54 protein-coding genes and 1 rRNA gene (1 of these 55 only partly in view) are annotated in these 57168 nt (G+C 72.4%); 28 read left to right on the top strand and 27 right to left on the bottom strand.

The window, feature by feature from the left end; translation table 11 throughout:
• The 9 genes from ACTWQH_RS22900 to ACTWQH_RS22860 all read left to right on the top strand — a co-directional run.
• Window positions 1-195, top strand: partial view of a helix-turn-helix domain-containing protein gene (locus ACTWQH_RS22900; RefSeq protein WP_443288577.1) — the end only. 657 nt of this gene lie to the left of the window's left edge; 195 of the gene's 852 nt are visible here — the last part of the coding sequence; its start codon lies beyond the left edge, outside the window; the stop codon is at window positions 193-195.
• Between the two features lie 11 nt (window positions 196-206).
• Complete coding sequence (locus tag ACTWQH_RS22895) at window positions 207-407, top strand: DUF397 domain-containing protein (RefSeq protein WP_443288576.1); 201 nt, start codon at window positions 207-209, stop codon at window positions 405-407.
• Between the two features lie 15 nt (window positions 408-422).
• Entirely contained in the window at window positions 423-683 is a 261-nt protein-coding gene (locus ACTWQH_RS22890; protein WP_443288575.1) for a DUF397 domain-containing protein, read from the top strand.
• 89 nt (window positions 684-772) lie between these two features.
• Window positions 773-1090 (top strand): hypothetical protein, encoded by a 318-nt coding sequence (locus tag ACTWQH_RS22885; protein ID WP_443288574.1) that lies wholly within the window; start codon window positions 773-775, stop codon window positions 1088-1090.
• 28 nt (window positions 1091-1118) lie between these two features.
• The gene (locus tag ACTWQH_RS22880; RefSeq protein WP_443288573.1) at window positions 1119-2276 is read left to right on the top strand and encodes a PQQ-dependent sugar dehydrogenase; all 1158 of its coding nucleotides are present in this window, start codon (window positions 1119-1121) and stop codon (window positions 2274-2276) included.
• Window positions 2273-2842: an AAA family ATPase gene (locus ACTWQH_RS22875; RefSeq protein WP_443288571.1), complete on the top strand. Its 570-nt coding sequence runs from the start codon at window positions 2273-2275 to the stop codon at window positions 2840-2842. The genes ACTWQH_RS22880 and ACTWQH_RS22875 overlap by 4 nt, the downstream gene beginning before the upstream one ends.
• A gap of 57 nt (window positions 2843-2899) precedes the next feature.
• Entirely contained in the window at window positions 2900-3460 is a 561-nt protein-coding gene (locus ACTWQH_RS22870; protein WP_443288570.1) for a hypothetical protein, read from the top strand.
• Between the two features lie 38 nt (window positions 3461-3498).
• Window positions 3499-4449, top strand: a complete 951-nt coding sequence (locus ACTWQH_RS22865; protein ID WP_443288569.1) for a helix-turn-helix domain-containing protein — start codon at window positions 3499-3501, stop codon at window positions 4447-4449.
• Between the two features lie 66 nt (window positions 4450-4515).
• Window positions 4516-5097, top strand: a complete 582-nt coding sequence (locus ACTWQH_RS22860; protein WP_443288568.1) for a dihydrofolate reductase family protein — start codon at window positions 4516-4518, stop codon at window positions 5095-5097.
• Window positions 5098-5534: 437 nt separating this feature from the next.
• On the opposite strand, the gene ACTWQH_RS22855 is transcribed toward ACTWQH_RS22860, so the two are convergent.
• From ACTWQH_RS22855 to ACTWQH_RS22840, 4 genes are all read right to left on the bottom strand, one after another.
• Window positions 5535-6302: an SAM-dependent methyltransferase gene (locus tag ACTWQH_RS22855; protein ID WP_443288567.1), complete on the bottom strand. Its 768-nt coding sequence runs from the start codon at window positions 6300-6302 to the stop codon at window positions 5535-5537.
• Between the two features lie 248 nt (window positions 6303-6550).
• On the bottom strand, window positions 6551-8425 hold the full coding sequence (locus ACTWQH_RS22850) for a serine/threonine protein kinase (RefSeq protein ID WP_443288566.1): 1875 nt from the start codon (window positions 8423-8425) through the stop codon (window positions 6551-6553).
• Between the two features lie 49 nt (window positions 8426-8474).
• Window positions 8475-9641 carry a Cmx/CmrA family chloramphenicol efflux MFS transporter gene (locus ACTWQH_RS22845; protein WP_443288564.1) on the bottom strand — a complete coding sequence of 389 codons (1167 nt, stop codon included), beginning with the start codon at window positions 9639-9641 and terminating at the stop codon, window positions 8475-8477.
• Window positions 9642-10021: 380 nt separating this feature from the next.
• Window positions 10022-10939, bottom strand: a complete 918-nt coding sequence (locus ACTWQH_RS22840) for an aminoglycoside phosphotransferase family protein (RefSeq protein ID WP_443288563.1) — start codon at window positions 10937-10939, stop codon at window positions 10022-10024.
• Between the two features lie 191 nt (window positions 10940-11130).
• On the opposite strand from ACTWQH_RS22840, the gene ACTWQH_RS22835 reads away from it, so the two are divergent.
• The 4 genes from ACTWQH_RS22835 (at window position 11131) to ACTWQH_RS22820 (ending at window position 15744) form a co-directional block, all read left to right on the top strand.
• Window positions 11131-11619: a DUF6069 family protein gene (locus ACTWQH_RS22835; protein WP_443288562.1), complete on the top strand. Its 489-nt coding sequence runs from the start codon at window positions 11131-11133 to the stop codon at window positions 11617-11619.
• Window positions 11620-11660: 41 nt separating this feature from the next.
• Window positions 11661-12506, top strand: a complete 846-nt coding sequence (locus tag ACTWQH_RS22830; protein ID WP_443288561.1) for an alpha/beta fold hydrolase — start codon at window positions 11661-11663, stop codon at window positions 12504-12506.
• 123 nt (window positions 12507-12629) lie between these two features.
• Entirely contained in the window at window positions 12630-14087 is a 1458-nt protein-coding gene (locus ACTWQH_RS22825) for an arylsulfatase (RefSeq protein WP_443288560.1), read from the top strand.
• A gap of 181 nt (window positions 14088-14268) precedes the next feature.
• Window positions 14269-15744 carry an arylsulfatase gene (locus tag ACTWQH_RS22820; RefSeq protein WP_443288559.1) on the top strand — a complete coding sequence of 492 codons (1476 nt, stop codon included), beginning with the start codon at window positions 14269-14271 and terminating at the stop codon, window positions 15742-15744.
• A gap of 131 nt (window positions 15745-15875) precedes the next feature.
• Here the strand turns inward: ACTWQH_RS22820 and ACTWQH_RS22815 are convergent, their stop codons facing one another.
• Entirely contained in the window at window positions 15876-16712 is an 837-nt protein-coding gene (locus tag ACTWQH_RS22815) for a S1 family peptidase (protein ID WP_443288558.1), read from the bottom strand.
• 314 nt (window positions 16713-17026) lie between these two features.
• Here ACTWQH_RS22815 and ACTWQH_RS22810 point away from each other — a divergent pair, with 314 nt between their 5' ends.
• From ACTWQH_RS22810 to ACTWQH_RS22795, 4 genes are all read left to right on the top strand, one after another.
• A complete protein-coding gene (locus tag ACTWQH_RS22810; RefSeq protein WP_443288557.1) occupies window positions 17027-18436 on the top strand; it encodes a cytochrome in 1410 nt (469 codons plus the stop codon).
• Between the two features lie 65 nt (window positions 18437-18501).
• A complete protein-coding gene (locus ACTWQH_RS22805; RefSeq protein ID WP_443288556.1) occupies window positions 18502-19413 on the top strand; it encodes an META domain-containing protein in 912 nt (303 codons plus the stop codon).
• Window positions 19414-19591: 178 nt separating this feature from the next.
• Window positions 19592-19825: a DUF397 domain-containing protein gene (locus ACTWQH_RS22800; protein ID WP_443288555.1), complete on the top strand. Its 234-nt coding sequence runs from the start codon at window positions 19592-19594 to the stop codon at window positions 19823-19825.
• Window positions 19822-20778, top strand: coding sequence for an isopenicillin N synthase family dioxygenase (locus ACTWQH_RS22795; RefSeq protein WP_443288554.1), 957 nt, complete (start codon window positions 19822-19824; stop codon window positions 20776-20778). Before ACTWQH_RS22800 ends, ACTWQH_RS22795 begins: the two co-directional genes overlap by 4 nt.
• 35 nt (window positions 20779-20813) lie before the next feature.
• On the opposite strand, the gene mqnP is transcribed toward ACTWQH_RS22795, so the two are convergent.
• Window positions 20814-21722 carry a menaquinone biosynthesis prenyltransferase MqnP gene (mqnP, locus tag ACTWQH_RS22790; RefSeq protein WP_443288553.1) on the bottom strand — a complete coding sequence of 303 codons (909 nt, stop codon included), beginning with the start codon at window positions 21720-21722 and terminating at the stop codon, window positions 20814-20816.
• The gene (locus ACTWQH_RS22785; protein ID WP_443288552.1) at window positions 21719-23170 is read right to left on the bottom strand and encodes a menaquinone biosynthesis decarboxylase; all 1452 of its coding nucleotides are present in this window, start codon (window positions 23168-23170) and stop codon (window positions 21719-21721) included. The genes mqnP and ACTWQH_RS22785 overlap by 4 nt, the downstream gene beginning before the upstream one ends.
• A gap of 103 nt (window positions 23171-23273) precedes the next feature.
• Here ACTWQH_RS22785 and ACTWQH_RS22780 point away from each other — a divergent pair, with 103 nt between their 5' ends.
• A complete protein-coding gene (locus ACTWQH_RS22780) occupies window positions 23274-23744 on the top strand; it encodes a PLD nuclease N-terminal domain-containing protein (protein WP_443288551.1) in 471 nt (156 codons plus the stop codon).
• A gap of 33 nt (window positions 23745-23777) precedes the next feature.
• On the opposite strand, the gene ccsB is transcribed toward ACTWQH_RS22780, so the two are convergent.
• The 6 genes from ccsB to hemL all read right to left on the bottom strand — a co-directional run bounded on the left by ccsB (window position 23778) and on the right by hemL (window position 30569).
• A complete protein-coding gene (ccsB, locus tag ACTWQH_RS22775) occupies window positions 23778-24890 on the bottom strand; it encodes a c-type cytochrome biogenesis protein CcsB (RefSeq protein WP_443288550.1) in 1113 nt (370 codons plus the stop codon).
• Complete coding sequence (resB, locus tag ACTWQH_RS22770; protein WP_443288549.1) at window positions 24887-26986, bottom strand: cytochrome c biogenesis protein ResB; 2100 nt, start codon at window positions 26984-26986, stop codon at window positions 24887-24889. The genes ccsB and resB overlap by 4 nt, the downstream gene beginning before the upstream one ends.
• Window positions 26987-26991: 5 nt before the next feature.
• Window positions 26992-27777 carry a cytochrome c biogenesis CcdA family protein gene (locus ACTWQH_RS22765; protein WP_443288548.1) on the bottom strand — a complete coding sequence of 262 codons (786 nt, stop codon included), beginning with the start codon at window positions 27775-27777 and terminating at the stop codon, window positions 26992-26994.
• A 4-nt stretch (window positions 27778-27781) separates the two neighbouring features.
• Window positions 27782-28381 (bottom strand): TlpA family protein disulfide reductase, encoded by a 600-nt coding sequence (locus tag ACTWQH_RS22760; protein ID WP_443288547.1) that lies wholly within the window; start codon window positions 28379-28381, stop codon window positions 27782-27784.
• A gap of 64 nt (window positions 28382-28445) precedes the next feature.
• On the bottom strand, window positions 28446-29108 hold the full coding sequence (locus ACTWQH_RS22755; RefSeq protein WP_443288585.1) for a histidine phosphatase family protein: 663 nt from the start codon (window positions 29106-29108) through the stop codon (window positions 28446-28448).
• Window positions 29109-29174: 66 nt separating this feature from the next.
• A complete protein-coding gene (hemL, locus tag ACTWQH_RS22750) occupies window positions 29175-30569 on the bottom strand; it encodes a glutamate-1-semialdehyde 2,1-aminomutase (RefSeq protein WP_443288546.1) in 1395 nt (464 codons plus the stop codon).
• A gap of 277 nt (window positions 30570-30846) precedes the next feature.
• On the opposite strand from hemL, the gene ACTWQH_RS22745 reads away from it, so the two are divergent.
• From ACTWQH_RS22745 to ACTWQH_RS22720, 6 genes are all read left to right on the top strand, one after another.
• Window positions 30847-31422 carry a hypothetical protein gene (locus ACTWQH_RS22745; protein WP_443288545.1) on the top strand — a complete coding sequence of 192 codons (576 nt, stop codon included), beginning with the start codon at window positions 30847-30849 and terminating at the stop codon, window positions 31420-31422.
• Window positions 31423-31575: 153 nt separating this feature from the next.
• Complete coding sequence (locus tag ACTWQH_RS22740) at window positions 31576-32379, top strand: DUF3558 domain-containing protein (protein ID WP_443288544.1); 804 nt, start codon at window positions 31576-31578, stop codon at window positions 32377-32379.
• Window positions 32380-32537: 158 nt separating this feature from the next.
• A complete protein-coding gene (locus tag ACTWQH_RS22735; protein WP_443288543.1) occupies window positions 32538-33323 on the top strand; it encodes a DUF3558 domain-containing protein in 786 nt (261 codons plus the stop codon).
• A gap of 72 nt (window positions 33324-33395) precedes the next feature.
• Window positions 33396-34691, top strand: coding sequence for a DUF2637 domain-containing protein (locus ACTWQH_RS22730; protein ID WP_443288542.1), 1296 nt, complete (start codon window positions 33396-33398; stop codon window positions 34689-34691).
• 63 nt (window positions 34692-34754) lie between these two features.
• The gene (locus tag ACTWQH_RS22725; protein WP_443288541.1) at window positions 34755-35465 is read left to right on the top strand and encodes a response regulator transcription factor; all 711 of its coding nucleotides are present in this window, start codon (window positions 34755-34757) and stop codon (window positions 35463-35465) included.
• Window positions 35458-36552 carry a sensor histidine kinase gene (locus tag ACTWQH_RS22720; RefSeq protein ID WP_443288540.1) on the top strand — a complete coding sequence of 365 codons (1095 nt, stop codon included), beginning with the start codon at window positions 35458-35460 and terminating at the stop codon, window positions 36550-36552. Before ACTWQH_RS22725 ends, ACTWQH_RS22720 begins: the two co-directional genes overlap by 8 nt.
• 50 nt (window positions 36553-36602) lie before the next feature.
• Here ACTWQH_RS22720 and lysS read toward each other — a convergent pair whose 3' ends face one another.
• Window positions 36603-38309 (bottom strand): lysine--tRNA ligase, encoded by a 1707-nt coding sequence (lysS, locus tag ACTWQH_RS22715; RefSeq protein ID WP_443288539.1) that lies wholly within the window; start codon window positions 38307-38309, stop codon window positions 36603-36605.
• Between the two features lie 152 nt (window positions 38310-38461).
• Between lysS and argS the strand changes: the two genes are divergently transcribed.
• A complete protein-coding gene (gene argS, locus ACTWQH_RS22710; protein WP_443288538.1) occupies window positions 38462-40225 on the top strand; it encodes an arginine--tRNA ligase in 1764 nt (587 codons plus the stop codon).
• Between the two features lie 135 nt (window positions 40226-40360).
• On the opposite strand, the gene ACTWQH_RS22705 is transcribed toward argS, so the two are convergent.
• From ACTWQH_RS22705 to ACTWQH_RS22675, 7 genes are all read right to left on the bottom strand, one after another.
• Window positions 40361-41140, bottom strand: a complete 780-nt coding sequence (locus ACTWQH_RS22705) for an SDR family NAD(P)-dependent oxidoreductase (protein ID WP_443288537.1) — start codon at window positions 41138-41140, stop codon at window positions 40361-40363.
• Entirely contained in the window at window positions 41137-42126 is a 990-nt protein-coding gene (hemB, locus tag ACTWQH_RS22700; RefSeq protein ID WP_443288536.1) for a porphobilinogen synthase, read from the bottom strand. The genes ACTWQH_RS22705 and hemB overlap by 4 nt, the downstream gene beginning before the upstream one ends.
• Complete coding sequence (locus tag ACTWQH_RS22695) at window positions 42123-43940, bottom strand: uroporphyrinogen-III synthase (protein WP_443288535.1); 1818 nt, start codon at window positions 43938-43940, stop codon at window positions 42123-42125. Before ACTWQH_RS22695 ends, hemB begins: the two co-directional genes overlap by 4 nt.
• The gene (hemC, locus tag ACTWQH_RS22690; protein ID WP_443288534.1) at window positions 43937-44917 is read right to left on the bottom strand and encodes a hydroxymethylbilane synthase; all 981 of its coding nucleotides are present in this window, start codon (window positions 44915-44917) and stop codon (window positions 43937-43939) included. Before hemC ends, ACTWQH_RS22695 begins: the two co-directional genes overlap by 4 nt.
• Window positions 44917-46962, bottom strand: a complete 2046-nt coding sequence (locus ACTWQH_RS22685) for a glutamyl-tRNA reductase (RefSeq protein ID WP_443288532.1) — start codon at window positions 46960-46962, stop codon at window positions 44917-44919. The genes hemC and ACTWQH_RS22685 overlap by 1 nt, the downstream gene beginning before the upstream one ends.
• Window positions 46959-47876 carry a redox-sensing transcriptional repressor Rex gene (locus tag ACTWQH_RS22680; protein WP_443288531.1) on the bottom strand — a complete coding sequence of 306 codons (918 nt, stop codon included), beginning with the start codon at window positions 47874-47876 and terminating at the stop codon, window positions 46959-46961. The genes ACTWQH_RS22685 and ACTWQH_RS22680 overlap by 4 nt, the downstream gene beginning before the upstream one ends.
• 252 nt (window positions 47877-48128) lie before the next feature.
• A complete protein-coding gene (locus ACTWQH_RS22675) occupies window positions 48129-48470 on the bottom strand; it encodes a glutaredoxin family protein (RefSeq protein ID WP_443288530.1) in 342 nt (113 codons plus the stop codon).
• Between the two features lie 74 nt (window positions 48471-48544).
• On the opposite strand from ACTWQH_RS22675, the gene ACTWQH_RS22670 reads away from it, so the two are divergent.
• From ACTWQH_RS22670 to ACTWQH_RS22660, 3 genes are all read left to right on the top strand, one after another.
• Window positions 48545-49594: an HAD family hydrolase gene (locus ACTWQH_RS22670; protein WP_443288529.1), complete on the top strand. Its 1050-nt coding sequence runs from the start codon at window positions 48545-48547 to the stop codon at window positions 49592-49594.
• Window positions 49595-49943: 349 nt separating this feature from the next.
• Entirely contained in the window at window positions 49944-50813 is an 870-nt protein-coding gene (locus ACTWQH_RS22665; protein ID WP_443288528.1) for an ECF subfamily RNA polymerase sigma factor, BldN family, read from the top strand.
• Window positions 50814-51029: 216 nt separating this feature from the next.
• Window positions 51030-52331, top strand: coding sequence for a DUF5667 domain-containing protein (locus tag ACTWQH_RS22660; protein ID WP_443288527.1), 1302 nt, complete (start codon window positions 51030-51032; stop codon window positions 52329-52331).
• Window positions 52332-52369: 38 nt separating this feature from the next.
• Here the strand turns inward: ACTWQH_RS22660 and ACTWQH_RS22655 are convergent, their stop codons facing one another.
• The 6 genes from ACTWQH_RS22655 to rrf all read right to left on the bottom strand — a co-directional run bounded on the left by ACTWQH_RS22655 (window position 52370) and on the right by rrf (window position 57008).
• Window positions 52370-53359 (bottom strand): lysophospholipid acyltransferase family protein, encoded by a 990-nt coding sequence (locus ACTWQH_RS22655; protein ID WP_443288526.1) that lies wholly within the window; start codon window positions 53357-53359, stop codon window positions 52370-52372.
• Window positions 53352-54395 carry an NAD-dependent epimerase/dehydratase family protein gene (locus ACTWQH_RS22650; protein WP_443288525.1) on the bottom strand — a complete coding sequence of 348 codons (1044 nt, stop codon included), beginning with the start codon at window positions 54393-54395 and terminating at the stop codon, window positions 53352-53354. Before ACTWQH_RS22650 ends, ACTWQH_RS22655 begins: the two co-directional genes overlap by 8 nt.
• Window positions 54396-54517: 122 nt before the next feature.
• Window positions 54518-54616, bottom strand: coding sequence for a 30S ribosomal protein bS22 (locus ACTWQH_RS22645; RefSeq protein ID WP_003948845.1), 99 nt, complete (start codon window positions 54614-54616; stop codon window positions 54518-54520).
• Window positions 54617-54796: 180 nt separating this feature from the next.
• Window positions 54797-55006, bottom strand: coding sequence for a helix-turn-helix domain-containing protein (locus ACTWQH_RS22640; RefSeq protein ID WP_093841768.1), 210 nt, complete (start codon window positions 55004-55006; stop codon window positions 54797-54799).
• Between the two features lie 615 nt (window positions 55007-55621).
• Complete coding sequence (locus ACTWQH_RS22635; protein WP_443288584.1) at window positions 55622-56782, bottom strand: acetoin utilization protein AcuC; 1161 nt, start codon at window positions 56780-56782, stop codon at window positions 55622-55624.
• A gap of 109 nt (window positions 56783-56891) precedes the next feature.
• Window positions 56892-57008: ribosomal RNA gene (gene rrf / locus ACTWQH_RS22630) — 5S ribosomal RNA — on the bottom strand.
• Between the last annotated feature and the right edge of the window lie 160 nt (window positions 57009-57168).

Here is a 57168-nt window from a genome sequence, read left to right as displayed (position 1 = left end):
CAGACCGTGCTCTACGCCGAAGGGCCGGTTCCTCAACTGGACACCGTGCAACTGGACGTCGAACATGGATGCGTCTTCCTGCACGCAGAAGCTCAACTGGAGAACTACCGCACCTTCATGACGCGCTTCGAGCGGGCATCCCTGGACCCGGAGAAGTCACGCGACTTCATCCACGAGATCGCCAAGAGCCTCTAGGAGCAGACAGCATGACGACCGGCGCGCCGATCAGCTGGCAGAAGTCCTCGTTCAGCGCTCAGGGCAACAACTGCATCGAACTCGCGTGCCCCAAGCCAGAGGGCCCGGTCCACTTCCGGGAGTCCGAAGATCCCGAGATCGTTCTCACCACCACACCAGACCGCCTTCGCTCGCTCCTGGCCATCGTCCGATCCGAAGCCGCAGCGCGATAGTCCCTCGGAGTCAAGATGCTGCCCCCCCTCGGCTGGCAGAGGTCATCCTTCAGCTCTGCTGGCAACAACTGCCTGGAGCTGACCGCAGCGTCCTCCGCCCACTGGCAGAAGTCATCACACAGCAACGAGAGCAACAACTGCCTCGAACTCACCACGACCCCCGACCGCACCATCGGCCTCCGGGAGTCCGACGACCCCGCCGCCGTCCTGGTCACCAGCCCGGCCCGCCTCCGCACCCTGCTGGCGTGGGCCAGAACACACCCCCTCGTGTCCTGATACAGCTGCACTCAGAGTCTCCGGCTGTCACTCCGGCGTGGCACAATCCGAAGAAGGTACGGCAAGAGCCAGTTGGGTGGTGAGTGCACATGGACCTGACACAAGCGCAAGAAGAGGACGAGGACATCAACGAGATCATCGGTGGGATCGCCCCCGACTGGGGACCCTTCGGTGCTCTCGGTGAAGAGGCCCGGACGATGGTTCAGGTGGTCATGGCCCTGGCCATCCTGATCTGCATGGCCATCGCCATCTGGGGAGCAGCCAAGCAGCGGATCGGCTCGACCGCCCTCCGGGACTCGTTCAGCGCCGAGCAGGGCAAGGGCCTGATCGTCGCCGGTCTCACCGGGGTGTTCATCATCGGCTCGCTCGGCACCCTGTTCACCATCATCTACGGCATGGCGATCTAGCAGAGCCTGCACGAGGAGACGTATACCCATGCGGGGAGGCAGCCGCCGTCGGCGCGCGGCAGGCGGCGTGTTGCTCGTCGCCCTCGTCACGGCGCTGGCCGTCGGCTGCTCGGTCGGCCCTGCCTCGAACCGGGCGGCACACATGGGCCTCACGGATCAGAACGGTGAGGCCACCCCCACGCCCGAACACGATGGTGACAGCGACGGAGACGGGCTCATCGACTCTCCCCCGCCAGACGGCGACCCCACCACTCCGGCCGTGCCGGAGACGTATGAGGCGGCCTCAGACAGCGGCACCATCGAAGACGTCTCCACGCTCGCCGAAGGCATCGGCAACGCCTGCTGCATCACGCAGCTCTCGAACGGTGACCTGCTGGTCGGCACCCAGGACGGCGTGATCTATCGCGTCGGCGACGACGAGGGCACGGTGGCCGAGGCGGGCGAGCTGCACAGCGTTGCCCTCGGAGGCGATCGCATGCTGCTGGGCCTGGCTGCCGAGCCCGACGCCACCGACGACGTCACGGTGTACGCCTACTACTCCCGTGGCGATGAGAGCCGCATCGGCACCTACGTCTACGACGAGGACGACTCCGAGGGCGATCAGCTGACGCCGAGCGACGAGAGCATGATCGAAGATCTCCCCATCGGTGGCGGCGCGCTCGCCTTCGACCACGACGGCAACCTCACGGCGAGCGCGGGCACTGAGATCCTGCGCGTGACATCGACCGGCGACGTTCCCGGCGACAACCCCGACCCGACGTCGGCCGTCTACGCCTCGGGCTTCAGCGATGTGCAGGGGCTGGCCTGGGACCCGAGCGGGCGGCTGTGGGTCATCGACGCGGGGGACGGGACCGCGTCGTCGCCGCCCGCGCTCAGCGTCGTCGAGCGAGACGCCCAGGACGGCACCGTCGGGCCGCCGATGCCGGTGGGGGATCCCCTGGACCTCAGCGGCCAGCCCACAGGGCTCGCCTATGGAGGGGACTCCCATCCGTTCTGGGTGACCACGGCGGCCGGTCAGGAGATCTGGCGCGCCCCCCCAGACGGCAGGGGTGGCCTGGCGGGTGAGGGTGCGACGCCGCTCTCCGATCCCGGCCTGACGCCCGAGGCCACCGACGTGGTCGCCGACGGCGAGACGCTTCACCTCCTCAGCTCCGACGGGCGCGTCCTCCGACTCGACGTCACATGACGCAGATGACCAGCGACGCGGGGGACGCACCGCCCCTCAAGGTCATCGCCTTCACCGGACTGCCCGGCACCGGAAAGTCGACGCTGGCCGAACGGGTGGCCACAACTATCCGTGCCCCCGCATTCGCCGGTGACTGGCTCATGGGGGCGCTCAAGCCCCACGGCGTGCTCGCGGCGCTGGACCGGCCCGCGTATCTCGCGATGTACTACGGCCTGCTGGAGACGCTCATCACGCGGCAGTTGATGCTCCGCCAGTCCGCCGTCACCGACTGCCTGCTCAATGACGCAGTCATCACCACATGGCGCGAGGTCACCGACGCGTACGGCGCGACGCTGCACGTCGTCGAGTGCGTCTGCACCGACCAGTCCCTGCACCGCTCCCGGGTGGAGGGCCGCGCACGCAACATCCCCGGCTGGCATGAGGTCGGGTGGGATCACGTGGAACGGATGCGCACCGAGTATCCGCCCCTGACCGTCGAGCGGCTCGTGGTCGACGCGGTCAACCCGGTCGAGGACGGAGTGCGCACGGTGCTCTCTCACCTCGCTTCCGGCCCACTCACCAGCTGACGTACCCGGCCTGGGCGAGCCGTGACCCCTCCCGGACGCCTGGCGTTAGACAGCCCTATGCGGACTCCGACGACTGCCAAGATCGCCGCGCCACTCCTCCTCTCCGCCCTGCTGCTGCCCGCTTGCTCGTCGTCCTCCGACGACACCGCACCCGACGACGCTGCCCGCGACAGCGAGGCCGCGCCGCGTAACCCCACCCCCTCCCCCACCACACCATCGCCGACGCCGACGCCGACGCCGACGCATGAGCCGACACCGACTCCGAGCGAATCCCCTCCCCTCCCGGCCGAGGACGGCACCGACGTGGAAGCCTGTCGGCAGGCCGACTGCGAGATCTACGTCGAGGAAGCCGAGATACCTCTCGATCCCGAGTTCGGCTTCTCCCTGTTCGTTGTCTCGGCCGACCCCGCCAGCAACGTGATGCTGGTCGGCACCGAACGCCCGGAGTTCGGCGAGGTGGGCGCCATCATCGAGGGCACCGGCTACGTCAGCTTCGCCAATGGCGTCACCGTCACGGTGGTTGCCTTCGGCGAGACGGGCGCCGTTCTCCGCTTCGAGTCCCGCGCCACGGACCCGGAGGACACCGTGTCCGGAGGCGACCTGAGTCGGCTTCTTTGACAATCGGTGGCGAGATCGGGGATGAGCGCCTCCCCCATGTGTCCGCGGCCGGGCGCTCGTCCGGGATCGGCGCCGGCTCGATGCTGGCGGCAGCGCGGCTGGACCATCCCGGCGCGCGATGCCGGCGGGGCGTCGGCGATGCTGTGGGCATGGAGTACGTGTCCAGAGTGCCGCGACCGCCGCTGGACGGGCTGATCGACGACTTGTACTACCTGGAGGGTGCGCCGCCGTACGCCCGGCTGACGCTGCCGCCGATGCCAGCGGCGTTGCTCATCGTCAACCTCGGGGCGCCGTTCCGCATCCGCGCCGGCACCGACATTGAGACGGCCGAGTACGCCGACGGCTGCGTGGTCACCATGCCCACCCGCGCGTTGGAGTTCGGCTACCCATTCCGGACCCGGTCCGTCGGCGTGCACTTCAAGCCGTGGGGGCTGGCGCCGTTCCTGCCGATGCCCGCGGCCGAGCTGTGTGACCGGCCGGTGACGGTAGAGCAGGTTTGGGGCCGGCCCGCCATTGCTGAGCTGCGAGACCGGCTGGCCACGGCGGACGGACCGCACGAGATGCTGACGCTGCTCGAGGAGGAGCTAAGGCGACGGCTGTGCGAGACCGCCGGCCTGGGGCTGGTCCGCCATACGAGCAGTGTCATCGCGGCGACCAGCGGGGCGGTGGCGATCGGCGACCTGAGGGTGGCAGCCGGTGTCAGCAGCACTCATCTGGCACAGCGGTTCAAGGAACTCATCGGCGTCACGCCGAAGCGGCTGGCCCGCACCTACCGCTTCACCGCCACCGTGTTCGCGATCAACCCCGCCGGACCGATCGACTGGGGCGACCTCGCCGGTGGCGCAGGCTACTTCGACCAGGCCCACTTCGGACACGAGTTCCGGGCGTTCACCGGGCTCACGCCGACCCGGTACGTCGAAGTCCGGCGGCGGTTCCTGCGCGAACATCCCGGCCACGTGCTGGACAGCTGGCCGCTGCCGGCCGATTGATTTCTTACAAGAGCGACAGCTCACGAAACGCTAATTTGGGGGCATCCCAAAGCAAAGGAGAGCCCCGTGAGCAAGGTGGTCATGTACAGCTCGGTGTCGGTGGACGGCTTCGTCGCGGACGAGAACGACCAGCCCGGACCGCTGTTCGACTGGTTGTCCAGCGGTGACGTGCCGTTGGACGAGAGCGGCGAGTTGAAGGTGTCGCAGACGTCCTACGACTACACCCGGCCGTACTGGGATCAGATCGGGGCGACCATCGTCGGCCGCCACGTCTTCGACATGACGGACGGCTGGGACGGGAAGCCTCCGGGCGGGATCGACCACGTGGTCGTCGTGACGCACCGGCCGGAGCCCGAGGGCTGGGACCCCGAGGCTCCGTTTCACTTCGTCGACGGTGTCGAGGCAGCCGTGGCCAAGGCGCAGGAGCTTGCGGCTGACCGCATGGTCGAGGTCGCCGCTGGCGACGTCGGTGGCCAGGTGCTTGCCGCGGGCCTGATCGACGAGGTGCGCATGGACGTCGTACCCGTCGTGTTCGGGTCCGGCAAGCGCTACTTCGGGTCGGTCGACGCGCAGCACCTGTTGGAGGATCCTGACGTGGTGATTCAGGGCGACCGGGTGCTTCACCTGCGCTATCGGGTGCGCCGTTGACCGATCTGAGCGGGTACGCGAAGAAGTCCACTGCGAACGGTGACACAAGATCGGGCCTCCGGCTGCGTTTGCGCATCGCTGTCCCTGGTCGGGCAGCCGACGCCGATCCGCCCCAGCACGGTCTGAATCGGAAGACCTCGACAGCTACCCCGGGACCGACGCGCCAGCCACCTTCCAGCCAGCGACTACACCCTCAACTGTGAAGAGCCGCATGGCCGGCGTGTTCGTCCCCGATCCTCCGGGTGGCTACCTCGTGCGGTAGGCGTCCACGACGGTCACGGTCGTGGCGTCGCCGTCCCGGTCGGTCGCCGTGGCACGGAAGGACACCGACCCCCCGGCCGCCGGACTCCTGCTTGTCCTTCTGTGCGCTGTGTGCGTCCTGCGCACGCGGTCGTCTCCTCCGGTCGGTCAGGGACTGTGCATGAACAACTCCCTCCTCACTTGTCCGCCGGAGGCAGGGAGTTCCTTCGCAGGACCAGGCAGACGAAGCCGAACGCGTCCCGGTAGCCGCGCAGCCACTGCTCGCGGTGGGTGGCGGACGCCGCCAGTGCCTGGGCGGCGCCGTCCGGATCGTCGGGGTGGTCCAGGGCCCACGCCGCCAGCGTCCCCGTCCACGCCCACTCGTAGTCGTCGAGTTCGTGCCGCGTGCTGATGTGCCCGTAGACCGGCGTCCAGCCGTCGGCGACGACGCGGTCGATGGTCGTCGGCAGGTCCGCCAGGTCCTCCCCGAGCATCTCGACGGCCTCGGGCGACGGCTCGGCGGCCCAGAACCCCTCCCCGACCAGGACACGCCCGCCGGCCGCCAGGTGCTTGCGCGCCGCCGCGAGGGTGGGGAGCAGGCCGCCGAAGGCGTGCGTGGCGCCGACGCAGAGGACCAGGTCGAAGGCGTGCGGGGCGGCGAAGTCGGCGGCGTCCGCCTCGTGGAGGATCAGGCGTTGATCAACGCCGAGATCGCGCGCGGCCTGGCGCGCCCGCGCGAGCGCGCCCGCCGCGATGTCCACGCCCTCCGCCCGCAGTTCCGGGTACGCGATCAGGGCGCGCAGCAGCCACTCCCCACCCCCGCAGCCGAGGTCGAGCACGCGCGGCGGGCGCGCGGCGCCGCCTGGGACGGCGCGTTCGAGGAGCCGACGCACCGAGTCGTCGCCGAGCGGGGCCGAGATCGGGTGGTCGGCGTGGGCGAGCTGGGAGATCTGTTCACGATTCACCGGCCGAGGCTGACACGGCCGAGGGCCACGCGCACCTGGATTTCAGCGCGGTTCCTGGGGCCAGCTGGTCGCCTTGACGCGCCAGCCGGCGTTGCCTGGCACGATCACAGCGGGGTGTTGTACGGCCCTGGTCGGGTGATCACCGGACCAGGCCGCCGAACCGCCCCACCAGCGACAGCATCGGCCCGAAGACCAGCCACGCCGCCACCACGGCGCCGGCCGACAGGCCCGCGCCGAGCCCGGCAGGGTTATGCCTCGGGAATCCGCCACATCTGGGACTCGTTCCCGGTCGTGCAGGTGATGACGGTCAGCTGCTCGCCTTCGCCGTTGTTGGTCAGGCAGCGCCCATCCATCGTCCTGAGGTAATAGGCGCCCGAACTGGCGCTCTCCAGGGTCCAACCCGTAGCGGCGTCGTAGCCGGACGTGAGTTCCACGCCACCCATGCCGTACGGCACGGCGAGGCTGGGACTGCTCAGGTTGCAGGCAGTGAAGTAGGTGAATCCGCCCTGCTGAGACGAACGCACCCACCCATAGGTGGTGGTGCCGCCCGTGATCACCTCGGTGCCATCCTGGGGACGGTCGGCAGCCAGGCCGGCCTTGCGTCCGTCGTGAACGTTGGTGATGTGGCCCCAGCCATCGCTGCCGCAGCCTTGCGGGATGCTGGGCCCCGGATCAGGATCAGGATCAGGGTCCGAGGGGTCCGGGTCGCCGGATCCACCGCCGCTGGCCGAGCCGCCGCCCGAACTGCCGCCGCCACTCGTCCCCGAGCCGTCTCCGCCCTGGCCTCCGCTGGCGTCGCCGCCGCTTCCCGCCTGGTCCTCGTCGTCGCCGCCTCCCCCATCGGCGTCGTCCGACGGAGACCCGTTCGGGTCGTCATCCGATTCGGATTCCGACTCCGATTCCGTGGCGCTGGGGGATGCGGACCCCGGAGGCGTGGAGTCGGGGCTCTGTCCACCGGAGGCCGCGGGCGTATCCCCTGCCTCGGGCACGTCCGTTTCGCTGTGGTCCGGCAACGGATCCATGTACCAGAAGGTGCCTCCGCCCAGCGTGATCACCACGGGAAGCAGCAGGACCACGGGTATGCGCCGCCGCTTCCGCTCCTGGCCCTGCTTCTGCTTCCGCTTCGCCGCCAGGACGATGGTGTCGTCCGCCTTCCCCTGGGCAGCGTGCCCCGGCGGGGGAGCAGGCGGAGGGGGCGCGGGGGTGGGTGCCGGTCCGGCCGCGGGCAAGGGCGCGGGCTCGGGCTCGGGCTCGGGCGGCTGTCCGGTGGCGGCACGGCGGGCCGCCGCCGCCATCGCCGCAGCGTCCGCGTGCCGGTCCTCCGGCCGCTTGGCCAGCGCCTTGGCGACGAAGGCACGCACCGGCTCCGGGAAGGCGGCGGGAAGCTCCGGCGCGGGCTCCCTGATCTGCTTCAGCAGGACCTGAACCGCAGTCTCGCCGGTGAACGGCAACTCCCCGGTCAGCAGCTGGTAGAGGACCACGCCGATGGAGTAGAGATCGGACGCCGGGATCGCGCCCAGGCCCTCCGCCTGTTCGGGCGCCATGTAGAGAGCAGTGCCGATCACCGAGTGCGAGTCGGTGAGCTTGGTGCCGGACGGCGTACGGGCGATCCCGAAGTCGGTCACCGTCACCCGGCCGTCGGCCCGGAGCATCAGGTTCGCCGGCTTGATGTCGCGGTGCACGATCTCCCGCCGGTGCGCGGCATGCAGCCCCTCCAGCGCCTGAGCGACCATGTCGAGCGCCCGCTCAACCGGCAGCGGGCCGCGCTCCGCGAGGACCTCATCCAACGGCGTACCGTCGATGAACTCCATGACGATGTACGCCAGCCGCACGCCGGAGTCGTCCCCGCCCCCTCCCCCGTCCTCGCCCTCGTCGCCCCCGCTCTCACCGTAGTCGTGGACGTTGACGATGCCGGGATGGCTGAGCGCGGCGAGAAGCTTGGCTTCCCTTCGGAACCGGGCCGCGAAGGTGGCCTCGTCAAGCAGCCGCGGATGCAGGATCTTGACGGCCACCTGCCGCTCGAACACGCCGTCGTCCGCCCGCCACACCTCGCCCATCGCGCCGCCGCCGAGCCGCTCCGTCAACGTGTAGCGCTCGCCGAGCACCGTTCCTCGCCCCAGCACGTCCCAGTTCCCCCTGTCTGTGGTCGGATCGTCCGCTCAGCAGTGCTCATCAGACCACAGTCCGCCGAGTGGCCGCACCACGCGCAACTCCGAGTATGGCGACCGCCGTTGCCGCCATGGCGGCGCTCGACCACGCCGCGGCCCGGTAGTCGCCCGTCGTCTCCGTCGCGGCGCCGGCGAGCAGCGGGCCGAGGAAGGCGCCGGCGTTCAGGGCGACGGTGGCGAAGGAGCCGTTCAGGGAAGGGGCGTCGGAGGCCACGTGCATGACGCGGTTGACGAGCGTCGATCCGACGCCGAAGGACAGGCCGCCGAGCACGACCGCCGCGACGAAGAGCGGGACCGCGTGGGCGCTGGTCAGGGCCAGGGCGGCCCACGCGGCGGGCAGGGCGTACACCGCGAGGCGAACGCCGCGCCTGAGCTGTCCGTCGCCCACGCGGCCGGCCGTCGTCACCCCGGCGAAGGCGCCGACGCCGAACGCCGCGAGCAGCCCGGGCACCGCGCCATCGGGCAGGCCGGCGACGTCCGTGCCGATGACGGCGAGGTAGGCGAAGGTCGCGAAGGTCGCCCCGTTGACGGCGGCCGCGAGGACGAGGGCCTGCTGCACCGGGCGCGAGCGCAGCGCACGTGCCTCCCGCCCGAGGGAGACGTCGTGCCGGCGGGTCGCGTCCGCGGGCCCTGAGGGTGCCGAGCGGAAGACGAGCGCCAGCGCGGGCAGGCACAGCGCCGCGACCGCCCAGAACGCCGAACGCCAGCCGGACCACTCGCCGAGCAGCGCGCCCGCCGGTACGCCGGCCACGCACGCCAGCGTGACACCGGACAGCAGGACGGCGGTGGCCCTGGCCCGCCTCGCCGGGGCAACGAGGGCGGTCGCGACGGACATCGCGACCGCCAGGAAGCCGGCGTTGACGATGGCGGCGACGACGCGCGTCGCGAAGAGGACGGCGAAGTTCGTCGTGACGGCGCCGACGGCGTGCACGACGACGAACGCCGTGAGGAAGCCCGCAAGGGCGCGGCGGCGGGGCCAGCGCGCGCTCAGCGCGGCCATCACCGGCGCGCCGACGATCATTCCGATCGCGTACGCGGAGGTCAGGCTCGCGGCGGCGCCCACCGACACGGACAGGTCGCCGGCGATGCCCGGCACGAGGCCGGACAGCATGAACTCCGAGGTGCCCTGGGCGAAGACAGCGAGACTCAGGACGTAGATGAAGACAGGCAAGGTCGACTCCAGCGGTCGCGTTGGCGTATGCGGGCAGGCAGGGGCGCCCGCGCGCTGGAGGGGAGGGAGAGCCGAAGGCGGGACCAGACGCGCGGAGCGCGAGTCCGGCCGCCGGAAGCGAGCTGGGACCTGAGGGCCTGGCACCCGGGGCCCGGGGCCCGGGGCCCGGAGGAGATCGACCAGAAGGTCAGACAGCGACTCGCCGCCGGGCGACCGGCGGCTCCGCTCTGTCTGATTCGGGGCTCATCACGCGAGGGACTGTAGCCGCGGCCTCGCCGGCCCTCAAGCGGATTTCGGCCGGGCCGCGGGCCCTGGTGACCCGGCCTGCTCCAACGCAGCAGTCCACCCGCCTCGCTTCGGGAGCCTGCTCGGCCGGTCGTTCAGCGGAACGCTGCGATCAGGCGTCGCAGCGCGGTGTGAGCCGGTGGGCCCCAGGTGGCCTTGCCCCCACGGCGGCCGCGGACGCCGGCCTCTCCGACGCAGATGCCGCTGAGGGCGCGCAGCACCGCCCAGCCGCGGGCGCGGCGCAGGGTCGCGGCGTCCGCGGCTGGCCGGTAGGCCTCGTGGAAGCGGTCGGCGGCGCCGTCCGGCAGCAGTATCCAAGGAGCGGCGAGGTCGATGGCCGGATCGCCCGCGCAGAGGGTGCCGAAGTCGATCACGCCGCAGAAGGTGCCGCCTTCGGTGAGGACGTTGGCCGGATGCAGGTCGGCGTGGAGCCACAGCGCCGGGCCCGTCCAGTCGGGCGCGGCGACGGCGTCTTCCCAGACCGCGCGGACGGCGTCCGAGTCGGGGATCAGCCCCAGCTCGGTGGCCGAGGCGAGCTGCCTCTCGAACTGCTCGGCGCTGGCGGCCAGTGGCCCCCCGCGGCCGTGCTCGTCGGCGGGTGCCCGGTCAGGGGCGGGTTGGTGCAGAGCTGTCAGGAAGCGGGCCAAGGTATCGGCCGCCTCCGCAGCGCGCGTGGCGGGGGCGCGGTCGGCGGGCTCGCCCGGCACCCAGGTGGTGACGATCCAGGGCCGCGGAAACCGCTCGGAGGGCTCACCGAGGCGCTGCGGGACGGGGATCTGCAGCGGGAGGTGCGGGGCGAGAGCGGGCAGCCAGGCGTGCTCCTTGCGCAGTAGCGCGTCCGCGGCCTGTGTCGCCCAGGGCAACCGGACGGCGAGGTCGTCGCCGAGCCGCCACAGCTGGTTGTCCCAACCACGCGCGCCGAGCTTCAAAGGGTGCTCGGCCAGGTCAGGGTGCTGGTCGCGCAGCAGGTCCCGGACCAACTCCGCTGTGATCTCGATCTCGGTGCGGGTCATGCGGAGCAACGGTAGCCGGGCAGTCCCCGTCCCCTCCCGAGCTTGGCCTCTCTTCGGAACCGGGCCGCGAAGGTGGCGCGACACCTCTGCGTCGGGCGACCGATGAGTTCCGCGGCGGGGCCGGGTCTACCTCTATGAAAGGCGGAACAGCCAAGCCACAGAACATGAAGACATGACGAGGAGTCAGAACCATGAGCGTGACCGCGGCCCAGACCCAGACCGGCATCCAGATCCAGACCCGGAGCAAGACCAAGAGCATCATCCCGTCCCTCGCCACCCGGCCGGTGTGGCAGGTCGGCGTCCTGGCCACCCTCGCGGGTGCCGTCGTGACCGAGGCGTTCGGGCTGGCCGCCCGGGGCGTCGGCGTTCCGATGGAGGCCGCCAGTCCCGGGGAGAAGGAGGCCGCGGAGATACCGGTGGGCGGCTTCGCCGGGGGCGTGCTGTTCTGGGCGGTCGCGGGGATCGTCCTCGCGGTGGTCCTCGCGCGCTGGGGCAAGCGGCCCGCCCGCACCTTCTTCGTGACGACCGTCGCGCTGACCGCGCTGTCCCTCGCCGGCCCGGTGGTCGCGCCGCACACCGCCGTCTCCACCCAGGTCGTCCTGGCCCTGTCCCACATCGTGGCCGCGGCCGTGATCATCCCCGTGGTGACGCGGCGGCTCGCCACCCACCAGCGGCGTTGATGGCGTTGATCATGCCGTACGCCGCTGAGAGGATCCGGGGCATGCCTACCTTCTCCGCGCCCGACGGCACCGCGCTCGCCTACCACCGCTCCGGTGACGGCGACGGCCCTCCCCTGGTGTGCCTGCCGGGAGGGCCGATGCGCGACTCGGCGTACTTCGGCGACCTCGGCGGGCTGGCCGCGCACCGGCGGGTCATCACGCTGGACCTGCGCGGCACCGGCCAGTCGGAGATACCGAGCGACCCCGCCACCTACCGCTGCGACCGGCTCGTCGACGACGTCGAGGCGCTGCGCGCGCACCTCGGGCTGGGCACCATGCACCTCCTCGGGCACTCCGCCGGCGGGAACCTCGCGGCGCTGTACGCGGCCCGCCACCCGGAGCACGTCGGCAGGCTCGCGCTGATCACGCCGGGCACGGAAGCGGTCGGGATCGCGATCGGGCCCGAGGATCGGCTGGAGGTCGCGAAGAGTCGCGAGGGCGAGCCGTGGTTCGCGGAGGCGTTCGCCGGACTTCAGGAGATCGTGACCGGGCGTGGCACCCAGGAGAGCTGGCGGGCGGTCGCACCCTTCAAGTACGGCCGGTGGGACGAGGCGGCCCGGGCCCTCGAAGCGGCCGGCGAGAAGCAGCGGAACGACGAGGCCGGGGCCGTCTTCGGCGCGCCGGACGCCTTCGACCCGGGCGCCACACGTCGGGCGCTCTCGGTGTTCGCCTCGCCGGTGTTGCTACTCGCCGGGGAGGTCGACCTGGCCACTCCGCCCAGCAGGCTGGCCGAGTTCGCCGAGATGTTCCCGGACGCCCGGCTCGTCGTTCAGCCGGGGGCAGGACACTTCCCGTGGCTGGACGACGGCGACTGGTTCGCGGCGGCCCTGACGGCGTTCCTGGGCTGAGGGCGCGGGCGCCCCTCGGGAACGATGTGTTAGTAGGGACACATCACGGTAACGGAGGCAACGCCGGGGCGGCAGGACGAAGTCCTTCAGGCAGTCATTCGATTCCCTGGGGGGAGTTCCACCTTGACCGGTCGGTCTTCGCGCCGTCAGTTCCTCGCTGCCTCGGCCGCCTCCGCCGTCGTGGCCGCCGTCGGCCTCGCGCCCGTCTCGCTCTACGGGCTCCGCTCTGCGCAGGGCGGCAGCCTGCGCGGGCTGCCCAACGTCGTGCTCATCGCCGCCGACGACCTCGGCTACGGCGAGCTGGGGGCGTACGGCCAGCGCCTCATCCGCACCCCGCGCCTCGACGAGCTCGCCGCCGAGGGGATGCGCTTCACCCAGGCGTACTCCGCCGCTGCCGTCTGCGCACCCTCCCGCGGCTCCCTGCTGACGGGCCTTCACACCGGACACGCCGCCGTACGCAGCAACCCGACCGCCGGGCTCCAGCTCCCGCTCGGCGACGCCGACCCCACCTTCCCCGAGATGCTGCGCGAGCGCGGCTACCGCACCGCGTGCGTCGGCAAGTGGGGCTTCGGCCCGGAGGAGCCCTACCAGCCCAGCCACCCCAACGTCCGCGGCTTCGACGAGTTCTTCGGCTACATCTCCCACGGCCACGCCCACGCCTACTTCCCCGACTACCTGTGGCACAACGCCACCCGCCTGCGCCTCCCCGAGGGCGGCTACGCCATCGACCTGATCGAGCAGCGGGCGCTGGCGTTCATCCGCGACGCGGCCGAGCAGGGCCCGGGCCGCAGACCCTTCCTGCTCTACCTCTCCCCCAACGTGCCGCACGCGCCCAGCGTCATACCCGGCGCCGACCCGGCCGCCCGCGCCTACGCCGGGCGACGCGCGTGGAAGCCGGCCGACCGGGGACACGCCGCCCAGGTCACGCGGCTGGACCGGCTCGTCGGCGCGGTCGTGGACGAGCTGCGGCGGCTGCGCGTGGCCCGGGACACGCTCGTCCTCTTCACCAGCGACAACGGCCCGCACGAGGAGGGTGGCACCGACCCCGACTTCTTCGACGCCAACGGCCCGTTACGCGGCTACAAGCGCAACCTCTACGAGGGCGGCATCCGCGTCCCCCTCATCGCCTGGCGGCCGGGCACCATCGCCCCGGGTGCCGTGGCCCACCGGGTCACGCCGCTGATCGACGTGATGCCGACGCTGGCCGAGCTGGCGGGGGCCGAGGCGCCCGGCGGGCTCGACGGGCTGTCGGCGGCGCCGCTGCTGGCCGGCGGGGTCGCCGCGGACCACGACCACCTGTACTGGTACCGGGCCGGCAAGGCCTGGACCCCGCGGGCCCGCGCCGCCGAGCGCGGGCGCGGCGACCGGCTGGCGGAGGCGCTGCGCCGGGGGCGGTGGAAGGCGGTCCGCTTCGCGCCGGGGCGGGAACGGAGCGCGCCGGACGAGGCGTGGGACCTGGAGCTGTACGACCTGGCCACCGACCCGGGCGAGACGACCGACCTGGCCGCCGCGCGCCCCGACGTCGCGGCCGAGCTGACGGCGTTGATGCGCGCCTCCTGGTCGGAGCCGGAGCCGGCGTGACAGGCGAAGCCGTCAGGACGGTGTAATCTCTCGACACGCGGCGCAACGCCGAGTCACAAGACGTCACGGGACGTCATGCGACGCCGCATAGGTCAACGAAGACTTCTTATGGGCTCAATCTCGCATATAGGACAACTCTCGGACGATCGTAGTGCGCTGATCCTTGTCCCGGGAGCCCTCGTTGCCAACACGTCGCCAGTTCCTCGCCGCCTCGGCCGCCTCGACCGCCATCGTCGGCCTTGACGCGCTGCCCGCCACCCCGGCGACTCCCGCCACCGCCGCGCGCGTTCACCGGGTCGGCGGCCGGCCGGGGCACGCGCCCAACGTCGTGCTGATCGCCGCGGACGACCTCGGCTACGGCGAGCTGGGGGCGTACGGCCAGCGCCTCATCCGCACCCCGCGCCTGGACCAGCTCGCGGCCGAGGGGCTGCGCTTCACCCAGGCGTACTCGGCGGCCGCCGTCTGCGCACCCTCCCGCTGCTCGCTCCTGACAGGGCTTCACGCCGGGCACGCGGCCGTGCGCGAGAACCCCTTCGGCGGGCCGCAATCCGCGCTCGGCGACGCCGACACCACCTTCGCGGAGGTGCTGCGCGAGCGCGGCTACCGCACCGGCATCATCGGGAAGTGGGGCTTCGGCCCGGACGAGCCCGACCAGCCCAGCCACCCGAACGCCCGCGGCTTCGACGAGTTCTTCGGCTACATCGGCCACCGCCACGCGCACGACTACTTCCCCGACTACCTGTGGCACAACGCCACCCGCCTGCCGCTGCCCGAGGGCGGCTACGCCATCGACCTGTTCGAGCGGCGGGCGCTGGCGTTCCTGCGCGAGCGGGCGCGCGGCGCACGCGCCCGGCCCTTCCTCCTCTACCTGTCGCCCAACGCCCCACATGCGCCCAGCCGCATCCCCGGCACCGACCCGGCCACCCTCGCCTACACCGGGCGCCGCGCGTGGAACCCGGCCGACCGGGGACACGCCGCCCAGGTCACGCGCCTGGACCGCCTCGTCGGCGCGGTCGTGGACGAGCTGCGGCGGCTGGGTCTGGCGCGCGAGACGCTGGTGCTGGTGACCAGCGACAACGGGCCGCACGAGGAGGGCGGCACGAACCCGGATCTCTTCGACGCCAACGGGCCGCTGCGCGGCTACAAGCGCAACCTCTACGAGGGCGGCATCCGCGTCCCGCTCATCGCCTGGCGGCCGGGGGCGATCGCGCCCGGCACGGTGTCCGACCGGGTCACGCCGCTGACGGACGTGATGCCGACCCTCGCCGCCCTGGCGGGCGCCTCCGCGCCGGGCCCGCTCGACGGCGTATCGGCGGCCCCGCTGCTGGCCGGCGAGGGCGACGGCGCGGCCGACGAGCACGACGACCACCTGTACTGGTACCGCAACGACCCCGGCCGGACGCCGCGCGCCAACGCCGAGGAGGGCGGGCGCATCGACCGCCTGGCGGAGGCGCTGCGCCTGGGCGACTGGAAGGCGATCCGCTACGCCCCCGGGCGCGACCGGTCGGCCCGTGACGAGCTGTGGGACTTCGAGCTGTACGACCTCGCCGCCGACCCGGGCGAGACCACGAACCTCGCCACCGCCCGCCCCGACCTCGTCACCGAGCTGACGGCGTTGCTCCGCGCCTCCTGGACCCCGGCTGGGGGCCTGAACTGACGGGGTGACTGCACATGTGGCAGGCGTGCGCGAGCTGTACGGGTGCGAGGCGCCGCCCTCATCCTCGTGACGGACGTCGCCTCGCCGCCGTGCGGTGACCGCTGCGGCGAGGCGACGGAGTCGGGCATGCGCTACGGCAGTGTCACGCCGTAGTAGCTGGCCGCCTCGACGACCGGCTGGAAGAAGGTCGTGCCGCCGGAGGAGCAGTTGCCGCTGCCTCCGGAGGTGAGGCCGAGGCCCGTGGAGCCGCTGAACAGCGGGCCGCCGCTGTCGCCGGGCTCGGCGCAGATGTTGGTCCGGATCATGTCGTAGACGACGTCGCCGCCGCCGTAGTCCACCGTGTACCCCAGACCCGTCACGGAGCCGCAGTGCAGCCCCGTGGTGCTACCGCTGCGGCACGCGCTCTGGCCGTCGCTCGGGTTGGCGAACGACGTGATCGCCTGGGAACCGCCGTAGAGGTTCACCGCGCTGGGCACGCTGCTGGGCTGCGGGTCGTACTGCACGAGCCCGAAGTCGTCGCCGGGGAAGTTCGACGCGGCCGTGAAGCCGCTGCCGTCGGAGAAGGACCACAGCGGGTAGGGCGGGGTGGGGCCGTAGGGGTCCTCGGTGCAGTGGCCCGCGGTGAGGAAGTAGAAGGTGCTGCCGGAGCGGACGTTGAACCCGAGGGAGCAACGCCATCCGACGTCGGCGTAGATCGCGTCGCCGCCCTGGGCGTACCGCTCGAAGGTGCCCGCGGTGCGCTCGATGGTCAGCGCGTCGGCGAGGTCGCCCGCGCTGTCGGTGATCTCGGCGAGCTCCGCCGCCGAGACCGTCTCGTCCGCGATGACGGTGACGGTGCCGCCCGCCCGGTCCACGGCCCATGCGATGCCGCCAGGGCTGGCGTCGGCGACGGCGTCGCTGGCGGCCCTCAGCTCGCTGACGCCGAAGGTCCGGCCGTCCGCCTGGGCCGCGTGTGCGGTCCCGGGCATCAGGATCGCCGCCGCGGCGGCGATCAGTGCGGAGCATAAGACGGAGATGGTGCGCTTCGTTCTCACTGCTGCCTCCAGGCAAGGTGAGCGATGGGAGATGGGATTTCCACGTGCGGCGGGGGGTGGCTACGCGGCTACATGTCCCTGACAAGCGCTGCACAGTTTCTTTTCCTCATCTCCGCCTCGGCCAAACGGCCTCCGTGTCATAACCTCCTTGCACGTCCCCGGTGTTGCCGAAGGCTGGCCGATTCTCTACGCTCCGTTGATCCCAGCAACATCGATCACCGGGGTCACGACAGGGGCTGGTCCGCACGATGTCCACACCACTCGAAGAGCTGCCCGCCGAGCCGCTGCTGACCAGGGAGTACGAGACGGGGCGCCGGGCGGAGATCCACGACCGGCTGCGGACGCGGTACGGGGCCGTGGCGCCCGTCGACCTGATGGGGCAGTCGGTGTGGCTGGTTCTCGACTATCCGGAGGCGCTGGCCGTCCTGACGGACGAGAGCCTGTGGAAGAAGAGCCTCGCCCACTGGCGGGCGTACACCGAGGGCCGCGTTCCGAAGGACTGGCCGCTGCTGCCCGCCCTCGAGTGCGACATGGTCATCTTCTTCGACGACCAGCGGCGGATGGCGGCGCGCGCCGCGCTGGAGGCGGCGATCGAGCCGTTCCAGGACCTGTCCAACCCGATCGCGCAGCGGCTGCGGGACCTGACGGTCCGGTACGCCGACGAGCTGCTCGGCTTCCTCGCGGGCGGCGGTGGCGGCCTCGGCGGCATGGCCGAGCTGTGCGGGCAGTACGCCCGGCCGCTGCCGCTGATGGTCGCCAACCACATGCTCGGCTTCCCCGTCGCCCAGGGCGAGGAGGTGATCATGGACGTGTGGCGGGTGCTGGACGCCGGGCCGGACGGGCCGGAGGCGATCGAGCGGCTGATGGCGGGGCTGCGGGAGCTGGTCGCGCAGAAGCGTGCCAGGCCCGGGGAGGACGTGCCGTCGTATCTGCTCGCCCACGACCCGGACATCAGCGACGAGGAGCTGGCCTGGGAGCTGTACCTGGTGCTGGCGACCACGGCGGACGAGACCGGCTCGCTGCTGGCGAACACGCTGGTGGAGGCGTTGAGCGAGGACATGGCCCGCCACAGCACGATGCAGGTCGGCTTCTACGGCGAGATCATCAACCACGCGGCGATCGCCAACCCGCCCATGCACAACATGACCTTCCGCTTCCCCGTCGTCCCCACGGAGCTGGGGCGGTTCGGGATAGCGGCGGGCGACCCGGTGATGGTCTCGCCGGCGGCGGCGCACACCTGCCCGCACTTCGCGGGGGGCGTCGGCGGCGGCGCGGGCGCTCAGCAGGGGGCGTTGTTGACCTCGCGCGCGCACCTGTCCTTCGGAGCCGGGCCGCACCGGTGCCCGGCGCAGGACCTGGCGTTCATGATCGTGGGGATCGGGATCGAGCGGCTCTTCGCGCACTTCGAGAAGGTGGAGCTGGCGATGCCGGCGGACCAGCTGCCGTGGCGCTCCTCGCCGCTGTTCAGCGGGCTGCGGGCGCTGCCGGTGCGGTATCTCCTGACGGAGGGCCGGGCGCGGACGACGGCGCTCGCCGTGGTGGAGGAGGAGCACGCCTCCGCCGGGGAGCGGCCCTTGACCGAACGCCCCGAGCGGCCGTCCCCCTTCTGGCGCCTGATGGCGACCCTGCGCCGCCGCGCCCGCCACGGCCGGGGCTAGTCCGGCGAACTCCGAGGGAACCCGATCGCGACCGACCCCGTCCGACCGGCATGAGCTTCAGACGCATGACTCTCGCGATGCTTGCCGCCGCGGCCCTGCCCCTGGCCCTGGCCGCCTGTGGCACGGAGACGACGGCCACGACGCAGACACCGGTCGGCGACAACGCCGACTCCGGCAACGCCGACAGCGCCGACAGCGCGGCGAGCGACGCCGAACTGGTCGTCGGCGAATGGATACCGAGGAGCCTGACCCTCGACGGCCAGACGTACACCCTGCCGCAGACGGAGAGGACCGCCGACGCCCAGGTGGTCATCGACCCCGGGCACACGGAGGGCGGTGGGGGCAGGTCCGGCCTCAACGTCGGGTGCAACTCCGCCGGCACCGACATCAGCATCGAGGGCGACACGCTCCACGCCACGGAGTTCGTCAGCACCCTCATGGCGTGCGGGGAGGAGCTGGGCCGGTTCGAGCAGGGCGCCATCGAGATCTTCGAGAGCGACCCGGCCTTCGAGCTCTCCGACTCCGGCGACGCCCTCACTCTGACCAGCGCCAACGGGGACACGCTGGAACTCGTCCGCGGCGAGGGCGAGGGAGACGAGGCCGCGCCGATCGTCGGCGTTCGGTGGCTGGTTGAGGGCTACACCGTCGGCTTGGAGCAGACGATCTTCCAGTTCCCGGAGGAGGGCCGCCGCGCCTACCTGGAGATCGACCCGCCCACGACGCCCGAGGGCGGCTCGGACACGGTCTTCGACTCCGGCTGCAACCAGTTCCACGGCACGGTGGAGGTGGGCGAGGACTCGCTCACGGTCATCGATGGGAGCACCACCGAGATCGGCTGCCCGGACCACGCGGGGGACACCGAGGAGGCGATCTTCGGCGTCTTCCACGCCAACCCGGCGTACGAGGTCTCCGACTCGGGCGACCGGCTCACCCTGACCGCCGGCAACGGCGACAACGTCACGTTCACGCGGGAGTAGAAAGCCCCAGCGTGGGTGCTTGCGCATCAACGACCCGCGTCATCGGGACCTCCTGGTCCGGCTGACGACGGGAGACACACCATGACGTCCGCCCGGTACCGTGAGTGGTATCCACAACGCGCAGCATGCACAGCACGCACAGCACGCACAGCACGCACGGCCAGGAGGGCGGTCAGGGATGTCGCGGATCACGCCGGAGCAGGCGGAGAAGCTGGAGTGGATCCGGGCGGAGGTCGAGGACGGCAGTGACGAGCACTGCTTCGAGGTGGCCGCGGGCGAGGGGGACCTGATTCACATTCGGCAGACCGACGAGCCGGAGAAGATCGTGACGACGACGCAGGCCAAGTGGCATGCGTTCGTGCTCGGGGTGCAGAACAACGAGTTCGACCACTTTGTGGACGGTGTCGAATGATTCCGGTCATCGACCTGCGGCCGTGGCGCGAGGGCACGGCCGAGGAGAAGGACGCGGTCGTGCGCTCCGTCGACGAGGCGCTGCGGCGCGCCGGGTTCCTGCTGGTGACCGGGCACGGCGTGGACCCGGCGCTGCGCGCGGGGATACGGGCCCGCGCGCGGGAGTTCTTCCATCTCCCCGAGGCCGCGAAGCGGCCGTACGCCGTCAAGGTCGGCGAGCGCGGCTGGCTCGGGCCGGGCGCCGAGGCCAACAGCTACGCCGAGGGCACGCCCGGGCCGCCCGACCTGAAGGAGTCGTGGTCCTTCGCCGCCGACGAGCCGACCGGGCGGGAGGCCGTCGACGCCGAGTGGTTCAAGCCCAACGCCTGGCCGCGCGAGGTGCCGGGCCTGCGGCCGCTCGTCGAGGAGTACGTGGCGCGGATGCGGGCGCTTTCGGATGAGCTGCTGGGGCTGCTGGGGGTGGCGCTCGGACAGGGGCCGGACTTCTTCACCCGGCACACCGGGCACCCGACCTGGGGCTTCAACATCAACTGGTACCCGGCGCGCGAGGCCCTCGGCGAGGTGGAGCCGGGGCAGTACCGGATCGGCGCGCACACCGACTTCGGCACCATCACCATCCTCGACCGGCAGAAGGGCCGCGGCGGCCTCCAGGTTCACACCGAGGACGGCGGCTGGGAGGACGCGCCCTTCGACGCGGCGGCGCTCACCATCAACATCGGGGATCTGATGGCGAGGTGGACCGGCGACCGCTGGCGCTCGGGGCGGCACCGGGTGCTGCCGCCGCCCGCGGACGAGCCGACCGAGGAGCTGATCTCGCTGGTGTGGTTCTTCGAGTGCGACCCCGGGACGCGGGTGGAGTCCCTGCCGGTGGAGGCGGGCGGCCGGACGGCGTACGACCCGTTCGACAGCCACGTCTACCTGCGCGGCAAGCTGGACGCCATCGCTGTGGACTGATCGGACACCGATCAGACGCTCTGATCGGACCCTGATCAGACGCTGAGGCCGCGCACCGCCAGGTCGGCGAGGGCGAAGACGAAGAGGCTTATCCCGACGAAGCCGTTGACGGTGAAGAAGGCCCGGTTGACGCGGGAGAGGTCGTCGGGGCTGACGAGGGAGTGCTCGTAGACGAAGGCGGCGGCGACGAGGGCCAGGCCGATCCACAGCAGCGGGCCGCCGTCCGTGGCGGCGGCGTACCAGGCCAGCAGCGCCAGCGCCACCACGTGGCAGGCGCGGGACCCGCGCAGCGCGCCGGCGATCCCGAAGCGGGCGGGGACGGAGCGCACGCCCTGGGCGCGGTCGGCGGCGACGTCCTGGCATGCGTAGATGAGGTCGAAGCCGCCGATCCACAGGCCGACGGCGAGGCCCAGCAGCACCGCGTCCCACGACCAGGTGCCGGTCACGGCGAGCCAGCCGCCGACCGGGCCCGCGGCCTGGGCCAGGCCGAGGATGGCGTGCGGGAAGTCGGTGAAGCGCTTGCCGTAGGGGTAGAGCACCATGGGCCCGGCGGCGACGGGGGTCAGCGCCAGGCACAGCGGGTTGAGCAGGGCGGCGGCGGAGAGGAAGACGACGAGCGCGATGAGCGCGCCCACCCAGGCCGTGTGGACGGAGACCGCGCCCGTCACCAGCTCGCGCCGCGCGGTGCGCGGGTTGCGGGCGTCGATCTCGCGGTCGATGATCCGGTTGGCCGCCATGGCGAAGGTGCGCAGGCCCACCATGGCGACGGTGACGAGGAGCAGCTCGACCCAGTGGACGGTGTCGTCGTCCAGGTGCATCGCGGTGAGGGCGGCGATGTAGGCGAAGGGCAGCGCGAAGACCGAGTGCTCGATCATGACCAGGCGCAGGAACGCCCGGACCGGTCCTCTCGCCGGGCCCGGCTCGGCCACGGGCGGCGCGCTCACAGGCCGTACTCCTTCCAGCGGCGGGTGACGCGCTCGGCGACGTCCGGGTCGGAGACGATCATGTGCGGCCAGCCGCCGTCGCGCGTGTAGCCCTCCTCGGGCCACTTGGCGGTGGCGTCGATGCCCGCCTTGCCGCCCCAGAACTGCTGGTAGGAGGCGTGATCGAGGTGGTCGACCGGTCCTGACGTCAGCAGCAGGTCGCGGGCGTAGTCCACGTTGCCCAACGCCCGCCACGCGACCTCGTGCAGGTCGTGCACGTCGCAGTCGGCGTCCACGACCACGATCAGCTTGGTCAGCGACATCATGTGGGCGCCCCAGATCGCGGACATCACCTTCTGCGCATGCTTGGGGTACTTCTTGTCGATCGAGACGATGGCGCAGTTGTGGAAGCCGCCCGCCTCGGGGAGGTGGTAGTCGACGATGTCGGGGACGATCACCTTGAGGAGGGGAAGGAAGAAGCGCTCGGTGGCGCGGCCCAGCGGGCCGTCCTCGGTCGGCGGGCGGCCGACGACGATCGACTGGAGGAGGGGGTCCTTGCGGGTGGTGACGCAGTCGATCGTGAGGGCGGGGAAGGGCTCGCGGGGGGTGTAGAAGCCCGTGTGGTCGCCGAAGGGGCCCTCCGGGAGCATCACGCCGGGCTCCAGCCACCCCTCGATGACGACCTCGGCGCGGGCCGGGACCTGGAGCGGCACGGTGAGGCAGTCGACCAGCTCGACGCGCTTGCCCTGCACGAAGCCGGCCAGCAGGTACTCGTCGATGTCGCCGGGGAGCGGCGCGGTGGCGGCGTAGGTCACGGCGGGCGGGCAGCCGAAGGCGATGGCGACGGGGAGGCGCTCGCCGCGCCGGGCGGCGGTCTGGTAGTGGTTGCGGCTGTCCTTGTGGATCTGCCAGTGCATGCCGATGGTGCGGTGGTCGTGGCGCTGGAGGCGGTAGAGCCCGAGGTTGCGGACGCCGGTCTCGGGGTCCTTGGTGTGGGTCAGGCCCAGGTTGAAGAAGGAGCCGCCGTCCTCCGGCCACGTGAAGAGGGCCGGGAGGCGGTCGAGGTCCACCTCCTCGCCCTTGTGCACGACCTGCTGCACGGGGGCGTTCCTCACCTTCTTCGGCGGCACGTGCGCCATGGAGGCGAGCTTGCCGAACGCCTCCCTCATGCCGACGAAGCCGTGCGGCAGCTCGGGCTTGAGGAGGCCGCCTATCTTGTCGGCGATCTCGGCGTAGGAGTCGAGGCCGAGGGCCTTGAGCAGGCGGCGGTCGGTGCCGTAGACGTTCATGGCGAGGGGCAGGTCGGACCCCTTGACGTTCTCGAAGAGCAGGGCCGGGCCGCCCGCCTTGTTGACGCGGTCGGTGATCTCGCCCACCTCCAGGTGGGGGTCAACCTCGGCCTTGACCCGCCTGAGGTCGCCCTCGCGTTCCAGCGCCTTCAGCAGGGCCCGGAGGTCGTCGTATGCCATGCGCCACAGTATTCATGACGCATTACGCTGGCCTTGTCAGGGGGCGCGGCTTCATTCACGGCGCGAGGCGCGCGGCCCGGTCCTTTCGTCCTGGGGGTCTACCATGCTCAGGGTGCTGCTCATTCTGGTACCGCTGGCTCTGGCCGTCTACGCGCTGGTGGACTGCATCAGCACGAAGGACGACGAGGTCAAGCATCTGCCGAAGCTGGTGTGGATCCTGCTGATCGTGCTGGCGACGGTCGTCGGCCCGCTGGCGTGGATCTTCATGGGGCGGGAGCGGAACCGCGCCGGTGGCGCGGGCGGGGGCGGGGGCTGGGGCGGTGGCCGCCGCGGGGGCGGGGGCGGTGGCTGGGTGGCACCGGACGACAACCCCGAGTTCCTTCAGTCGCTGGACCAGGGATCGCGGGGGCGCCCGGAGCGCGAGCCGGAGGCGGAGCCTGAGGCGGACGACAAGGGTGACGCCGCGCCGGAGGAGCGGGACGACCGCGAAGACCGCGAGGAAGACCGCGAGGGGGACGTACGCCGCCGCGACGACGGCGGCGGCCCGGACGACACGCCGCCCCCCACCCGCTGAGCGGCCCCACCACCACCCCCGGCCACGGAATCCCTACGTGCCCGAGTACGAGTGCTTGCCGTCCACGAACATGTTCACCCCGTAGTAGTTGAACAGGAAGCACAGGAACGCCGCGATCGCCAGGTACGCCGCCTTGCGGCCGCGCCACCCCGCCGTCGCGCGCGCGTGCAGGTAGCAGGCGTAAGCGACCCACGTGATGAAGGACCAGACCTCCTTCGGGTCCCACCCCCAGTAGCGGCCCCAGGCGTTCTCCGCCCAGATCGCCCCCGCGATGATCGTGAAGGTCCACACGGGGAAGACGGCCGCGTTGACGCGGTAGGCGAACTTGTCGAGCGACCCGGCCGCCGGGAGGCGCTGCAGCACCGACGTGGCGAACGCCCCCGACTCCTTGCCCGCCACGAGCCGGCTCTCGTACCGGTCGCGCAGCAGGAACAGCACGGTCGCGACCATGCCCAGGTAGAACAGCGCGCCGCAGGTGATCGCGAGCGAGACGTGGATCCACAGCCAGTACGAGTCGAGCGCGGGCACGAGCTGGGTGCTGTCGTTGTACAGCACCGACACGGCCAGGCCCAGGTCGAGCAGGACGGTGGTGATGAGCGGCAGGCCCAGCCAGCGGACCTTCTGCTTCGTCAGCAGCAGGCCGAGGTAGGCGCCGACGACGACCATCGAGAAGGACGTCGAGAACTCGTACATGTTCGCCCACGGCGCCCGGCCCACCGCGACGGCGCGGGCCAGCACGGCGCCGGCGTGGAGCGCGAACGCCAGCACGGTCAGCGAGACGGCGATGCGCCCGTAGGTGTCGCCCTGCTCGTCGCCGCCCGCCGCGCCCGGCCCGTCCGGGATGTCCTCGCGGCCGGGGACGGAGGAGCGGGTGATGACCTTGGGCGCGGCGGAGCGTTCCAGCACGGCCGTGGTGCCGCCCTTGCGGACGGTGACCGTGACCGGCGGCGTCGCCTTCGCCTCCCCCGCGTCACCCTCGCCCTCGCCCTCGCCGGTGAGCGCGGAGGAGGTGCGGGCGACCTTGCTGCGGCTGCCGAGGATCCACTCGGCGATGTGGGCCAGGAACGCCAGGGCGTAGACGGCCATCGCCGAGTACACCAGCAGGTTGCTGGTGTCGGCCAGTCCCTCGTTGGCGGCGAAAGTCATCGCTTAGCTCCTTGGGCGGATGGTGCGACGGGTGCTTCGGGCGCCTCGGGCGCCTCGGGCGCCTCGGGCGCCTCGGGCGCCTCGGGCGCCTCGGGCGCCTCGGGTGCCACCGGTGCTACGGGTTGCAGGGCGGTGGCGAGGGCGGCGAGCTCCTCGGGGATCTTCGCGGACTCGGTGCGGCCCAGGGACGCCATCTCGATCACGGTGGCGCCGTCCTCCGCGCGGCGGGCGCGGAGCCACACGCGGCGGCGTTGCAGCAGCAGCGACGCGGCCAGGCCCGCGACGGCGGCGAGGGCGCCGGTCAGGGCCCACTCGTTGCCCGCCTTCGTGGAGATCTGGAGCGTCGCCCACTCGTCGACCCGCTCGAACGTCAGCGTGCCCTTGCCGTCCGGCAGCTCGATGGACTGCCCGGGCACGAGGTTGAAGCGGAAGATGTCGCCGTTCTCGTCGCGCAGCTGCTCCATGTGGGTGGTGTCGAGCTGGTAGACGTTCTGCGGGATGCCGGCGTCCAGGCCCAGGTCCCCCTGGTAGGCGGTGAGGGTGAGCACGGGCAGGTCGGGCTCGGGGAAGGTGGAGTGCGGGCCGCGCACATCGTCGATGGCGTAGGTGGGGTTGAAGAAGCCCTGGAAGCCGAGCTGGTCGGGCTCGGCGTTCTCGTCGACGTAGTCGGTGACCTTGATGACGCCGGTGGAGGTGAACGCCGCGTCCTGCGGCAGGAACGGCACCGGGCCGTGGTAGGCGGTGCGTCCCTGCCCGTCGGTGAGGGTGACGACGGGGGCGTAGCCGTGGCCGAGGAGGTAGACCTTGGAGTTGCCGATCTCCAGCGGGTCGTTGACCTCGATCGACGCCTGGCGTTCGGCGTCGGGGTCGTCGGCCGTCCAGTAGCTGACGTCGGCGCGGAACTCGGTCGCCGTGCCCAGGTCGGGGCCGGACCGGGCGTAGTTGGAGTGGAAGTCCTCCAGCGTGAAGCCGAAGCGCTCCAGCTCGTCGACGTCGAAGAGGGAGCCGGAGGTGAAGTCGTCGTACTGGGTGAGGGTGTTGGCGAAGCCGTCGCCCCGCACGACGAGCTTGCCGCCCTCGGAGTGGTAGAGCTGGCCGTAGGCGAAGGCGACCAGCATGACGATGAGGGCGAGGTGGAAGACGAGGTTTCCGGCCTCGCGCAGGTAGCCCTTCTCGGCGGCGACGTAGCCGGAGTGGGAGTCGGAGCCCGCGTCGGTCCTGAAGCGCTTCCTGCCGAGCAACGCCCTCCCGGCCGCCAGCACCTCCTCGGGCGCGGTCTCGGTGCGCCAGGTGGTGTAGGCGGGCATCCGGGTCAGGCGGCGGGGGGCGCGGGGCGGGCGGCCGCGGAGCTGGCCGATGAACTGCCAGGTGCGGGGGACGATGCAGCCGACGAGGGAGATGAAGAGGAGGATGTAGATCGCGGAGAACCAGACCGACGAGTAGACGTCGAAGAGCTGGAGGGCGTCGTAGACCTCGGCCAGGCTCTCGTTGTTCCGGCGGAAGTTCTGGGCGCCGAGGGAGTCGACGCTGTTCTGGGGGATGAGGGAGCCGGGGATGGCGGCGAGGGCGAGGAGGAAGAGCAGGATCAGCGCCACCCGCATGGAGGTGAGCTGACGCCAGAACCACCGGGCCCAGCCGAGGGTTTCGCGCGCCACCCAGGCGGCGCCGCCGGCCGCGCCGGGGCGGCGTACGCCACCGAAGGAGCCGCCGCCGGGCCCGCCCCCGCCCCCGGCGGCGGGCACGTCGCCGCCATCACCCTCGACCGGCGCGGTGCTCAGCCCCGCCGCGGCCTCGGCCTCGGCGTCGCCGGCGTCGGCGTCGGCGTCGGCGTCGGCGGACCCTCCGCGCTCCTGCTTCGCGAGCGCGACGCGCGACGCGCCGGCGTCCCGCCGGGCGGCGGAGGACGCGCCGGCCGCCGCGTCGTCGCCGGAACGGCCGCCGCCACGTTCGCGTTCGCGCTCCGCGAGCGCGAGGCGCGAGGCGGCCGCGTCTCCCCCGGCGGGTGGCTCTGCCGTGCGCGGTGATGCCGCCCCAGCGGCGGGCGCGGCGGGCGCGCCGTCGTCCGGGGCGTCGCCGGGCAGGTTGTCTGCTGGCACGGCTCTCACACTCCCACCGTGAACTCGGACGACCAGAGCTGGAGCTCGTAGACGATCTCGTTCCACACGCCCGTGACCAGCAGCAGCCCGGTGGTCACCAGCATGGCGCCGCCCAGGCGCATCACCCACAGGTTGTGGCGCCTGATCCACGCGAAGGCGCCGAGCGTGCGGCGGAAGGCGAGCGCCGCGACGATGAACGGCACGCCCAGGCCGAGGCAGTACGCCACCATCAGCAGGGCGCCTCGGGCGGCGGTGGCCTCGTTGATGGCGAGAAGGTTGACGGCGGCCAGCGTCGGTCCGATGCACGGCGTCCAGCCGATGCCGAAGACGACGCCGAGCATGGGCGCCCCGGCCAGCCCTATGGCGGGGCGGGTGTGGATGCGGAACTCGCGCTGCGTGAACCGGCCCAGCACGCCGGTGAAAAGCCCCGTGAAGATCAGGCCCATCACGATCGTCAGCACGCCGATGACCCGCGTCAGGGTCTGCTGGTGCTCCAGCAGCCGCGCGCCGAACGTGCCGAAGAAGGTACCGAAGGAGACGAAGACGGCGGAGAAGCCGAGGACGAAGAGGGTGGCGCCGGCCAGCATCCGGCCGCGCTTGGCCTCGACCAGGTCGGCGCCGCCGACGCCGGTGACGTACGACAGGTAGCCGGGGACCAGCGGCAGCACGCACGGGGAGAAGAACGACACCAGGCCGCCGAAGACCGCGACCGGCAGCGCGAGCAGCAGGGCGCCGTGGAGGACCGTCTGGTTGGTCCCGGTGAGGGCGGCGGCCAGCGCTTCGGCGTTCATGGGGTCAGCTCTGCTCCGCGATCACGGGGTCCAGGGCCGCGCGCAGCTCCTCCGAGGAGAGGGGCTTGAGGGCGCGGGCGGCGATGCGGCCTTCGCGGTCGATGATCAGGGTGGAGGGGATGGCCTGCGGGTTGAGGCTGCCGGAGGGGAACTCCAGCAGCAGCTTGCCGCTGGGGTCGTACAGGCTCGGGTAGGTGACGCCGAAGTTCTCCTCGAACCGCTGGGCGGGGACCCGGTCGAGGTCGCGGGTGTTGATGCCGAGGAACGCCACGCCCTGGTCGGCGGTGTCCTCGGCGACCGCGGCCAGGTGCGGCGCCTCGGCGCGGCAGGGGGCGCACCAGGAGCCCCACACGTTCACCACCACGACCTGGCCCCGGTAGTCGGCGAGGCCGAGCTGCTCGCCGTCGAGGGTCTCGCCGGAGATGTCCGGTGCCTCCTCGCGGTCGGCGGCGGCGACCTGGGTGACCTCGCCGGTGCCCTGCACGATGTTGCTGTCGCCGCCGGAGGGGCCCGCCTTGTCACCGGAGCACGCGGTCAGCGCGAGCGCGGACAGCGCCAGTGCGCCCGCCAGGGCGAGCTTTGCCCGGGTCCGGATCTGGATCATGTGAAAAGTTTCCCATGGGGCGCCAGGCGATCTTGGCCGGGGGTGCCGGTGCCGAACGCCGTGCTCAGGCGCCCCGCCCCTGGCGGGTGGGCAGCAGGTCGCGGGCGGGTTCGGCGTAGCTGACGGAGACGACCCGGTCGCCGTGGAAGGTGAAGGAGGTCAGCGAGGCGAGGTTGCACTGCCGGCGGCGCGGGTCGTGCCACAGGCGGCGGCGTTCGATGTAGCTGCGGAGGATCCAGATGGGGAGCTGATGGCTGACGCACACCGCCTCGTGGCCGCGTGCCGCGTCGCGGGCGGCGTCGAGGGCGCCCTTCATGCGGACCACCTGGTCGATGTAGGGCTCGCCCCAGGAGGGCCGGAAGGGGTTGCGCAGGTGCCACCAGTTGCGGGGGGAGCGCAGCGCGCCGTCGCCGACGCCGACGGTCCTGCCCTGGAAGACGTTGGCGGCCTCGATGAGGCGGGCGTCGCTGGCGGTGGTCAGGCCGTGCGCCTTGGCGATGGGCTCGGCGGACTCCTGAGCGCGTTCGAGGGGGGAGGCGACGACGTGGGTGATGTCGCGGGCGGCGAGGTGTTCGGCGACCCGTTCGGCCATCCGGCGCCCGAGCTCGGAGAGGTGGTAGCCGGGGAGGCGCCCGTAGAGCGCCCCGGTGGGGTTGTCCACCTCGCCGTGCCGCATGACGTGGACGACCGTCACGGTCGTCGGGTCTGCCGGGTCTGCCGGGTCCATCGGGTCCATCGGGTCCATCGAATCGCTGCTGCTCGACATATCGACAAATCTCTCATTCCTGTCACGTCACTCGTCACTGGGGGCGGCCTCGGCGGCGGCCCGGGCCGCCGCCGGCAACGCCGCGGCGATCCGCTCCAGCGCCTCCCCGTCGTGGGCCGTGGAGACGAACCACACCTCGAACGCCGAGGGCGGCAGGTAGACCCCCTGCCGGAGCATGGCGTGGAAGAACGCCTTGAAGCGGAAGGTCTGCTGGGCCTTGGCCTGTTCGAAGTCGGTGACGGCCGACGCCTCGCCGTCGGTGTCGCCGTCAGTGAAGAAGACGGAAAACATGTTGCCGGCGTTGCTCACGACGTGCGGCACGCCCTCCTTCGCCAGCGCCTGCCCCACCAGGCCGCGCAGCTCGGCGGATGTGGCGTCCAGCAGGGCGTACGCCGCGTCGTCCAGCAGCCGGAGCTGGGCGAGGCCGGCGGCGGTGGCCACCGGGTTACCGGAGAGCGTCCCGGCCTGGTAGACCGGCCCGGCGGGCGCGAGCTGCGCCATCACGTCCGCCCGACCGCCGAACGCCGCCGCCGGGAAGCCGCCGCCCATCACCTTTCCGAAGGTCATCAGGTCGGGCCTGACGCCCTCGATGCCATACCAGCCCTGCCTGCCGACGCGGAAGCCGGTCATCACCTCGTCGGAGATCAGCAGCGCGCCGTGCTCGCGGGCGAGGTCGGCCAGGCCCTGGTTGAAGCCGGGCAGCGGCGGCACCAGGCCCATGTTGCCGGGCACGGCCTCGGTGATGACGCAGGCGATCTCGTCGGGATGCGCGGCGAAGGCGGCGCGCACGGCGTCCAGGTCGTTGTAGGGCAGGACCAGGGTCTCCCCGGCCTGCGCGCCGGTGACGCCGGGGGTGTCGGGGAGCGCGAAGGTCGCGAGGCCGGAGCCGGCGGCGGCCAGCAGCGCGTCGACGTGGCCGTGGTAGCAGCCGGCGAACTTCACCACCTTCGCGCGGCCGGTGAAGCCGCGTGCCAGCCGGATCGCGGACATCGTCGCCTCGGTGCCGGAGGAGACCAGGCGAACCTGCTCCACCGGCGGCACGCGGGCCACGATCTCCTCGGCCAGCGCCACCTCGCCCTCGGTCGGCGTTCCGAACGACGTGCCGCGCGCCACGGCCGCCTGGACGGCCTCGATCACGGCGGGGTGGGCGTGTCCGAGGATCATCGGGCCCCAGGAGCAGACGAGGTCCACGTAACGCCGGCCGTCGGCGTCGGTGAGGTACGCACCCTCACCAGACGCCATGAAGCGGGGCGTACCGCCCACGGCGCCGAAGGCCCGCACCGGAGAGTTCACGCCACCTGGCGTCACCGCTGCGGCGCGCGCGAACAGTCTCTGCGAGACTGGTGCTTCGACGTTTTCGGCGGCCCCTTCGGGGTCACGGGAAGCGGAGAGGGATTCGGCGGAATCGGTCACGCGATCCATGGTGGCAGAGAGAGTCACACGTCTCGGTGTCCGGGCGTTTCACCGGCGCTGAGCGGGGGAGGTCTCTGAAACGATGATCGTGTTGAATCGCTCGTGCTCGATCGCTCGTCATCGCCCGCAGCCGAGTCGCTCGTGTCATCGGCCGCGTGACGGGGGTGGTGGGGCGGGAGCGGACGGCCGAGTGATCGGACGGCCGGGCGATCGGGCGGTCGGACGGTCGGGCGGGTGATCAGCCGAGCGGTCGGCGGAGAAGTGCGACGGACAGTCGGGTGGTGACATGCAGCGCGGTGGCGGAGTGGGCGAGGGCACCGGTGACCTCGAGCCGGACCCGGTGCCACGCGCGCGTGCGTCCAGGCGTGGGCGCCACCGCCGCCGGTCGGAGGACGGCGAGGGCGAGTTCCGCGGCCGTGGTGGTCGCATGACCGTCACCTACAAGTACTTCGGCGCGCCGGACGGCGCCACGGCGGCGCGCGTGCCGCTGTCGATGCGGCCGGAGGAGCTGGGCGGGGACGAGCTGGGCCAGGGGATGTTCACCCGCATCAAGCCGGAGACCATGGCGGCGATGGTGCTCACCGGCATCGAGGGCATACCCCTGCACCGGGTGCCGCCACTTGAGCTGGTCGTGCTGCACCCCGACTACGCGGTGGTGAAGTTGCCGACCACCGTGGTGGACCCGCTGCGCGGCATCGGCGAGGAGACCATGGGCGCGGCGGCGTTCATCTGGTCGACCGTGCCCGACCGCAGCGGCCCCAGCGACGCCTTCGGCGTCTACAAGCTGCTCAACGAGTGGCAGGACTTCTCCCGCCGCCTCCACGAGGCGGGCCACCAGCCGTACTGCCTGGTGTGGCCGTAGGCTCCTTTCCCCGGTCCACTCTCGGGCCACCCGCCCCGGCTTGTGGGCCCGGGAACGCGCCGCCGTGGCCGGGCGTAGGCTGCGTGCGGTAGACATGGTGCCCGCGAGCGTGCGCGCGTGGGCGCGCAAGAGGCACACAGGGGAGGCCAGTTGGTGCAGCGCAGCAGCGCATCCGCAGCCGGGTTCGCGTCGGCGGGGCTACGCGCCGCGATCGCCGCGGCGGCGGCGCTCGCGGTCGGCGGCGTGACCGCGGGCTGCAGCGGCGGCGTGCTCGGGGCCGACGAGGACACCGGCGCCGAGGCCCCGCCCGGCGCGGCGGCGTCCGTCGAGCCCGGCCGCTTCTCGGCGTTGCCGGAGCCGTGCGGTGCCGTGGAGGGGGACACCCTGCGCGAGCTGCTGCCCGGCGGCGACGACGAGGCGTACGAGGGCGAGCCGATGGCGACCTTCGACACCGGGCGCCGCGTGGGCTGCGCGTGGCACATCCCCGCCGAGACCAGCACCCGCGAGCTGTCGCTCGACTTCGAGCGGGTCATCTCCTACGACCCGGCCATCAGCGACGACGACCAGGCCGAGCAGGACTTCGAGAACCTGGCCGCCGGGGTCGGCGTGCCGCTGGACGGCTCCGATCCGGGGGAGACGGCGCCGGAGGGGGACACGGCCACCGAAGTCCCCGACGACGGGGTCTCGGTCACCGGCGAGGCGAGCACCCCCGCGGGAGACCTCGCCTCCCGCCCGCTGGATGACATCGGTCACGTCGCCATCCTCGACGACCAGCTGACCAGCCACGACGCGGGGGCCAGCCGCGAGGTGCTGGTCGCGTTCCGCAGCGCGAACGTTATCGTCACGGTGACCTACACCGTCTCGACAACGGTGGCGGGCGAGACGCCGGACAGCTCGTGGCTCCAGGAAGGGGCGCAGGAGGTGGCTCGGCAGCTGGCGGGCGGCTTCGACAGCTGACCGCCGCCAGAGGTCTGTACGCGGCGCGTCCGTGGCGCGTCCGTGGCGCGGCGCGCTCGGGGGCGTAGCGTTCGTCCGGGCGGCCCTCGCCGTCTCCCCGTAACCCCGTGTGACCCATGTGACCCATGTGACCGGAGCCGACTGGAGCGCTACACGCCATGAGAGCCACGACCCGTACCCTCCCGCGTATCGCCCTCGCCTGGGCCGCCGTGCCCGTGCTGCTGCTCGCCGGCTGCTCCGGCGGCGGCTCGGGGGACTCCGGCGAGGAGGCGGCGGCGGAGGACCAGCAGCCGAGGACGCAGGCCCCGAGCCCGGAGCCGGTGCGGTTCAGCACCCTGCCCGAGCCGTGCTCGACGCTCGGCGAGGACACCGTCGAGCAGGTCGTGCCGAAGGCCGACCCCAAGCGCGGCGACACGCTCACCACCAGCGACACCGGCACCTCCGGCGCCTGCCTGTGGAGCGGCCTGAAGGACTACCAGTTCCGCTCGCTGACCGTCTCGCTGCGGCGTTTCGACTCCGACCTGGCCATCGGCAGCGGCGACGAGCGCGCCGAGGACTACATGACGCAGCTGGTGGAGGAGATCACCGGCGACGACGCCAACAAGGACGTCGACGAGGCCCAGCTCGCCGAGCCGGGCGAGGGCGGCGCCACCTCCATCAGCTACAGCGTCACGAAGGAGTCGGAGGACGGCGACCCGCAGAAGTACGTCCAGCAGCGGGTCGTCGCGCGCACCGGCAACGTGGTGGTGACGATCGACTACTCGGGCGCGGGCTTCGAGGACGCCGACAACCCCAGCGTCGAGTCCGTCAGGGAGGACGCCGAGACCGCGGCGACCGAGGTGGTGGCGGCGGTGGACGCGTCGGCGGCCGGGCAGGACGAGGGGCAGGACGGCGCCGGGGAGGGCTCGGAGGAGAGCGCGGAGAGTTCCGCGCGGGACTCCTGAGCGCTTCTGAGGCGCCCGAACTCAACCGGCTCGGCGCGTACATGACCTTGAAGCGTGTGCCAGGCTGTGCGCGTGGCCTCGTTCAAGCTGAACCGCTCGCACCGGATCCTCGTCGGCATCGTGCTCATCGGCGCCGTGATGATCGCCGCCATCGGCTTCGTCGGCTCCTACGCCGCCGTGCGCGAACTGGCCGAGGACAAGGGCTTCGGCGCCTTCGCGCCGTACTTCCCGATCGGGATCGACGCGGGCATCGTCGTGCTGCTGGCCCTGGACCTGCTGCTGACCTGGCTGCGGATTCCGTTCCCGCTGCTGCGGCAGACCGCCTGGCTGCTGACGGCCGCGACCATCGCGTTCAACGGCGCGTCGGCGTGGGGCGATCCGCTGGGCGTGGGGATGCACGCCATCATCCCGGTGCTCTTCGTGATCACGGTCGAGGCCGCCCGGCACGCCATCGGCCGGGTGGCGGACATCACGGCGGACAAGCACATGGAGGGCGTGCGCTTCTGGCGCTGGCTGCTCTCCCCCATCCCGACCTTCCGGCTGTGGCGCCGCATGAAGCTGTGGGAGCTGCGCTCCTACGAGGAGGTCATCGGGATGGAGCGCGACCGCCTCGTGTACCAGGCGCACCTGCGGGCCGAGTACGGGCGCGCGTGGCGACGCAAGGCGCCGATGGACGCGCGGATGCCGCTGAAGCTGGCGCGGTACGGGGTGCCGGTGACGGAGGGGCGCGAGCTGATCGAGCGGCGTCCTGCTCGGGCGTTGCCGGCGGCGGAGCGAATACCCGAGGCGGAGCCGGCCGCCACGACCCCGGCACGGGAACCAGAGCCGGCTCCGGCGGCGCGGCCCGAGCCGCCGCCGCAGCCACTGCCCGCACAGCCGCAGCCCCCGCCCGCGCCGCCGCAGGCGCAGGCGCAGACGGTTGAGGCCGAACCACTGCTCCTGCCCGAGCCCGAGCTTGAGCCCGAGCCGGAGCCCGAGCCGGAACGCCCCCCGGTCACCGTCCCCGCGGGCCCGGGGCGCCGCCGCGCACTGGGCCGCGCCCCGACGAACGGCTACCTCCCGCCGCCCCAGCCCCCGCCCCCGCCGGCCGAGCCCGAACCCGAGCCGCCGGCGGCGGAGGCCGACCCCGCGCCCATGCCCGTCGGCGTACCGGACGACATCTCGCACGCGGACGCCTTCTTCGCGGCGTACCGCCAGTACGCCATGGAACACGGCGGCTTCCCGAACGCCCGCCAGCTCGCGCGCTTCCTGCACGAGCGCTTCGGCGTCACCGACGCGGACGGCTCGCTTCTGACCGAGCCGTATCTGCGCGATTACATGTACGGCTTCCGCGACCGCTACAACGCCGAGATGGGCATGGCGGGCTGATCCCCCGGCCCACCCGCGTTTTCCATATGCCGACGATATGCGCCAGCTCGTAGCATTAATCACATGCGTGTGTTGATTGTCGAGGACGAGCCCTATCTGGCAGAAGCCATCCGCGATGGCCTACGCCTGGAAGCGATCGCGGCCGACACCGCAGGTGACGGCGAAAGCGCTCTGGAGCTGCTGAACGTCAACACCTACGACATCGCCGTCCTCGACCGCGACGTCCCCGGACCGTCCGGCGACGAGATCGCCAAACGCATCGTCGCCTCCGGCATCGGCATGCCGATCCTCATGCTCACCGCAGCCGACCGGATCGACGACAAGGCTTCCGGGTTCGAGCTCGGCGCCGACGACTACCTCACCAAACCGTTCGAGCTTCGAGAGCTCGTCTTGCGGCTGAGGGCGCTCGACCGCAGACGCGCGTACGCCCGACCCCCGGTGAGCGAGATCGCGGGCCTCCGGCTGGACCCGTTCCGCCGGGAGGTCTTCCGCGACGGACGCTACGTCGCGCTCACCCGGAAGCAGTTCGCCGTGCTCGAAGTCCTCGTCGCCGCCGAAGGCGGTGTCGTCAGCGCCGAAGAGCTACTGGAGCGGGCCTGGGACGCGAACGCCGACCCCTTCACCAACGCCGTCCGCATCACCGTCTCCGCACTGCGCAAACGACTCGGCGAACCATGGCTCATCGCCACGGTGCCCGGCGTCGGCTACCGAATCGACACCGGCAGGGACACCGGCAGGGACACCACCACCCGTCCTGGCGGTACGCATGCTTAGACGCCCAGGGCTCAGCGTCCGACAGAAACTCACGCTCAGCTACGCCGGATTCCTCCTCCTGGCCAGCGCTCTCATGCTGGCCGTGGTATGGGTGTTCGTGCTGCGGTATCTCCCCGACGGCATGCTGTACGGCCCCAGCGGTTACATCCCCAGCAGCTCCAACCTCATGGACTCCCTCCCCGCCGCCGCGGCCACAGCACTGGCCTTCCTCCTCGCGTTCGGCCTCCTGGGAGGATGGATCCTCGCCGGCCGGATGCTCGCACCACTCACACGGATCGCAGACGCGGCACGGATGGCCGCGGACGGGTCGCTGTCCCACCGGATCCGCATGGAAGGCCCCAAAGACGAATTCCGCGAATTCGCCGACGTCTTCGACACCATGCTCGAACAACTCGAATCCCACGTCACCGAACAGCAGAGATTCGCAGCCAACGCCTCCCACGAACTGCGCACCCCGCTGGCAATCTCGCAGACGCTCCTCGACGTCGCCCGCAACGACCCCACGCGGGACCAGGGCGCACTCATCGAACGCCTCCACGCCGTCAACACCCGAGCGATCCACCTCACCGAGGCGTTGCTCCTGGTCAGCCGCGCCGAGCGGCGGTCCTTCAGCCGAGAGCGCGTCGACCTGTCCCTCGTGGCGGAAGAAGCCACCGAAACGCTCCTCCCCCTCGCGGAAAAGCATGGCATCACCATCGAGACCCGCGGCGACATCGCCCCCACGATCGGATCGCAAGCGCTCCTGCTCCAGCTGACCATGAACCTCGTGCACAACGCGATCGTCCACAACCTGCCCGAACAGGGCACCGTGTGGGTCAATACCAGCGTCCGCCCCAAGACCGTGGTGCTCACCGTCGAAAATACCGGTGAAAAGCTCTCCCGGCAGCTGGTCTCGACACTCACCGAACCATTCCAGCGCGGCACCGAGCGCATACACACCGACCACGCAGGCGTCGGCCTCGGCCTGGCAATCGTCAAAACCATCACCCAGGCACACGACGGAACACTCACCCTCACCCCGCGCTCCGCCGGCGGGCTCCGCATCACTGTGGAACTACCCGCGACAGCCCCGCACGCCAACAGCTGACGCATCAGGGAACTGATCCGCCAGCGGACGGACCGGGGACCCGGGGAAGCTCACGGCGTGAGCAGGCGCCGCACGCGCTCCTCGCCGACGGCCAGGAGCAGGGTCGGCAGGCGCGGCCCCGTGTCGCCGCCCACCAGCAGCCGGTACAGCAGGGCGAAGAAAGCGCGCTGAGCCGCCTTCAGCTCCGGCGTCGGCTTCGCGTCCATCGCAAGCCCCGCCCGCATCTTCGGCACCCCGTACACCAGCGCCGTCAGCCCATCCAGCGACCAGTGCTCGCCCAGCCCCTCCACCAGCAGCCGCAAGCCGGCCCGCTCCTCCTCGCCCAGCGACGCCAGCAGCTCCGCGTCCGGCTCCGTCCGCACCCGCGTGCGCTGCTCCGCCGGGACCTGCGTCTCGACCCACCGCGTCGCCTTGTCCAGGCGCGGCCGGGTCTCGTCCAGCGAGCGCACCGGACGGTCCGGGTCAACCTCCGACAGGATCCGCAGCGTCTGCGCCTCGTCCCCGGTCGTGACGTCCACCACCGAGGCCAGCATCCGGAACGGCAGCGGCCGGGGCGTCGCCGGCAGCGGCCCGGCGGCGGTGCTCACGGCCCGCCCGTACGCCGCCGCGTCGGTCGGCTGCGCCTGCCCCGCCGCGACCTTCCGCGCCAGGGCGTCCCACTCGTCGTAGGTCCGCTGGATCTCCACGTCGAAGGCGATCTTGAACGACTGGTTCGGCCGCCGCCGGGCGTACAGCCAGCGCAGCAGCGGCGCCTCCATGATCTGAAGCGCGTCGGCCGCGACCGGCACCCCGCCCCGGGAGCTGGACATCTTCGCCATGCCGCTGATGCCGACGAAGGCGTACATCGGGCCGATGGGCTGCTTGCCGCCGAAGATCTCGCTCACCAGCTGCCCGCCGACGACCCACGACGACCCGGGCGAGTGGTGGTCGACGCCGGACGGCTCGAAGACGACGCCCTCGTACGCCCAGCGCATGGGCCAGTCGACCTTCCACACCAGCTTGCCGCTGTTGAACTCCGACAGCTTCACCGTCTCGGCGTGGCCGCACTCGCACACGTACGCCATCTCGGTCGTCTCGTCGTCGTACGCCGTGATCGTCGTGAAGTCCCGGCCGCATGCCGTGCAGTAGGGCTTGTACGGGTAGTACCCGGCGCTGCCCGAGCTGCCGTCGTCCTCCCCGGCCGCGCCGGAGCCCTCCAGCTCCGCCCGCTCGGTCTCGTCCTCGGGCGCCTCGCCGTCCTGCTTCTTCGTGCGGTAGCGCCCCAGCACCGCGTCGATACGCCGCCGCTCGCGCATGGCGAAGAGGATCCGGTCCCGGTACACCCCGGAGGTGTACTGCGCGGTCTGGCTGATCGCGTGGACCTCGATGCCCATCTCCTCCATGGCCGCCATCAGCGGCGCCTTGAAGTGCTCGGCCCAGCTCGCGTACGGGCTGCCGGGCGGCGCGGGCACGGCGGTCAGCGGCTTGCCGATGTGCTCGCCCCAGGCCGGGTCGATGCCCGCCGGGACCCGCCGGAACCGGTCGTAGTCGTCCCAGGACAGCAGATGCACACAGTCGATGCCGCGCCGCCGGATCTCGTCGGCGACGAAGTGCGGGACCATGATCTCCCGCATGTTGCCGAGGTGGATCGGCCCGGACGGGCTGATCCCCGAGGCGCAGAGGACCGGTTTGCCGGGCGCGCGGCGTTCGGCCTCGGCAATCACGTCATCCGCGAGTCGGGAGACCCAGTCGGCGGTCTCCGGGGTGGTCTCAGCCACGGTTCTCGGCACTTCCTGTGGGCGCTTGCTGACTTGTGGGGCTTGCAGGGCTTGCAGGGCTTGCAGGGCTTGTAGGGCTTGTAGCTACAAGCCCATTCTGGCACCCGCGCAGTGGGGCGAGGACCGTCAGCCCCCCGTGGGAGAATGCCCCCATGAGCCCGGTCCCCTCCCTCACCACCGCCGTTCACCAGCGCCTCGCCGAGGCCCTGGCCGTCGCCCGGCCCGAGGCCGCCGACGCCGATCCGCTGCTGCGGCCCAGCGACCGCGCCGACCTCCAGGCGAACGGCATGCTGGCCCTGGCCAAGCGCCTGAAGGGGAACCCGCGAGAGCTCGCCGCCCAGGTCGTGGCCGGCGTGGACACGGGGGACGTCATCCGGGACATCGAGGTCTCAGGACCGGGCTTCCTCAACATCACGCTCGCCGACGAGGCGATCGTGCGCACCCTCGCCGCCCGCGCCGCCGACGAGCGGCTCGGCGTGCCGTACGCCGAGCACCCCGGCACCATGATCATCGAGTACTCGCAGCCGAACGTCGCGAAGGAGATGCACGTCGGCCACCTGCGTTCCACGGTCATCGGCGACGCCCTCGTCCGCATCATGGAGTTCCGCGGCGAGAAGGTCATCCGGCGCAACCACGTGGGCGACTGGGGCACCCAGTTCGGCATGCTGATCCAGTACCTGATCGAGCACCCGCACGAGCTGGACCACGACGCCGGGGAGGAAGGCGGCGAGGCCGCCATGTCGCGGCTCAACCGGCTCTACCGGGCCGCCCGCCAGGTCTTCGACGCCGACGAGAAGTTCAAGGAGCGGGCGCGGGGCAGGGTCGTGGAGCTCCAGGGCGGCGACCCGGAGACCGTGGCCATGTGGCAGAAGATCGTCGACGAGTCGAAGATCTACTTCAACGCCGTGTACCGCCGCCTCGACGTGCTGCTCACGGACGACGACCTGGTCGGCGAGAGCGCGTACAACGACGACCTCGCCCCGCTGGCACGGGAGTTGGAGGAGTCGGGCGTCGCCGTGCGCTCGGAGGGCGCGCTGTGCGTGTTCTTCGACGACGTGCGGGGCGTGGACGGCGAGCGGGTGCCGCTGATCGTCCGCAAGGCGGACGGCGGCTTCGGGTACGCCGCGACCGACCTGGCCGCCGTGCGCAACCGCATCGGCACGCTCCACGCCGACGAGATGCTGTATGTGGTCGACGCCCGCCAGGCGCTGCACTTCAAGATGGTCTTCGACACGGCCCGGCGCGCCGGCTGGCTGCCGGACGGCGTCGCGCACCACCTGCCGTTCGGCACGGTCCTGGGCAAGGACGGCAAGCCGTTCAAGACGCGGGCCGGGGACGTGGTGCGGCTGATGGACCTGCTGGACGCGGCGGTGGAGCGCGCGGCCGAGGTCGTGCGGGAGAAGGACGCGGCCGGGCGGCTGACGGAGGAGGAGATCGCCGAGCGGGCCGAGCAGGTCGGCATCGGCGCGGTGAAGTACGCCGACCTGTCCACCTCCCGCAGCCGGGACTACGTCTTCGACCTCGACCGCATGGTCTCGCTCAGCGGCGACACGTCGGTGTATCTGCAGTACGCCTACGCCCGCATCCAGTCGATCCTGCGCCGCGCCCCCGAGGGCGCGCGGGCCGAGGCCCGGCCCGGCCTGGCCCTCGCCCCGGCGGAGCGGGCGCTCGGACTGCACCTGGACGGCTTCGCGGCGACGCTGGACGCCGTCGCCGAGACGTACGAGCCGCACAAGCTGGCGGCGTACCTGTACGCGCTGGCGACGCACTACTCGGCGTTCTACGAGAACTGCCCGGTGCTGCAGGCAGGGGACCCGGCCGTGGTCGCCAATCGCCTGTTCCTGTGCGAGCTGACGGCCCGCACGCTGCGGCTGGGCATGTCGCTGCTGGGCATCCACACCCCGGACCGGCTCTGAGGGGGCACGCCCCCACCCGGGAGGGCTGGCGGCTTTCGACGGTGGCACGCCCCCGGGTGGGGTGCCGGGGTGTGGGCGGCAAACGGGGGCCCGGGGGCGGAGCCGCCGAAAGGGGGGCGGGTGGGGGGAAACCCCCTACTCCCGGTGCACCTTCGTGTTGGACGCCTGCGCGCGCGGCCGCAGCACCAGCAGATCGACGTTCACGTGGGGCGGCCGGCTCACCGCCCACCCGATCGTGTCGGCCACGTCCTCCGCCGTCAGCGGCTGCGCGACCCCCTCGTACACCTTCGCCGCCCGCTCCGCGTCCCCGCCGAAGCGCGTTAGCGAGAACTCCTCCGTCCGCACCATGCCCGGCGCGATCTCGATGACCCGCACGGGCCGGCCGACGATCTCCAGCCGCAGCGTCTCGGCGAGCACGTGCGCCCCGTGCTTGGCGGCCACGTACCCGCCGCCGCCCTCGTACGTCGCGAGCGCGGCGGTCGAGGAGACCACGACCACCGTCCCGGCGCCGGAGGCGACCAGCGCCGGGAGCAGCGCCTGCGTCATGTGCAGCACGCCCAGCACGTTCACGTCGTACATGGCGCGCCAGTCCTCCGGGTCGCCCGCGGCGACGCTGTCCAGGCCGAAGGCGCCGCCGGCGTTGTTGATCAGCACGTCGCAGCGGTCGAGACCGGCGGCGAAGGCGTTCACCGCGTCCCGGTCGGTGACATCCAGCGTGCGCGGCTCGGCCTCGTGCCCGGCCCGCTTCAGCTCGTCCGCGACCGCGGCTATCCGCTCGGCGCGCCGCGCGGTGAGGACGACGCGGTAGCCCTCGGCGGCCAGCCGCCGGGCCGTGGCCGCCCCGATGCCGCTACTCGCGCCGGTCACGACGGCGACGGGCGCGACGGGTGCGTCAGGCGCGACGCCCGCGCTCACGCACGCCTCCCCAGCCGCCCCGCGAACTCCGTGGCCCAGTAGGTGAGGATCATGTCGGCTCCCGCCCGCTTGAACGCCGTGAGCGTCTCCTCGATGGCCCGGTCCCGGTCGATCCAGCCCTTCTCCGCGGCCGCCTCCACCATCGCGTACTCGCCGGAGATCTGGTACGCCGCCACCGGCACCGTCACGACGTCGGCGACGCGCCGCAGCACGTCCAGGTACGGCAGGCCGGGCTTGACCATCACCATGTCGGCGCCCTCGGCGAGGTCCAGCTCCAGCTCCCGCAGCGCCTCGCGCCCGTTGGCCGGGTCCTGCTGGTAGGTCTTGCGGTCGCCCTTCAGGGAGGAGTTGACCGCCTCGCGGAAGGGCCCGTAGAACGCCGAGGCGTACTTCGCGGTGTACGCCAGCAGCGCCACGTCCTGGTGCCCGGCCGCATCCAGCGCCCGCCGCACGTGCCCGACCTGGCCGTCCATCATGCCGCTGGGGCCCAGCACCTGGGCGCCCGCCTCGGCCTGGACGACCGCCATCTCGGCGTAGCGCTCCAGCGTGGCATCGTTGTCCACCCGCCCGCGCTCGTCGAGCACGCCGCAGTGCCCGTGGTCGGTGACCTCGTCCAGGCACAGGTCCGACATGATGACCAGCTCCTCGCCGACCTCGGCGCGCACGTCCCGCAGCGCGCGCTGCAGGATGCCGTCGGGGTCGGTGCCGGGCGAGCCGATGGCGTCCTTCTTCGCCTCCTCCGGCACGCCGAAGAGCATGATCCCGGCGATCCCGGCCTCGGCCGCCGTGGCCGCCGCCTTGCGCAGCGAGTCGCGGGTGTGCTGGACGACGCCCGGCATCGTCCCGATCGGCGCCGGCTCGGCGATGCCCTCGCGGACGAACGCCGGCAGGATCAGGTCGGCGGGGTGCAGCCGCGTCTCGGCCACCATGCGGCGCATCGCCGCGGTGGTGCGCAGCCGCCTCGGCCGCTCCGTCAGCTCGCTCACTGGGTTCGTGCCCTCCTGCGCTGGGAGCGCTTCTCGCTGGGTCGCTTGATCGCCTCGCCCGCCTCCAGCGCCGCCGCCCGCCGCTGGGCGCCGAACTGCGCCAGCGCCTCGGCCAGCTTCCGCACCGACGGCTCGGGCGCCACGACGTCCACCCGCAGGCCGTGCTCCTCGGCCATCCTGGCCGTCGCCGGGCCGATGCACGCCACCACGGTCACCGGGTGCGGCTTGCCGGCGATCCCGACGAGGTTCTTCACCGTCGAGGACGACGTGAACAGCACCGCGTCGAAGCCGCCGCCCTTGATCGCCTCGCGCGTCGCTGCCGGCGGCGGCGCGGCGCGCACCGTGCGGTAGGCGGTGACATCGTCCACCTCCCAGCCCAGCTCGACCAGGCCCGCCACCAGCGTCTCGGTGGCGATGTCGGCGCGCGGCAGGAAGACGCGGTCGATCGGGTCGAAGACCGGGTCGTAGGGCGGCCAGTCCTCCAGCAGCCCGGCGGCCGACTGCTCGCCGCTGGGCACCAGGTCGGGGCGTACGCCGAACTCCCGCAGCGCGCGGGCGGTCTGCTCGCCGACCGCCGCCACCTTGATCCCGGCGAAGGCCCGGGCGTCCAGGCCGTACTCCTCGAACTTCTCCCGGATGGCCTTGACGGCGTTGACCGAGGTGAACGCGATCCACTCGTACCGGCCGGTGACCAGCCCCTTGACGGCGCGGTCCATCTGCTGCGGGGTGCGCGGCGGCTCGACGGCGATGGTGGGCACCTCGCTGGGCACGGCGCCGTAGGAGCGGAGCTGCTCGGAGAGGGAGGCGGCCTGCTCCTTGGTGCGCGGCACCAGCACGCGCCAGCCGAAGAGCGGCTTGGACTCGAACCACGCCAGGCGGTCCCGCAGAGCGGGCGCGCTGCGCTCGCCGACGACGGCTATCACCTGCCTGCCGCCCTCCGGGGACGGCAGCACCTTGGCCGACTTCAGCGTCCGCTCCATGGTGCCGAGCGTCGCGGACCAGGTGCGCTGCCGGGTGGTGGTGCCGGCGACGGTGACCGACAGGGGGGTGTCGGGCTTGCGCCCGGCGGCGATGAGGCGGGCGGCGGTGAGGGTGACGGTCTCCAGGGTGGCGGAGACGACGACGGTGGCGTCGGATGCGCCGACCTCGGTCCAGCAGCGGTCGTCGGCGGCCCCGGCCTCCACGAACCGGACGTCGCCGCCCTCGGCGTCGCGCAGCGGCACGCCGGCGTAGGCGGCCACGCCCAGGGCGTTGGCGATGCCGGGCACGACGTCGAAGGTGATGCCCTCGGCGGCGAGGGCCAGCATGTCGGCGGTGGTGTCGGTGTCCATGCCGGGGTCGCCGGCGACGGCACGCACGACCCGCTTGCCGCGCAGCGCGGCCCGCATGACAAGATCGGCCGCGTCGGCGACGGCGTCGCCGACGAGCTGCGGTACGGCGTTCGCCTCGTCGGCGGCGGCCTCTGCCTCGGCGTCCGCCGCATCGGCGGCCTCTGCCTCGCCGTCCTCACCGGCCTCGCCGGCCGCCGCTTCGGCGTCCGTGGCCTCGGCGGCAGCGGCGGCCCGCTGCAGCGGCGTGTCCGTCCCGGGCCTGAGGTGGGTGCGTACCACCTCGTACGCCTCGGGGTCGGCGACCAGCACGTCGGCGCGGCGCAGCGCCTCGACGGCCCGCAGCGTCAGCAGTCCGGGATCTCCCGGACCGGCCCCGAGGAAGGTGACATGACCCAGCTCGCCAACGGACGGCTCCGGCTGCGGCGGCTGGGTGGAGGGCGTGGCGCGCGTACTGGGTACGCTACGTGCGGTGGTGGGGCTCACTGTGCTCGCTCCCCCATCAGACCGGCCGCGCCCTTGGCGAGCATCGCGTCGGCGAGCTCGCGGCCCAGCCGTTCGGCCTGGGCCACTGCCTCCCCGGCGGACGCCGGTACGCGACCGGTGGTGGACAGCTGCACCTGCGTCGAGCCGTCGGTGGTGCCGACGACGCCCCGCAGGCGCATTTCGGTGACATCCTGCCCGTCGTCCAGGTGGTCGGCGAGTGCCCCGACGGGGGCGCTGCACCCGGCCTCCAGGGCGGCGAGCAGGGATCGCTCGGCGGTCACGGCGGCCCGGGTGCGCGGGTCGTCGAGCGCGGCGAGCTGGGCGGCGAGGTCCGCGTGTGTCGCGGCGCACTCGACCGCCAGCGCCCCCTGGCCGGGGGCGGGCAGGACCAGGTCGGGCGAGAGGCGTTCGGTGATCTCCGCCTCCCTGCCGATGCGGTGCAGGCCGGCGACGGCGAGCACGACGGCGTCGAGCTCGCCGGAGCGCACGTATCCGAGTCTGGTGTCGACGTTGCCCCGGACCGGGACGGCCTCGATCTCGCAGCCGAGGGCGCGGGCCCAGGCGCTGAGCTGCGCCATGCGGCGCGGCGAGCCGGTGCCGACGCGGGCGCGGCCGGTCACCACCAGGCGTTCGAACGTCAGCCCGTCGCGGGCGACGAGCGCGTCCCGGGGGTCGGCGCGGGTCGGCACGGCGGCCAGGGCCAGCTCGGTCGGCTGCGCGGTGGGCAGGTCCTTCAGGGAGTGCACGGCGAGGTCGATCTCGTCGCGCAGCAGGGCGTCACGCAGCGCGGAGACGAACACCCCGGTGCCGCCGATGCGGGCCAGTGCCTCGCGGGAGACGTCGCCGTAGGTGGTGATCTCGACCAGCTCGACGGGCCGCCCGGTCAGCCGCCTGAGCTGTTCGGCGACGCCGGCGGACTGCGCCAGGGCGAGCTGGCTGCGCCGGGTGCCAAGCCGCAGGGGCTTCGGGCCGTTCATCATCGCTCCTGTTCCGGTGTACTCGGTGAACTTGGTGTACTCGGTGTGCTGAGGGCGGCGGTCTGCGCGGCGGTCTGCTGCCGCAGCTCCTGCGCGCCGTGCTGGGCGTCGAGGGCGAACAGCTCGCGCAGCGCCGCCGCGTAGTCGGCGCCGCCGGGCTCGCCCGCCAGCTCCTTGACGCGGACGGTCGGCGCGTGCAGCAGCTTGTCCACCACACGCCGCACGGTACGGGTGATCTCGGCTCGCTGCTTCTCGTCGAGCCCGGGCAGCCGCCCGTGCAGCCGGGCCAGCTCGCTGGCCACGACGTCGGCGGCCATGGAGCGCAGCGCCACCACGGTCGGCGCGATCTGCGCGGCCTGCTGCGCCGCCTCGAACGCCGCCACCTCGTCGGCGACGATCTGCTCGACGGCCTCGACGTCGGCGGCCATGGGCGCGTCGGCCGCCGCCCCGGCCAGCGACTCGATGTCGGCCAGCCGTACGCCGTCGAGCCGGCGCACGGCAGCGTCCACGTCGCGCGGCATCGCCAGGTCCAGCACGGCCAGCGTCCGCCCCGCCCGCGCGGTGGGGGTGGCGGCTGCGCCGGCCCACGGCCCGGCGCCGTCCTGCGGCAGGGGCGTGACGCGGGCGCCCGCCTTCGCCTCATCGGCGGTGCCGCCAACCGGCGAACGCGCCGCTTCCCCGCCGGCACGGAGACGGCCGGAGCCGGCGTCCGCCACGGCCACGTCCACGCCCGGCGCCGAGGCACCAGCGCCGGCCACGGCCCGACCGGAACCGCCGGAGCCGGCGTCCGCCACAGCCGCGTCCACGCCCGGCGCCAAGGCACCCGAGCCCGAACCGCCAGAGGCGCTGTCCGACGCCTCCATACCCGGCTCCGCTGTCGTCCTGCCCACACCGCCGAAGGCTTCCTCCGGTGCCGCCGCGTCCGCGCGTGCCCGAGGATCCGTCGCCCCGGCAGGGGCCTCGCGCGTAGCGCCGAGCCCGGCCCCTGCCGGGCCGGGGCGATGCTGCGGCGCACCCGCGGGCGCACCGCCGCCGCGGGCCGCACGGCCGACGCCGCCGACGCCGCCGACGCCGTCACCGTCCCACACCCCGGCGCCCACTTCGCGCGTAGCGCGTTCGGCGCCGGCGCCGGCGGCGAACGCCGCGCGGCCCGCCCGGCCAGGGCTCGTGCGGGTGAGCGCGGCACGCTCCGTCAGGGCACTGGCCACCGCCTCCGCCGTCAGCACGGTGCCCGCCGAGCCCGTGCAGGAGATGACGAGGTCGGCGAGGGCGAGTTCGGCGGCGATGGAGATGGCGTTGATCGGCACGGCGCGGGCGCGCGGGCGCGCGGGCGCGGGGTTGCCGCCGTCGAGGGAGGCGGCGAGGCGTTCGGCGCGCTCCAGCGTCCGGTTGGCGATCACCAGTTCGGCGACGCCGGCCCGGGCGAGGACCGTGGCGGCCAGCGAGGACATCGAGCCCGCGCCGATCACCAGGGCCCGCTTGCCCGCCAGCCACGGCCCGACCTCCGGCTGGCCCACCTGCGCGGCGAGCTGTTCGAGGCCGAAGGTGACCAGCGACCGGCCCGCCCGGTCGATGCCGGTCTCGCTGTGGGCGCGCTTGCCGACCCGCAGCGCGTGCTGGAACAGCTCGTTCAGCAGGCGCCCGGCGGTCTGCTCGTCCTGGGCGAGCGCCAGCGCCTCCTTGATCTGCCCGAGGATCTGGCCCTCGCCGACGACCATCGAGTCCAGGCCGCACGCCACCGAGAACAGGTGCTGGACGGCGCGGTCCTCGTAGTGCACGTAGAGGTAGGGGGCCAGCTCCTCGCGCCGCACCGAGCCGTGGCGCGGCAGCAGCGCGGACAGCTCGGCGAGCCCGGCGTGGAAGCCGTCCACGTCGGCGTAGAGCTCGATGCGGTTGCAGGTGGCCAGCACCGCCGCCGACTGCACCGGCTCCCGGCCGACCATGTCCCGCAGCAGCGCCACGCGGGCGGCGGGGGTGAGGGAGGCGCGCTCCAGCAGGCTGACGGGGGCATTGCGGTGGCTGATGCCGACTACCAGCAGGGTCATGCCGGCATCACCGCCGGGATGTCGCCCTCCGAGCCGTCGTCGCGGCGCCCCTGTACGCGCCCGCGCGCCGCGCCCGCGCCCGGGCCGTGCTCGGTGATCGCCGCGGTCGAGGGCTCGGCGGACGGCGCCGGCCCGGCGCCGGTCTCCGCCGCGCCCGGCGGCCCGGCGGGCGCGGACGCCGGCACCCGTCCGCCGCGCGGCGCGCGGCGCGAGTCCCCGGCGGGGTCGTGCGCCGCCTCCTGCGACAGGGCCTCCGCGGCCTTGCGCTGCTCGTGGAAGGCGAGGATCTGCAGTTCGATGGAGAGGTCGACCTTGCGCACGTCGACGCCCTCCGGCACCGACAGCACGGTCGGCGCGAAGTTCAGGATGGAGGTGACCCCGGCCGCCACCAGCCGGTCGCAGACCTGCTGGGCCGCGCCGCCGGGCGTGGTGATGACGCCGATGGAGACGCCGCTCGACTCGATGATGGCCTCCAGGTCGTCCACGTGCTGGACGGGGATGCCCGCGACCTGCTTGCCGGTCATGGTCGGGTCCGCGTCGATCAACGCCGCCACGCGGAAGCCGCGGGAGGCGAAGCCGCCGTAGTTGGCCAGGGCGGCGCCGAGGTTACCGATACCGACGATCACGACGGGCCAGTCCTGGGTGAGACCCAGCTCGCGGGAGATCTGGTAGACGAGGTACTCCACGTCGTAGCCGACGCCGCGCGTGCCGTAGCTGCCGAGGTAGGAGAAGTCCTTGCGGAGCTTCGCGGAGTTGACTCCGGCGGCGGCGGCGAGCTCTTCGGAGGAGACCGTGGGCACCGAGCGCTCGGAGAGCGCGGTGAGCGCCCGCAGATACAGGGGAAGCCGGGCGACGGTCGCCTCGGGAATCCCTCGGCTCCGGGTCGCCGGTCGGTGGTTTCGGCCAGTTGCCACAGTGCTCCTGCCGGTCGGGCCATGCGGAGAGCGGTCACGCGCCACGCCCGACGCCCCGCATGCGCCGGGACCGCTCCGTCGCGCCCAGGCTATGTCTTTGTGAACGCGTGCACAAAGATGCTGTCCGCTTTGTCCGGCCAAAGTGACCGGTGCCACAAACGTCAACGAGGACACCCGGTCACACTCCTCACGTATATACACCCGCGCGGAAAACCACGGAAAAAACGACCTCGAATGCTAATCCAAATCGGGTCAAGCTCCCAGCGCTCGGCGCAGCCGCCCGGGATCCACGCGCCAGAAGTCGTGCTGCGCGCCATCGACGAGGACCACCGGAATCTGCTCCCAGTAGCGCCGGTGCAGCTCGGGGTCGGTGGTGATGTCCCTCTCCTCCCAGGCCGCCCCGAGCTCGGCACACACCTCGGCGACCACGGCCCGCGCGTCGTCGCACAGGTGGCAGCCGGGCTTGCCGATGAGCGTCACTTGCCGCCCGGCGCCGGGCTGGGCAGGGGCGCTGGGCGCGGCGTTCGTCGTCCTACTACGGCTGCGTGGGGTGGCGCGACGTGAGGCGCGCAGCGGCGGCGTCATAGCGCCCATTGTGCCGCGCATGGCTACCCGCGCGACATTCCCGCGCAACCGGGGCTTGGGACCGGCCTGGTTATCCTCAAGTCATGCCTCGAGCCGGCGCTCCAGCGCGGAACACCTCCGGCGATCCGACCGGTACGCCCTCCCGCCTGCGCTGGCTCACCCCGCGCAGGCGCTCCGGCACCGAGCGGAGCGAGCGGAGCGAGGAGCGGTCCCGGCACCTTCTCGCGGGCCAGGCCTCGGCCGAGGCGGCGCTGCGGGCGGCGGCGGAAGCCGCGGAGGCAGAGGCGGCCGAGGCAGAGGCGGAGGCCGGGACCCGGGCCGGGCAGGGCCCCGGGGAGGAGCCGGAGTTTCCCGTCCCCGGCGACACCAGGGCCGCGGCCTTCTTCGACCTCGACAACACCGTGATGCGGGGCGCGACCGTCTTCCACTTCAGCCGGGGCCTGTACAAGCGGAAGTTCTTCCGCAAGCGCGACCTGCTGCGCTTCGCCTGGCAGCAGGCGTACTTCCGGCTGATGGGCGACGAGCACGCCGGGCACATGCAGGACGCCCAGGACAGCGCCCTGTCCATCGTGCGCGGCCACCGGGTCGCCGAGCTGATGGCGATCGGCGAGGAGATCTACGACGAGTACCTGGCGGCCCGCATCTGGTCCGGCACACGGGCGTTGGCCCAGGCGCACCTGGACGCGGGCCAGCGGGTGTGGCTGGTGACGGCCGCGCCGGTGGAGACCGCCACGATCATCGCCCGGCGGCTGGGGCTGACGGGCGCGCTCGGCACGGTCGCCGAGTCGGTGGGCGGCGTATACACGGGGCGGCTGGTCGGAGAGATCCTGCACGGCCCGGCGAAGGCGGTGGCCGTGCGGGCGCTCGCGGAGTCCGAGGGCCTGGACCTGGCGCGCTGCGCGGCGTACAGCGACTCCTCCAACGACATCCCGATGCTCTCGCTCGTGGGCTTTCCCTACGCGATCAACCCGGACAGCAAGCTGCGCGCCCACGCCCGGGAGATGGGCTGGCGGCTGCGCGACTACCGCACCGGCCGCAAGGCGGTCCGGGTCGGCGTGCCGGCGGCGGCGGGCGCGGGCGCCGTGGTCGGCGGCGCGGCGGCCGCGTTCGCGCTGCAACGCCGGCGCCGCTGAGCCACCGGCCATCCAACTCCTTTACCCCGTCCGTCGGGTGCCCAGACCTGCCATCGGCGGGTCTCCCACCATCGATCGACGCAGCGATCAAACTCTGTCTCCTGATGAGCAAATCTGATCATTTTGCGATCACTTTGACCGTGGCGTAAGCCTGGCGCGCCGACCACAACGGGTAACAGATCAAACCTATTCGGCGATTTTCGCAACTAGGCGTAGCACCGTCAGTACGAAGCGTTATTCTCCTCAGACGCGCCAACAGACGCGTTCCCGGTCCCCACGCGTCGCCACCCAGGTGACGGGTGACGGGCCCGCCACTGCACGTGTTGGAAGCTCTGCCTCTGGGAGTCCCGTGTACCCACACGTCGGGGTTGACGCCTCGGGCCTGGCTACGCTGCGCACCACGGTCATCGACCGGCTGCGCACCCTCGTCCCCACCGCGTACGCCACCCCCACCCTCGCCACACCTGTCCCACCCGTTCCGCCCGTTCCACCTGTCGCCACGGGTCCCGCCTACGCCCTGGCCGACGGCACCACCACCGCAGACGCCGCCACCGACCGGGTTGGTTCCCCGGCCGCGGCCACGCGGTCCGCCGCCGGCACGTCCACCGCCACCACCGCGGCCACCACCCGCACCACCCCCGCCACCCGCTCCGGTTCCGCGACGGCCACCGACAGCCGCCGGATGATGGACCTCGTCGAGCGGGCCCAGAACGGCGAGGCCGAGGCGTTCGGCTGCCTCTACGACCACTACTCCGACACCGTCTACCGCTACATCTACTACCGCGTCGGCGGCCGGGCCACGGCCGAAGACCTCACCAGCGAGACGTTCCTGCGCGCGCTGCGCCGCATCGGCACCTTCACCTGGCAGGGCCGCGACTTCGGCGCCTGGCTCGTCACCATCGCCCGGAACCTGGTGGCCGACCACTTCAAGTCCAGCCGCTTCCGGCTGGAGGTCACCACCGGCGAGATGCTCGACGCCAACGAGGTGGAACGCAGCCCCGAGGACTCCGTGCTGGAGTCCCTGGCCAACTCCGCCCTCCTGGAGGCCGTCCGCAAGCTCAACCCCCAGCAGCAGGAGTGCGTGACGCTACGCTTCCTCCAGGGCCTGTCGGTCGCCGAGACCGCCCGCGTCATGGGAAAGAACGAGGGCGCCATCAAGACCCTCCAGTACCGCGCGGTCCGCACCCTGGCCCGCCTGCTCCCCGACGACGCCCGATGAGCGAGCCGATACGCGTCCGAACACCGCTGCCTGAGAACGCTTGGTGAAGGACCGACGCCAATCAGTCACATTATCAGCCAGCCGTAACCCGAGTGCCCGTCCACTCGTTGTCGGGTTCGCAGGCTCTTCACGGCCGTGTCCCGCCCTCCGCAGCACCCCTCGCGGGACGACGCCGTGACAGGCCGTCGACCGTGCTGACGAGAGGAGGTGCCGCCCGTGATCGGATCCGCATCGACCAGCCGCCGGGCACACGCCTTCGCCCAGCTCCTCGACGACGAGGAGGCGGCGGAGGGTCCGGTGGCCGGGTTGGTTGACGCGCCAACCGCCGCCGCGCTGTCGGTGGCGCGCCAGCTGGCCGCCCTGCCTCGGCCGGCGTTGAGCGCCGAGACGCGCTCGGCCCAGCGTGCCCGGCTCACGGCCGCCGCCGAGGCCGTCCACGCCCCCTCCTCGCCCGCCTCCTCGTCCGCCTCCACCCCCACCGCAGCCCTCGAGGCACCGCCGCCCCTGCCCGAGCAGCGCCAACGCCGCCGCAGGCCCGCCCGCGGCCTGCACCGGGCCGTCCCCGTCGCCGCCTTCGGCCGCCTCCGCCCCAGGACGCGCCTGTCGAAGGGGCTCGCCGCCAGCGGCCTGACCATGGGCGTGGCCGCCGGCGCCCTCGGCGGCGTCGCCGCCGCCAGCACCGACGCCCTGCCCGGCGACACGCTCTACGGCCTCAAGCGCGGGATGGAGGACCTGCGCCTCGACTTCGCAGGCAACGACGTCGACCGCGGCGGGGTCTATCTCGACCGCGCCGCCACCCGGCTGAACGAGGCCCGCCGCCTCATGGAGCGCGCCCGCGCCGGAGGGCTCGACGCCGACGACATCGACGAGGTACACCGCGCCCTGTCGAGCATGCGCGACGACGCCGCCGAGGGGCACCGCCTGCTCAGCGGGGCGTACGAGTCGGACGGCTCACTCGCCGCCCTGCGCGCACTTTCCGCCTTCACCGAGAACCACGCCGACACCTGGGGGCAGCTGCGCCCGCAGCTCCCCGCCGAGCTGCACGAGATCAGCGCGGAGATCAGCGGCATCTTCGACGCCATACAGCGCGACATCCTCCCGCTCCAGCCGCTGCCGTCGCAGGAGCCGGAGGCCACCGCCACGCCCGACGCCCCCGCCGGGCCCGGCATCGCCGGCACCGCCCCGACCACCGACCCCTCCGCCTCGCCGACCCGCAGCCCGGCCACCGCCCCCGCCAGCACGCCCGCCGCCGACCCGACCGGCACCCCCGAGGGCGCGGGCCGCGGCACCGGCTCGGCGAGCCCGCACCCCACCCGCCAGCACGACGACGGCGGCCTGCTCGAGGGCACCGGCCTCCTCCCCACCTCCCCCATCGGCGAGACCGCACCCGACACCGGCACCATCGCCCCGTCCTCCTCCCAGCAGGGCGGCGCCCTCCCCGCGCCCGACGTCACCATCCCGCCCCTGGTCGACGATCTCCTCCCCAAGCTGGGCCTGGACGTCCCCGAGGGCGACTGAGGCAACGGAGGAGCAACAGAGGCGGGAGAGGCGGGAGCTCAGAAGAACACCGAACGCCGCGCCACCAGCAGCTCGTACAGCGTGTGCTGGATCGTCTCCCGCACCTGGTCGGTGAGCTGGAACATCAGCATCGGATCCTCCGCCGCCTCCGGCGCCAGGTCCCCCGTCCCGATCGGCTCGCCGAACTGGATCGTCCACTTCGTCGGCAGCGGCACCGCCCCCAGCGGCCCCAGCCACGGGAACGTCGGCGTCAGCGGAAAGTACGGCAGGCCCAGCATCCGCGCCAGCATCCGCGAGTTGCCGAGCATCGGATAGATCTCCTCGGCGCCCACGATCGAGCACGGCACGATCGGCACCCGCGCCCGCAGCGCCGTCGCCACGAAGCCGCCGCGCCCGAACCGCTGAAGCTTGTACCGCTCCGCGAACGGCTTCCCGATCCCCTTGAAGCCCTCCGGCATCACGCCCACCAGCTCGCCGCGCTCCAGCAGCTCCAGGGCGTCCTCCGCACACGCCAGCGTGTGCCCGGCCTTGCGCGCCAGCTCGTTGATCACCGGCATCCGGAACACCAGGTCGGCGGCGAGCAGCCGCAGATGCCGGTCGGCCGGGTGCCGGTCGCGGATCGCGAGCTGCAGCATCAGCCCGTCCCAGGGCAGCGTCCCGGAGTGGTTGGCGACGATGAGCGCGCCGCCCTCCGCCGGGACGTGCTCCACGCCCCGCACCTCGACGCGGAAGTACCGCTCGAAGAGCGGCCGCAGCAGCGTCAGCAGCACCTCGTCGGTCAGGTCACGGTCGAAGCCGAAGTCGTCCACCTCGTAGTCGCCGGTCAGGCGCCGCCGCAGGAACGCCAGCCCGCGCGCCACCGCCTGGTCCACGCCGCCGCCCCCCGCCGCCGGCGCCTCCTCCTCAGCCTCCTTTTCGCGAGGAGGCTCCTCACCCCGCCCGTCCCGCGGCCCCGGAATGCCCTTCCCGGCCTTCCCCGCCTTCTCTCCCCGGGGATCGCCGAACGGTATGACCTTCGCGTCAGCCACGGCGCAACGCCTCCTCGATCCGGTCAACGCCCCGGGCCAGCGCCGTGGGCGGCAGCAGCCCGGGGCCGTGAGCGGCGGCGAAGTCCGCGAACGCCTCGGCCGTCGAGTACTCCAGCGGCCGCCCCAACGCCTCCCGCAGCCGGCCGGTCCGCACCACCCGCCCGTGGACCAGCGAGCGCAGCTGCTCGGCGGAGATCCCGTTCACTCCGAGCGCCCGCAGCCCCGAGCCGAGCCAGGCCGCCAGCGGCGGCAGCACGGGAACCATCGGCCGCCCCAGCCGCCGCGCCGCCTGCGACAGCGCCAGTACGCCGTCCCCCGCCACGTTGAAGGTGCCCGCCGTCAGCCCTCCGGCCCGGTCGGGCGCGGACACCGCCCGCCCCAGCACCTCCAGCACGTCGTCCTCGTGAATGAACTGCAGCCGCGGGTCGTAGCCCACCAGCGTCGGCAGCACCGGCAGCCGCAAGTACGCGGCCATCTGCGACTCGGCGAGCGGCCCGAGGATGTGCGCGAAGCGCAGCACGGTCACCGCCACGTCCGGGCGCCGCCGCGCGAAGCCGCGCACGTACTCCTCGATCTCGGCGACGTCCCGGGCGAACCCGGTGGCGACCACCGACGGCGTCGGCGGCGTACCCTCTCCGAAGACCGCCGGGTCACGGGGGCCCCCGCCGTAGATCGCGGTGCTCGACCGGACGATCACGCGGCTCAGCCCGGGTATCCGCTGGCAGGCGCCGAGCAGCTGCAGCGTGCCCAGCACGTTGACTTCCTTCACGCCGTACCGCCCGCCGCCGCCCGGGGTCGCGGGGGTGTCGTGGACGTCGAGGTGCACCACCGTGTCGACGGAGTGCTCCGCGAGCACCGCGGCGATGGCGGGCTTGCGGATGTCGGCGCGAACGAACTCCGCCTCGCCCAGCGAGCGTACGGGCGGCCTCGCGTCCACGGCGACGACCCGGCCCACCTCCGGTTCCCGCTGGATGTGCCGGACGAACCGCCCGCCTAGCTGCCGGGCGGCACCGGTGACGAGGACGGTCTTGCCCACGAGTCTCCACTGCCCACTGTGCTGCGCACTGCGCCGCGTGGGGATACCTCCCAGGCCCTCAGGGCCCGGGAGAGCGTCGGCCCTCCCGCCATGCGGGGCGGGAGGGCCTCAACGCCGCTCGATCACTTCTTGTTGCGACGCTGCACGCGCGTGCGCTTCAGCAGCTTGCGGTGCTTCTTCTTCGCCATCCGCTTGCGCCGCTTCTTGATGACAGAGCCCACGACTACCCTCGCTCACTTCGATCACTCGGTGCGGGGCGTCCGAGCCCACACGACCTACATGCGGGTCAGCCTACCGGTCACCGAGTGGTACCGGTTAATCGAGGGGCGCCAGGGGCTCTGCTCATACGACGCTCATGCGACCGCGCTCGTCGCTCGCTTACTTCGCCCTGTTCTGCTGGGTCACGCGCTCTCCGCACCCACGAACGATTCCCGGAGGTACTCGTGGACGGCCTGCTCCGGCACTCGGAACGACCGGCCCACCCGGATCGCGGGCAGATGACCGGCGTGCACCAGCCGGTACACGGTCATCTTGGACACTCGCATCACCGCGGCGACCTCCGCCACGGTCAGGAACTTCGCCTCGCTCAGAAGCCTTTCACCAGCAGCCATGTCACACACCTGACCTTCCGCACATGTCGGACACCGGCTTCCCCTCCGGTGACTCCCTCTCGCATGTGCGCTCCTCCCCAGATTAGGGGCGGGTGATGCGAGTGGGGAAGAGGTGCTCCAACCGGTCTTTTACTACAACCAGCCATTTACCGTGACAGACGAGCCCCTTTGAGCACATAGCACACGCGCGGGACGTACGCGCTCGGTGACGGTCGCCTCGCTCTGCGTCGGCCACGGGCACCCCTGCATGACCCTGCCCTCCGCCGGCCCGGCGAACACCGCAGGATCACAGGTATCGGTATGCCTCAGATCTACATACCCAGTTGACCTGCGCCGCAAAGCAGACGACGCGATCGGCGAGGAGACGCCCCGTCACCTGCCCTCTCGTCAAGTGCCGGGCGCCAACAGGTGTGGTGAATGCCCGTGAGCACAGGGTGCAAAGCCCAGGAAAAACCTGTCCGGATCCCGTGCCTCTTCGGCGCCCGTCTGTCCGGCGTCGTAGACAGAATCGGGTCGTTATGTCGATACGCCAGCACCCTGCTTGGACCAGGGAAGGACGAGCGGGCCGGAGACGGGCGTGGGCAAGGTGGCGTAGCGGGTCCGGAAGCTCACAGCTCAGGGCAGCAGGCCGTGCGTGGGGTAGACCGCGCGGCGCGTGGCGAGGACCGCCTGATCGACGGCGTCACCCGGATCGTAGCCCTCCTCCCAGTGCCGCCAGCTCGGCTCCACTCCGTCCGTCATCCGCTGCGGCCCGGCCTGCCGCGTCAGGGCGTAGACGCTGCGCGAAAACTCCTCGGGGACGGGCGTCTCGGGCGCGATCGGCGCGTGGGCCGCGATCGCCACCACGTGCGTCCACGTGCGCGGGACGACATCGACCACCGCGTAGCCGCCGCCCCCCAACGCAAGCCAGCGGCCCCGGGCGTACTCGTGCGCCCAGCCGTGAGCCGCCTCGGCCGCCGCCCGCTGCGCGTCCACGCTCAACGCCAGGTGCGCCAGCGGATCGTCCACGTGCGTGTCGGCCCCGTGCTGGGTCACCAGCGCCTCGGGCGCGAAGTCCGCCAGGAGCTCCGGCACGACGGCGTGCAGCGCCCGCAGCCACGCGGCGTCCGCCGTCCCCGGCGGCAGCGCGAGGTTCACCGCGCTGCCGGGCGCCTCGGCCCCGCCGCTCTCGACGGGCCGGCCCGTGCCGGGGAAGAGCGTGCGCGGATCCTCGTGCAGGGAGATCGTGAGCACCCGGGGATCGTTCCAGAACGCCGCCTGCACGCCGTCGCCGTGGTGCACGTCGAGATCCAGGTACGCCACGCGCCGCGCGCCCAGCTCCAGCAGGCGGGCGATGGCGAGAGCCGCGTCGTTGTAGACGCAGAAGCCGGAGGCGGCGCCGGGCATGGCGTGGTGCAGCCCTCCGGAGAAGTTGACGGCGTGCGCCCCTCCCTCGCCGCTCGTGCCGCTCCAGATGAACTCGGCGCCCCCGACCGACTGTCCGGCGATGAGCGCGGACACCTCGTGCATCCCCTCGAACACCGGCGTGTCCGGGGTGCCGAGGCCGCGCAGCACGTCGGCCCCGCCGGGATCCTGCGAGGCCCGCCGCACGGCCTGGACGTAGTCGGGCTCGTGAACGAGCCCGAGCACCGACTCGTCGGCGGGCTTCGCGGCGGCAACCTCGATCCGCTTGTCGAGGCCGAACGCCTCCACCAGCCGCATCGTGAGTCTGAGCCGCACGGGGTCCATGGGATGCCCCGGCCCGAAGTCGTACCCGGTAACCCCGCCGTCCCACATCAGGCGTGCGCCGTCACTCACACTCATAACGGCCACGGTAGCGGAGCGCCCGCACAAAACAGGCAGGGCCCGTTGGGTAATCCCAACGAGCCCTGCCCCTCTACGTTTTGTCCGGCGGTGTCCTACTCTCCCACACGGTCCCCCATGCAGTACCATCGGCGCTGGGAGGCTTAGCTTCCGGGTTCGGAAAGTAACCGGGCGTTTCCCTCCCGCCATGACCACCGGCACAAATCTCGTGCCATGTCATCGGTCAGAAAGTTCATAGTGGACGCGAGCATCTGCGGACAAGCCCTCGGCCTATTAGTACCCGTCAGCTCCACCCATCACTGGGCTTCCACCTCAGGCCTATCAACCCGGTCGTCTCCCGGGGGCCTTACCCCCTCAAA

Origin of the sequence: Streptomyces sp. 6N223 (genome assembly GCF_052246635.1) — a bacterium.
In the GTDB taxonomy this organism is placed as follows: Bacteria; Actinomycetota; Actinomycetes; order Streptomycetales; family Streptomycetaceae; genus Streptomyces.
Note: the sequence above shows the minus strand (reverse complement) of the source record. Positions and strands in the feature narration are given on the sequence as shown.

Bases quoted from the DNA above. Each gene is read 5' to 3' on its own strand.
- ACTWQH_RS22835 (WP_443288562.1), top strand. From the start codon at position 11,131: ATGAGCGTGACCGCGGCCCAGACCCAGACCGGCATCCAGATCCAGACC.
- ACTWQH_RS22780 (WP_443288551.1), top strand. From the start codon at position 23,274: ATGCTCAGGGTGCTGCTCATTCTGGTACCGCTGGCTCTGGCCGTCTAC.
- ACTWQH_RS22755 (WP_443288585.1), bottom strand. From the start codon at position 29,108: ATGGACCCGGCAGACCCGGCAGACCCGACGACCGTGACGGTCGTCCAC.
- ACTWQH_RS22735 (WP_443288543.1), top strand. From the start codon at position 32,538: ATGAGAGCCACGACCCGTACCCTCCCGCGTATCGCCCTCGCCTGGGCC.
- ACTWQH_RS22815 (WP_443288558.1), bottom strand. From the start codon at position 16,712: ATGCCCGGGACCGCACACGCGGCCCAGGCGGACGGCCGGACCTTCGGC.
- ACTWQH_RS22805 (WP_443288556.1), top strand. From the start codon at position 18,502: ATGACTCTCGCGATGCTTGCCGCCGCGGCCCTGCCCCTGGCCCTGGCC.
- ACTWQH_RS22675 (WP_443288530.1), bottom strand. From the start codon at position 48,470: ATGGGCGCTATGACGCCGCCGCTGCGCGCCTCACGTCGCGCCACCCCA.
- ACTWQH_RS22885 (WP_443288574.1), top strand. From the start codon at position 773: ATGGACCTGACACAAGCGCAAGAAGAGGACGAGGACATCAACGAGATC.
- ACTWQH_RS22720 (WP_443288540.1), top strand. From the start codon at position 35,458: ATGCTTAGACGCCCAGGGCTCAGCGTCCGACAGAAACTCACGCTCAGC.
- ACTWQH_RS22895 (WP_443288576.1), top strand. From the start codon at position 207: ATGACGACCGGCGCGCCGATCAGCTGGCAGAAGTCCTCGTTCAGCGCT.
- ACTWQH_RS22760 (WP_443288547.1), bottom strand. From the start codon at position 28,381: ATGATCCAGATCCGGACCCGGGCAAAGCTCGCCCTGGCGGGCGCACTG.
- ACTWQH_RS22785 (WP_443288552.1), bottom strand. From the start codon at position 23,170: ATGGCATACGACGACCTCCGGGCCCTGCTGAAGGCGCTGGAACGCGAG.
- ACTWQH_RS22830 (WP_443288561.1), top strand. From the start codon at position 11,661: ATGCCTACCTTCTCCGCGCCCGACGGCACCGCGCTCGCCTACCACCGC.
- ACTWQH_RS22725 (WP_443288541.1), top strand. From the start codon at position 34,755: ATGCGTGTGTTGATTGTCGAGGACGAGCCCTATCTGGCAGAAGCCATC.
- ACTWQH_RS22890 (WP_443288575.1), top strand. From the start codon at position 423: ATGCTGCCCCCCCTCGGCTGGCAGAGGTCATCCTTCAGCTCTGCTGGC.
- ACTWQH_RS22800 (WP_443288555.1), top strand. From the start codon at position 19,592: ATGTCGCGGATCACGCCGGAGCAGGCGGAGAAGCTGGAGTGGATCCGG.
- ACTWQH_RS22685 (WP_443288532.1), bottom strand. From the start codon at position 46,962: ATGACCCTGCTGGTAGTCGGCATCAGCCACCGCAATGCCCCCGTCAGC.
- ACTWQH_RS22870 (WP_443288570.1), top strand. From the start codon at position 2,900: ATGCGGACTCCGACGACTGCCAAGATCGCCGCGCCACTCCTCCTCTCC.
- ACTWQH_RS22875 (WP_443288571.1), top strand. From the start codon at position 2,273: ATGACGCAGATGACCAGCGACGCGGGGGACGCACCGCCCCTCAAGGTC.
- ACTWQH_RS22810 (WP_443288557.1), top strand. From the start codon at position 17,027: ATGTCCACACCACTCGAAGAGCTGCCCGCCGAGCCGCTGCTGACCAGG.
- ACTWQH_RS22795 (WP_443288554.1), top strand. From the start codon at position 19,822: ATGATTCCGGTCATCGACCTGCGGCCGTGGCGCGAGGGCACGGCCGAG.
- ACTWQH_RS22670 (WP_443288529.1), top strand. From the start codon at position 48,545: ATGCCTCGAGCCGGCGCTCCAGCGCGGAACACCTCCGGCGATCCGACC.
- ACTWQH_RS22880 (WP_443288573.1), top strand. From the start codon at position 1,119: ATGCGGGGAGGCAGCCGCCGTCGGCGCGCGGCAGGCGGCGTGTTGCTC.
- ACTWQH_RS22745 (WP_443288545.1), top strand. From the start codon at position 30,847: ATGCAGCGCGGTGGCGGAGTGGGCGAGGGCACCGGTGACCTCGAGCCG.
- ACTWQH_RS22765 (WP_443288548.1), bottom strand. From the start codon at position 27,777: ATGAACGCCGAAGCGCTGGCCGCCGCCCTCACCGGGACCAACCAGACG.
- ACTWQH_RS22840 (WP_443288563.1), bottom strand. From the start codon at position 10,939: ATGACCCGCACCGAGATCGAGATCACAGCGGAGTTGGTCCGGGACCTG.
- hemL (WP_443288546.1), bottom strand. From the start codon at position 30,569: ATGGATCGCGTGACCGATTCCGCCGAATCCCTCTCCGCTTCCCGTGAC.
- hemC (WP_443288534.1), bottom strand. From the start codon at position 44,917: ATGAACGGCCCGAAGCCCCTGCGGCTTGGCACCCGGCGCAGCCAGCTC.
- ACTWQH_RS22635 (WP_443288584.1), bottom strand. From the start codon at position 56,782: ATGTGGGACGGCGGGGTTACCGGGTACGACTTCGGGCCGGGGCATCCC.
- argS (WP_443288538.1), top strand. From the start codon at position 38,462: ATGAGCCCGGTCCCCTCCCTCACCACCGCCGTTCACCAGCGCCTCGCC.
- ccsB (WP_443288550.1), bottom strand. From the start codon at position 24,890: ATGACTTTCGCCGCCAACGAGGGACTGGCCGACACCAGCAACCTGCTG.
- ACTWQH_RS22640 (WP_093841768.1), bottom strand. From the start codon at position 55,006: ATGGCTGCTGGTGAAAGGCTTCTGAGCGAGGCGAAGTTCCTGACCGTG.